At 72.2% G+C, this 57,518-nt stretch carries 47 protein-coding genes and 1 pseudogene (2 of these 48 only partly in view); 29 read left to right on the top strand and 19 right to left on the bottom strand.

Going from position 1 to position 57,518, the window contains the following annotated elements:
- The 8 genes from ACIQ6R_RS24100 to ACIQ6R_RS24065 form a co-directional block, all read left to right on the top strand.
- A protein-coding gene (locus ACIQ6R_RS24100; RefSeq protein WP_404223282.1) for an iron-siderophore ABC transporter substrate-binding protein crosses the window boundary here: on the top strand, positions 1–338 show its 3' portion. 703 nt of this gene lie to the left of the window's left edge; only the last 338 of its 1,041 coding nucleotides appear in the window; its start codon lies beyond the left edge, outside the window; it ends in the stop codon at positions 336–338.
- A complete protein-coding gene (locus ACIQ6R_RS24095) occupies positions 335–1,378 on the top strand; it encodes a FecCD family ABC transporter permease (protein WP_404223280.1) in 1,044 nt (347 codons plus the stop codon). Before ACIQ6R_RS24100 ends, ACIQ6R_RS24095 begins: the two co-directional genes overlap by 4 nt.
- The gene (locus ACIQ6R_RS24090) at positions 1,375–2,427 is read left to right on the top strand and encodes a FecCD family ABC transporter permease (protein WP_404223277.1); all 1,053 of its coding nucleotides are present in this window, start codon (positions 1,375–1,377) and stop codon (positions 2,425–2,427) included. The genes ACIQ6R_RS24095 and ACIQ6R_RS24090 overlap by 4 nt, the downstream gene beginning before the upstream one ends.
- On the top strand, positions 2,424–3,353 hold the full coding sequence (locus ACIQ6R_RS24085; RefSeq protein WP_404223275.1) for an ABC transporter ATP-binding protein: 930 nt from the start codon (positions 2,424–2,426) through the stop codon (positions 3,351–3,353). Before ACIQ6R_RS24090 ends, ACIQ6R_RS24085 begins: the two co-directional genes overlap by 4 nt.
- Before the next feature lie 3 nt (positions 3,354–3,356).
- Complete coding sequence (locus ACIQ6R_RS24080) at positions 3,357–4,712, top strand: MFS transporter (RefSeq protein ID WP_404223273.1); 1,356 nt, start codon at positions 3,357–3,359, stop codon at positions 4,710–4,712.
- Positions 4,713–4,803: 91 nt separating this feature from the next.
- Positions 4,804–5,376 carry a DM13 domain-containing protein gene (locus ACIQ6R_RS24075; RefSeq protein WP_404223271.1) on the top strand — a complete coding sequence of 191 codons (573 nt, stop codon included), beginning with the start codon at positions 4,804–4,806 and terminating at the stop codon, positions 5,374–5,376.
- 338 nt (positions 5,377–5,714) lie between these two features.
- Positions 5,715–7,511 carry a gamma-glutamyltransferase family protein gene (locus ACIQ6R_RS24070; protein ID WP_404223269.1) on the top strand — a complete coding sequence of 599 codons (1,797 nt, stop codon included), beginning with the start codon at positions 5,715–5,717 and terminating at the stop codon, positions 7,509–7,511.
- A gap of 110 nt (positions 7,512–7,621) precedes the next feature.
- Positions 7,622–8,467 carry an inositol monophosphatase family protein gene (locus ACIQ6R_RS24065; RefSeq protein WP_404223267.1) on the top strand — a complete coding sequence of 282 codons (846 nt, stop codon included), beginning with the start codon at positions 7,622–7,624 and terminating at the stop codon, positions 8,465–8,467.
- Here the strand turns inward: ACIQ6R_RS24065 and ACIQ6R_RS24060 are convergent.
- A complete protein-coding gene (locus ACIQ6R_RS24060; RefSeq protein WP_404223265.1) occupies positions 8,403–9,050 on the bottom strand; it encodes a hypothetical protein in 648 nt (215 codons plus the stop codon). The two genes, ACIQ6R_RS24065 and ACIQ6R_RS24060, sit on opposite strands and share 65 nt — an antisense overlap.
- Before the next feature lie 105 nt (positions 9,051–9,155).
- On the opposite strand from ACIQ6R_RS24060, the gene ACIQ6R_RS24055 reads away from it, so the two are divergent.
- Both ACIQ6R_RS24055 and ACIQ6R_RS24050 read left to right on the top strand, forming a co-directional pair.
- On the top strand, positions 9,156–10,565 hold the full coding sequence (locus ACIQ6R_RS24055; protein ID WP_404223263.1) for a phytoene desaturase family protein: 1,410 nt from the start codon (positions 9,156–9,158) through the stop codon (positions 10,563–10,565).
- 47 nt (positions 10,566–10,612) lie between these two features.
- Positions 10,613–11,122, top strand: a complete 510-nt coding sequence (locus ACIQ6R_RS24050) for an O-acetyl-ADP-ribose deacetylase (protein ID WP_404171531.1) — start codon at positions 10,613–10,615, stop codon at positions 11,120–11,122.
- A gap of 11 nt (positions 11,123–11,133) precedes the next feature.
- Here the strand turns inward: ACIQ6R_RS24050 and betT are convergent, their stop codons facing one another.
- Positions 11,134–13,179 (bottom strand): choline BCCT transporter BetT, encoded by a 2,046-nt coding sequence (gene betT / locus ACIQ6R_RS24045; protein WP_404223261.1) that lies wholly within the window; start codon positions 13,177–13,179, stop codon positions 11,134–11,136.
- Between the two features lie 294 nt (positions 13,180–13,473).
- On the opposite strand from betT, the gene ACIQ6R_RS24040 reads away from it, so the two are divergent.
- The 8 genes from ACIQ6R_RS24040 to ACIQ6R_RS24005 all read left to right on the top strand — a co-directional run bounded on the left by ACIQ6R_RS24040 (position 13,474) and on the right by ACIQ6R_RS24005 (position 25,381).
- Complete coding sequence (locus ACIQ6R_RS24040; protein ID WP_404223259.1) at positions 13,474–15,075, top strand: ABC transporter substrate-binding protein; 1,602 nt, start codon at positions 13,474–13,476, stop codon at positions 15,073–15,075.
- Positions 15,076–15,107: 32 nt separating this feature from the next.
- Positions 15,108–16,076: an ABC transporter permease gene (locus tag ACIQ6R_RS24035; protein WP_404172264.1), complete on the top strand. Its 969-nt coding sequence runs from the start codon at positions 15,108–15,110 to the stop codon at positions 16,074–16,076.
- 5 nt (positions 16,077–16,081) lie between these two features.
- Positions 16,082–16,975 carry an ABC transporter permease gene (locus ACIQ6R_RS24030; protein WP_404223257.1) on the top strand — a complete coding sequence of 298 codons (894 nt, stop codon included), beginning with the start codon at positions 16,082–16,084 and terminating at the stop codon, positions 16,973–16,975.
- Complete coding sequence (locus ACIQ6R_RS24025; RefSeq protein WP_404223255.1) at positions 16,972–17,958, top strand: ABC transporter ATP-binding protein; 987 nt, start codon at positions 16,972–16,974, stop codon at positions 17,956–17,958. Before ACIQ6R_RS24030 ends, ACIQ6R_RS24025 begins: the two co-directional genes overlap by 4 nt.
- On the top strand, positions 17,951–18,610 hold the full coding sequence (locus tag ACIQ6R_RS24020) for an ABC transporter ATP-binding protein (protein WP_404171516.1): 660 nt from the start codon (positions 17,951–17,953) through the stop codon (positions 18,608–18,610). Before ACIQ6R_RS24025 ends, ACIQ6R_RS24020 begins: the two co-directional genes overlap by 8 nt.
- 149 nt (positions 18,611–18,759) lie before the next feature.
- Positions 18,760–20,355 carry an alkaline phosphatase D family protein gene (locus ACIQ6R_RS24015; RefSeq protein WP_404223253.1) on the top strand — a complete coding sequence of 532 codons (1,596 nt, stop codon included), beginning with the start codon at positions 18,760–18,762 and terminating at the stop codon, positions 20,353–20,355.
- Positions 20,356–20,536: 181 nt separating this feature from the next.
- On the top strand, positions 20,537–24,454 hold the full coding sequence (locus tag ACIQ6R_RS24010) for a glycoside hydrolase family 2 TIM barrel-domain containing protein (RefSeq protein ID WP_404223251.1): 3,918 nt from the start codon (positions 20,537–20,539) through the stop codon (positions 24,452–24,454).
- A 48-nt stretch (positions 24,455–24,502) separates the two neighbouring features.
- Positions 24,503–25,381: a DUF72 domain-containing protein gene (locus ACIQ6R_RS24005; RefSeq protein WP_404223249.1), complete on the top strand. Its 879-nt coding sequence runs from the start codon at positions 24,503–24,505 to the stop codon at positions 25,379–25,381.
- Here the strand turns inward: ACIQ6R_RS24005 and ACIQ6R_RS24000 are convergent.
- Positions 25,362–25,724, bottom strand: coding sequence for a metalloregulator ArsR/SmtB family transcription factor (locus ACIQ6R_RS24000; protein WP_003972519.1), 363 nt, complete (start codon positions 25,722–25,724; stop codon positions 25,362–25,364). The genes ACIQ6R_RS24005 and ACIQ6R_RS24000 overlap by 20 nt on opposite strands.
- A 57-nt stretch (positions 25,725–25,781) precedes the next feature.
- On the opposite strand from ACIQ6R_RS24000, the gene ACIQ6R_RS23995 reads away from it, so the two are divergent.
- The 3 genes from ACIQ6R_RS23995 (at position 25,782) to ACIQ6R_RS23985 (ending at position 29,794) form a co-directional block, all read left to right on the top strand.
- Positions 25,782–27,692, top strand: a complete 1,911-nt coding sequence (locus ACIQ6R_RS23995) for a heavy metal translocating P-type ATPase (RefSeq protein WP_404223247.1) — start codon at positions 25,782–25,784, stop codon at positions 27,690–27,692.
- 115 nt (positions 27,693–27,807) lie between these two features.
- A complete protein-coding gene (locus ACIQ6R_RS23990) occupies positions 27,808–29,292 on the top strand; it encodes an AlkA N-terminal domain-containing protein (protein ID WP_404223245.1) in 1,485 nt (494 codons plus the stop codon).
- Between the two features lie 19 nt (positions 29,293–29,311).
- Positions 29,312–29,794 (top strand): methylated-DNA--[protein]-cysteine S-methyltransferase, encoded by a 483-nt coding sequence (locus ACIQ6R_RS23985; RefSeq protein WP_404172261.1) that lies wholly within the window; start codon positions 29,312–29,314, stop codon positions 29,792–29,794.
- A gap of 148 nt (positions 29,795–29,942) precedes the next feature.
- Here ACIQ6R_RS23985 and ACIQ6R_RS23980 read toward each other — a convergent pair whose 3' ends face one another.
- The 3 genes from ACIQ6R_RS23980 to ACIQ6R_RS23970 are packed head-to-tail and all read right to left on the bottom strand — an operon-like array spanning position 29,943 to position 31,565.
- Positions 29,943–30,275, bottom strand: a complete 333-nt coding sequence (locus tag ACIQ6R_RS23980) for a glyoxalase superfamily protein (RefSeq protein WP_404172258.1) — start codon at positions 30,273–30,275, stop codon at positions 29,943–29,945.
- A gap of 8 nt (positions 30,276–30,283) precedes the next feature.
- Complete coding sequence (locus ACIQ6R_RS23975) at positions 30,284–31,030, bottom strand: SIR2 family NAD-dependent protein deacylase (protein WP_404223243.1); 747 nt, start codon at positions 31,028–31,030, stop codon at positions 30,284–30,286.
- A gap of 40 nt (positions 31,031–31,070) precedes the next feature.
- Positions 31,071–31,565: an NUDIX domain-containing protein gene (locus ACIQ6R_RS23970; protein ID WP_404223241.1), complete on the bottom strand. Its 495-nt coding sequence runs from the start codon at positions 31,563–31,565 to the stop codon at positions 31,071–31,073.
- Between the two features lie 159 nt (positions 31,566–31,724).
- Here ACIQ6R_RS23970 and ACIQ6R_RS23965 point away from each other — a divergent pair, with 159 nt between their 5' ends.
- Positions 31,725–32,867: a glycerate kinase gene (locus ACIQ6R_RS23965; RefSeq protein WP_404223437.1), complete on the top strand. Its 1,143-nt coding sequence runs from the start codon at positions 31,725–31,727 to the stop codon at positions 32,865–32,867.
- 267 nt (positions 32,868–33,134) lie between these two features.
- Here ACIQ6R_RS23965 and pssA read toward each other — a convergent pair whose 3' ends face one another.
- The 9 genes from pssA to ACIQ6R_RS23920 all read right to left on the bottom strand — a co-directional run bounded on the left by pssA (position 33,135) and on the right by ACIQ6R_RS23920 (position 44,038).
- Complete coding sequence (gene pssA / locus ACIQ6R_RS23960) at positions 33,135–33,953, bottom strand: CDP-diacylglycerol--serine O-phosphatidyltransferase (protein ID WP_375905305.1); 819 nt, start codon at positions 33,951–33,953, stop codon at positions 33,135–33,137.
- A gap of 22 nt (positions 33,954–33,975) precedes the next feature.
- Positions 33,976–34,632 carry a phosphatidylserine decarboxylase gene (locus ACIQ6R_RS23955; protein WP_404171496.1) on the bottom strand — a complete coding sequence of 219 codons (657 nt, stop codon included), beginning with the start codon at positions 34,630–34,632 and terminating at the stop codon, positions 33,976–33,978.
- Between the two features lie 170 nt (positions 34,633–34,802).
- Positions 34,803–36,008, bottom strand: coding sequence for an acyl-CoA dehydrogenase family protein (locus ACIQ6R_RS23950; protein WP_404171493.1), 1,206 nt, complete (start codon positions 36,006–36,008; stop codon positions 34,803–34,805).
- Positions 36,009–36,521 (bottom strand): MaoC family dehydratase, encoded by a 513-nt coding sequence (locus ACIQ6R_RS23945; protein ID WP_337305629.1) that lies wholly within the window; start codon positions 36,519–36,521, stop codon positions 36,009–36,011. It lies immediately after the preceding gene.
- A gap of 5 nt (positions 36,522–36,526) precedes the next feature.
- Positions 36,527–37,501 (bottom strand): CoA ester lyase, encoded by a 975-nt coding sequence (locus ACIQ6R_RS23940; RefSeq protein WP_121750015.1) that lies wholly within the window; start codon positions 37,499–37,501, stop codon positions 36,527–36,529.
- Entirely contained in the window at positions 37,498–39,525 is a 2,028-nt protein-coding gene (locus ACIQ6R_RS23935; RefSeq protein ID WP_404223239.1) for a protein meaA, read from the bottom strand. The genes ACIQ6R_RS23940 and ACIQ6R_RS23935 overlap by 4 nt, the downstream gene beginning before the upstream one ends.
- Before the next feature lie 18 nt (positions 39,526–39,543).
- On the bottom strand, positions 39,544–40,881 hold the full coding sequence (gene ccrA, locus ACIQ6R_RS23930; protein WP_404172249.1) for a crotonyl-CoA carboxylase/reductase: 1,338 nt from the start codon (positions 40,879–40,881) through the stop codon (positions 39,544–39,546).
- Between the two features lie 396 nt (positions 40,882–41,277).
- Positions 41,278–42,093: a TetR family transcriptional regulator gene (locus ACIQ6R_RS23925; RefSeq protein WP_375905260.1), complete on the bottom strand. Its 816-nt coding sequence runs from the start codon at positions 42,091–42,093 to the stop codon at positions 41,278–41,280.
- A gap of 139 nt (positions 42,094–42,232) precedes the next feature.
- Positions 42,233–44,038 (bottom strand): 3-hydroxyacyl-CoA dehydrogenase family protein, encoded by a 1,806-nt coding sequence (locus ACIQ6R_RS23920; protein WP_404223237.1) that lies wholly within the window; start codon positions 44,036–44,038, stop codon positions 42,233–42,235.
- Between the two features lie 387 nt (positions 44,039–44,425).
- Between ACIQ6R_RS23920 and ACIQ6R_RS23915 the strand changes: the two genes are divergently transcribed.
- Positions 44,426–45,019: an adenylosuccinate lyase gene (locus ACIQ6R_RS23915; protein WP_404171480.1), complete on the top strand. Its 594-nt coding sequence runs from the start codon at positions 44,426–44,428 to the stop codon at positions 45,017–45,019.
- A gap of 4 nt (positions 45,020–45,023) precedes the next feature.
- Here ACIQ6R_RS23915 and ACIQ6R_RS23910 read toward each other — a convergent pair whose 3' ends face one another.
- From ACIQ6R_RS23910 to ACIQ6R_RS23900, 3 genes are all read right to left on the bottom strand, one after another.
- Complete coding sequence (locus ACIQ6R_RS23910) at positions 45,024–45,527, bottom strand: GNAT family N-acetyltransferase (RefSeq protein ID WP_404223434.1); 504 nt, start codon at positions 45,525–45,527, stop codon at positions 45,024–45,026.
- Positions 45,528–45,547: 20 nt separating this feature from the next.
- Positions 45,548–45,946, bottom strand: a complete 399-nt coding sequence (locus tag ACIQ6R_RS23905) for a RidA family protein (RefSeq protein WP_404171477.1) — start codon at positions 45,944–45,946, stop codon at positions 45,548–45,550.
- A gap of 69 nt (positions 45,947–46,015) precedes the next feature.
- Positions 46,016–47,611, bottom strand: a complete 1,596-nt coding sequence (locus ACIQ6R_RS23900) for an alpha/beta hydrolase (protein WP_404223235.1) — start codon at positions 47,609–47,611, stop codon at positions 46,016–46,018.
- Positions 47,612–47,947: 336 nt separating this feature from the next.
- On the opposite strand from ACIQ6R_RS23900, the pseudogene ACIQ6R_RS23895 reads away from it, so the two are divergent.
- Positions 47,948–48,520, top strand: a pseudogene (locus tag ACIQ6R_RS23895) (N-acetylmuramoyl-L-alanine amidase); the annotation flags it as partial.
- Between the two features lie 461 nt (positions 48,521–48,981).
- Here the strand turns inward: ACIQ6R_RS23895 and ACIQ6R_RS23890 are convergent.
- The gene (locus ACIQ6R_RS23890; protein WP_404223233.1) at positions 48,982–50,028 is read right to left on the bottom strand and encodes an Rv2578c family radical SAM protein; all 1,047 of its coding nucleotides are present in this window, start codon (positions 50,026–50,028) and stop codon (positions 48,982–48,984) included.
- A 159-nt stretch (positions 50,029–50,187) separates the two neighbouring features.
- Between ACIQ6R_RS23890 and ACIQ6R_RS23885 the strand changes: the two genes are divergently transcribed.
- The 5 genes from ACIQ6R_RS23885 to ACIQ6R_RS23865 all read left to right on the top strand — a co-directional run.
- Complete coding sequence (locus tag ACIQ6R_RS23885) at positions 50,188–50,631, top strand: SRPBCC family protein (protein WP_404171468.1); 444 nt, start codon at positions 50,188–50,190, stop codon at positions 50,629–50,631.
- Positions 50,632–50,780: 149 nt separating this feature from the next.
- Complete coding sequence (locus ACIQ6R_RS23880; RefSeq protein WP_404223231.1) at positions 50,781–53,198, top strand: MFS transporter; 2,418 nt, start codon at positions 50,781–50,783, stop codon at positions 53,196–53,198.
- Between the two features lie 145 nt (positions 53,199–53,343).
- Positions 53,344–55,815 (top strand): SpoIIE family protein phosphatase, encoded by a 2,472-nt coding sequence (locus tag ACIQ6R_RS23875; protein WP_404223229.1) that lies wholly within the window; start codon positions 53,344–53,346, stop codon positions 55,813–55,815.
- A 151-nt stretch (positions 55,816–55,966) separates the two neighbouring features.
- The gene (locus tag ACIQ6R_RS23870) at positions 55,967–56,692 is read left to right on the top strand and encodes a class I SAM-dependent methyltransferase (protein ID WP_404171460.1); all 726 of its coding nucleotides are present in this window, start codon (positions 55,967–55,969) and stop codon (positions 56,690–56,692) included.
- Between the two features lie 97 nt (positions 56,693–56,789).
- A protein-coding gene (locus ACIQ6R_RS23865) for a M55 family metallopeptidase (protein WP_404171457.1) crosses the window boundary here: on the top strand, positions 56,790–57,518 show its 5' portion. 105 nt of this gene lie beyond the right edge of the window; only the first 729 of its 834 coding nucleotides appear in the window; the start codon lies at positions 56,790–56,792; its stop codon lies off the right edge, out of view.

Genomic DNA, 57,518 nt, shown 5'->3' with positions numbered 1-57,518 from the left:
AGTTCTTCACCGACCTCGGCATGAGGATCCCCGCGAGCGTCTCCGAGCCGTCCGAGTCGACGAAGAAGTTCGTCCTCACCAAGAGCGCCGAGCGCATCGACGACTTCAACGACGTCGACATCATCACCGGCTACGGAGACTCCACGGGCGAACTGCTCAAGGCGCTCAAGGCCGACCCGCTCACCTCGAAGCTGGCCGCGGTCGAGCGGGGCTCCATCTACCTGCTGCCCGACAGCACCCCGCTGGCCACCGCCGCCAACCCCACCCCGCTGTCCATCCCGTACGTCCTGAACGACTACCTGGCGGCGCTCGCCAAGGCCGCGGACAAGGTCAAGTGACCGTCACCGACACCCCGATCGCGCCGGACGCCGTCCTGGTACGGCGTCCGGCGCGCGTCCGCGTCCGCTGGCTCCTCCTCCTCGCCGCGGTGCTGATCGCCGTCATGACGGCCTCCCTCGCCTTCGGCTCCCGCGCCGTCGCCTGGTCCGACGTCTGGGCGGCGCTCGGCGGGGCGGAGTCCACCCTGGAGGAGGCGGCGGTCGCCAAACGGATACCGCGTACCCTCCTCGCCGTCGTCGTGGGCGCCGCCCTCGGACTCTCCGGCGCGGTCATGCAGGGCGTGACCCGCAATCCGCTGGCCGACCCCGGCATCCTCGGCGTGAACATGGGCGCCTCCCTGGCCGTGGTCACCGCCATCGCCCACTTCGGCCTCGCGTCGGCGTCCGGTTACATCTGGACGGCGATGCTCGGGGCGGCGCTGACCGCCGCCTTCGTGTACGCCGTCGGCTCGCTGGGCCGCGGCGGTGCCAGTCCGCTGAAGCTGGCCCTCGCCGGCGCCGCCATCTCGGCCGCGCTCGCCTCGCTGGTCAGCGCCGTCGTACTGCCCCGCAACGACATCTCCGACACTTTCCGGCTGTGGCAGATCGGCGGTGTCGGAGGCGCCTCCTACGATCAGCTCGGCAGCGTCCTGCCGTTCCTCGGCGCCGGGTCCGTGATCTGCCTGGCCTCCGCCCGGGCCCTCAACTCGCTGGCACTGGGCGACGACCTGGCCGCCGGGCTCGGTGAGCGGGTGGCCCTCGTCCGGGCCGGCGCGGCGCTCGGCGCGGTCGTGCTGTGCGGCGCGTCCACCGCCGTCGCCGGACCGATCGTCTTCGTCGGTCTCGTCGTACCGCACACCTGCCGGCTCCTGGTGGGCGTCGACCACCGCTGGCTGCTGCCGTTCTCCGCGCTGGGCGGTGCGATCCTCCTGACGGCCGCGGACGTGGTGGGGCGGGTCGTGGCCCGGCCGGCCGAGATCGACGTGGGCATCCTGACCGCGATCATCGGCGCCCCCTTCTTCATCCACATCGTCCGCCGGCAGAAGGTCAGGTCCCTGTGAGTGCCCCAGCCGTCCGCGCCCCGTCCACGTCGGCGGCCGTCACCCGGGCACGGGTCCGCGGCGCGTACCGGCGCCGGCTCCTCGTCCTGACGCTCCTGCTGCTGGTCCTCGCCGCGTTCGTCACGACCCTCATGGCGGGCCACACCTTCTACCCGGTCGGCGACGTGCTGCGCGTGGTCCTGGGTGAGCGGGTGCCGGGCGCGTCCTTCACCGTCGGCACGCTGCGGCTGCCGCGGGCGGTGCTGGCCCTGACCGCCGGATTCAGCTTCGGCATGGCCGGCGTCACCTTCCAGACGATGCTCCGCAACCCGCTCGCCAGCCCCGACGTCATCGGCATCAGCGCGGGAGCGAGCGCGGCGGCCGCCATCGCCATCGTGACCTTCTCGCTGGGCGGGACCGAGGTGTCGGTCGTGGCGATCGCCGCCGCGCTCGGCGTGGCGCTGCTCATCTACACCCTCGCCTTCCGCGACGGGGTCGCCGGCACCCGGCTCATCCTGATCGGCATCGGCGTCGCCGCGCTGCTCGACAGCGTCACCTCCTACGTCCTGTCGCAGGCCGGCGAATGGGACCTCCAGGAGGCGATGCGCTGGCTCACCGGCAGCCTCAACGGCACCACTTGGGAAGAGACCGTGCCCGCCGTCGTCGCCGGACTCGTGTGCGGCCCGGTGCTGCTGTTCCGGGCCCGCGACCTGGGCGCGCTGAGCCTGGGCGACGACACCGCGTCCGCGCTCGGCGTCCGTGTCGAGCGCACCCGCGTCACGGTGATCGTCGCGGCCGTCGGGCTGATCGCGTTCGCGACGGCGGCCGCCGGGCCGATCGCGTTCGTCGCGTTCCTCTCCGGACCGATCGCCGCCCGTCTCATGGGGACCGGCGGATCCCTGCTGGTGCCCGCGGGACTGGTCGGTGCCCTCCTCGTCCTGGTCGCCGACCTCACCGGCCAGTACGCCTTCGACACCCGCTACCCCGTGGGCATCGTCACCGGCGTTCTCGGCGCGCCCTACCTCGTCTACCTGATCGTCCGCACCAACCGGGCCGGAGGCTCACTGTGACCGCGTCCCACACCCTCGCCACCGAGGACCTCTCGCTCGGCTACGGCGACCGAGCCGTCATCGAGGGCCTGGACCTGACCCTCGCGGCCGGACGGATCACGGTGATCGTCGGCGCCAACGCCTGCGGCAAGTCGACGCTGCTGCGCGCGATGTCCCGGCTGCTCGTCCCGCGCACCGGCCGCGTCGTCCTGGACGGCAGGGAGGTCCACCGCACCCCCGCCAAGGAACTCGCCCGCACCCTGGGCCTGTTGCCCCAGGCACCCGTCACCCCGGAGGGCATCACGGTCCTCGATCTGGTCGGCCGGGGCCGCCATCCCCACCAGCGCGCCTTCTCCCGCTGGACGGCGAAGGACGACGCGGCGGTCGCCGCCGCACTGGAGGCGACCAGGACGACCGACCTGATGGACCGGTCGGTCGACGAACTCTCCGGCGGCCAGCGCCAGCGGGTGTGGATCGCGATGGCACTGGCCCAGCAGACCGACCTGCTGCTGCTCGACGAGCCCACCACGTTCCTCGACATCAGCCACCAGATCGAGGTCCTCGACCTGCTGACCGACCTGAACCGGACGCGCGGCACCACGATCGTCATGGTCCTGCACGACCTCAACCTGGCCGCCCGCTACGCGGACCGGCTCATCGCCCTGGCGTCCGGACGACTGCACGCCGCCGGAACGACCGGGGAAGTGATGACCGAGGACACGGTCCGGGCCGTGTACGGCATGGAGAGCCGCGTCATCGAGGACCCGGTCTCCGGCAAGCCCCTCGTACTGCCGATCGGCCGCCACCACGCGACGACCGCGGTCGCCGGGACGAGGCACGAGGCGCCGTCGCTCGCAGCGCCGTCGCTCGCAGCGCCGTCGCACGCGGCGGCGCCGGACCCGGGCGGCGCGCGGCACCCGGCGCCCCGGCCGGCCGGGGGCCGCTGAACCATGGCCCGCAAGCTCGCCGCGCTCCTGCCCGACCTGGCCCCCTGGCGCTCATCCCGCGACTTCCGGCTCCTGTGGACGCAGGGCCTGGTCACCTACCTCGGCAGCGTGATGGCGCTGATCGCACTGCCGCTCCAGATCAAGGACCTGACCGGCTCACCGCTCGCGGTGGGCGCGATGGGCGCCGTCGAACTGGTCCCGCTCGTGGTCTTCGGACTCTACGGCGGCGCCCTCGCGGACGCGGTGGACCGGCGCAAGGTCATCGTGCTGACCGAGGCGGGACTCGGACTGCTGGCGGCCGTCCTGCTGCTGAACGCGATGCTGCCGCGGCCCAGCCTGTGGCCTCTCTACGTGGTGGCGGCCGGGGTGGCGGCCCTCGCCGGCCTCCAACGACCCGCCCTCGACTCACTGCTGGCCCGCATCGTCCCGCACGACCAACTCGCCGCGGCGGCCGCGCTGAACGCCCTGCGCTGGCAGGCCGGCGCGATCGCCGGGCCCGCGGCGGCGGGCCTCGTCGTGGCGTACGCGGGCAACGTCCCCGCGTACGCCACCACCGTGGTCTGCTTCGCCGTCTCGGTCCTGATGTGCCGTCGGCTCTCGCCCGTGCCGCCCATCGAGCACGCGGCCAAGCCGTCATGGCGCGGTATCGCCGAAGGAGCCCGGTACGCCTGGTCCAGGCCGGTGCTGCTGGGCACCTACGCGGTCGACCTGGCGGCGATGTTCTTCGCCTTCCCGAACACGATCTTCCCCTTCCTCGCCGACGAACTCGACGCCGACTGGTCGCTGGGCCTGATGTACGCGGCCGGTTCTGTCGGCTCCCTGCTGGTCAGCCTGACCAGCGGCTGGGTGTCCCGGACCCGACGGCACGGTCTGCTGGTGGTGTTCGGCGCCGCCGGCTGGGGTCTGGCCATGGCGGCGGCCGGCTGGACGTCACACGTCTGGCTGGTGCTGGTGTGCCTCGCGCTGGCGGGAGCGGGGGACATGCTGAGCGGGCTGGGGCGCTCGACCATCTGGAACCAGACCATTCCCGACCGTCTGCGCGGCCGGCTCGCGGGCATCGAGGTCCTCTCCTACAGCGTCGGACCGCAACTCGGCCAGGTCCGCGCCGGAGCGATGGCCGGCTGGACCGGCGCCCGCCCGGCGATCTGGACGGGCGGACTCGCCTGCGTCGCCGCGGTGGGCCTGCTCACCACGGCGCTGCCCAAGCTCCTCAGCTACGACGCCCGGACCGACGAGGACGCCGCCCGCCGCCGTGCCGCCGCGGATGCCGAACCCCGCACACGGGACACGACCGACTCCGGACCCGTGGATCCGGACCCGGACCCAGGCCCGGCCCCGGTCGTGGGCGACGCGGCGTAATCGATCCGTCATACTTTCCGGCCCATGCGCGCGGCGCCGACCGCGTTGAATGGAGGTGTCGACCGAGAACCATCGAAAGGCGGGGCGGGACATGGTGCGTGGGCGAAGGAGACCGGGCAGGCGGTTGGTCGTCGCGGTGTTGGCCGTGGTCGTCGCCGGGGCAGGGCTGGGGTTGTACTGGTTCCAGCCGTGGAAGCTGTGGCAGGACGAGACCGTGGACGAGGCGCTGCCGGCCGCGCAACCGACGTCGTCCTCCCCTCCCGCCGCCTCCGCCACCGGACCCGCCCCGTCGCCGACCGCGGCCCCCGGGCCCCGGACAGTGGCCGGCGGCGAGCTGATCAGCCACGAGCACAGCACTTCCGGCACGGTGGGGCTGGTGCGGCTCGCGGACGGCTCCCATGTCGTACGGCTGGAGAACCTGGACACCAGCAACGGCCCGGACCTGCGGGTGTGGCTGACCGACGCGCCGGTGAGGGAGGGCCGGGCCGGCTGGCACGTCTTCGACGACGGCGAGTACGTCAGCCTCGGCAAGCTCAAGGGCAACAAGGGCAGCCAGAACTACGTCGTACCCGCCGACGTCGATCCGTCCCGGTACACCAGCGTGAGCATCTGGTGCGACCGCTTCGACGTCTCCTTCGGCGCCGCGGAACTCGCCCGCGTCTGATGCTCGGCCGGCGTGGTCGGTACCGCCGGCGCGGCCCCGCTCGGCAGGTGCGCGACCGGACAGCCGGGCCGGAGACCGCACCTCGCCGAACAGTTCGTCATGCCGCGCAACGGCGAAGCCCCGCACCGGGATCAGCCGCTCGGACGGGTGCCTGAAGGATCGTCTCGTGGCGGGCGATAGTCTGCCGGGGGAGCGGATGGGGAGGCTCCGGCGCGAACTCCCCGGATCCTTCCCGGGACCCGTCTCGCGCACGGACCGGTCCGCCCGATCCGTCACGCGGAGACAGTGAGGTGAGAGGCATCTTCACCACCCGGCCCACGCTTCAAGGAACCTTCGGCATGGTGTCGTCCACCCACTGGCTGGCCTCGCAGTCGGCCATGGCGGTGCTGGAGGACGGGGGCAACGCCTACGACGCCGCCGTGGCCGGCGCCTTCGTGCTGCACGTCGTCGAGCCGCACCTCAACGGGCCCGCCGGCGAGGTGCCGATCCTGCTCGCCCCCGCGGGCGGCGAGGTGCGGGTGCTGTGCGGACAGGGCGTGGCACCGGCCGGGGCGACGGTCGCGCACTACAAGGGGCTCGGCCTGGACCTCGTCCCCGGCACCGGACCGCTCGCCGCCGCCGTGCCCGGAGCCTTCGACGCCTGGCTCCTCCTGCTGCGCGACCACGGCACCAAACCGCTCGCCGACGTGCTGAAGTACGCCATCGGCTACGCCGAGCACGGGCACGCGCCCGTGGAGCGCCTCACGGAGACCGTCGAGACCGTGCGGGAACTCTTCGAGACCGAGTGGACGTCCTCGGCCGGTATCTACCTGCCGGACGGACACCCGCCGCGCCCCGGCGAGCTGTTCCGCAACCCCGCCCTCGCCGCCACCTGGAAACGGCTGCTCGCCGAGATCGCCGGAGCGGGGGACCGGGAGGCGGAGATCGACGCGGCGCGCGAGGTCTGGCGCACCGGGTTCGTCGCCGAGACCCTCGTACGGCAGGCCGGGCGGCCCACCATGGACACCAGCGGTGAGCGCCACGCGGGCACCCTCACCGCCGCCGACCTCGCCGGCTGGTCCGCGTCCTACGAGGCTCCCGCGACGTACGACTGGAACGGCTGGACCGTGTGCAAGGCCGGCCCCTGGAGTCAGGGTCCGGTCCTGCTCCAGCAACTCGCGCTGCTCCCGCCCGAGCTGCCCCGCTACGGTTCCGCCGACTACGTCCACCTGCTGGTCGAGGGCTGCAAGCTCGCCATGGCCGACCGGGAGGCCTGGTACGGGGACGCGGACGGCGCGGCCCGGGTACCGCTCGACGACCTGCTGTCGCCGGAGTACAACGCGGCCCGGCGGGCGCTCGTCGGTGACAAGGCGTCCTTCGAGCTGCGGCCCGGCAGCCCGGGCGGGCGCGCCCCGCGGCTCAGCGCCCACGCGCGCGTGGCGGCCGTGGAAGCGGAGGGCCTCGACGCCCTGGGGGTCGGCGAGCCGACGGTCGCCAAGAGCCCGACGTCACCGGTGCCGGGTGAACCGGACGTCACCGCCGACGGGGGCACCCGCGGCGACACCTGCCACCTCGACATCGTGGACCGCTGGGGCAACATGGTCTCGGCCACGCCCAGCGGCGGCTGGCTCCAGTCCAACCCCGTCGTGCCCGAACTGGGCTTCCCGCTCGGTACCCGGCTCCAGATGACCTGGCTGGAGGAGGGCCTGCCCAACTCGCTCACCCCGGGCCGCCGGCCGCGCACCACGCTCACCCCCTCCATCGCCCTGCGCGACGGGGTGCCCGTCATGGCGTTCGGCACGCCCGGCGGCGACCAGCAGGACCAGTGGCAACTGCACTTCCTGCTGGCGGTCGCGCTGCGCGCCCCGGTACGCGGCGGCCTCGACCTCCAGGGCGCGATCGACGCGCCGAACTGGCACAACGACAGCTTCCCCGGGTCGTTCTTCCCGCGCGGCATGCGGGCCGGGAGCGTCACCGTGGAGTCCCGCATGCCCGCGCGGGTCGTCGAGGAGCTGCGGCGCCGCGGGCACGACGTGACGGTCGGCGAGGCCTGGTCGGAGGGGCGCCTGTGCGCCGTCGCGCGCAACCCGGAGACGGGCGTGCTGTCGGCGGCGGCGAACCCGCGCGGAATGCAGGGTTACGCGGTCGGCCGCTGACACCTCCGCGGCTCGTGGCCGCGGACGCCCGCACCTCATGTTCGTGCCGATTCCACCCGGAGTACACCACCCGGGTGGGGATTGTCAGTGGGGCGTGCTCTCATGGAGTCATGATCGAGAACAACGAAACCATCGACGAGTTTCTCGCCCGGCACGCCGACGAGGTGGAGGAGGCCGTCCGCAAGGCGGCCGCCCTGGAGATCATGCCGCGCTGGCGCCGGCTCGCGGCACACGAGGTCGACGAGAAGGCCGGCCCGCACGACCTGGTGACGGACGCCGACCGCAAGGCCGAGCTGTACCTCACCGAGGTCCTGGCCGCCCTGCTGCCCGGCTCGGCCGTGGTCGGCGAGGAGGCGGTGCACGCCAACCCCGCGTCGTACGAGGCGATACGCGGCGAGGCACCGGTGTGGATCATCGACCCCGTCGACGGGACCCGGCAGTTCGTGCACGGCGACCCGGGCTTCTGCACACTGGTCGCGCTCGCCCACCACGGCGTCGTCCACGCCTCCTGGACCTACGCCCCCGCCGACGACCGGCTCGCCACGGCCGTACGCGGCCGGGGTGCCTTCCTGGACGGTGAGCGGCTGTACGCCGGTCCGCCCGAGCCCGGCCGCGACCTGCGGGTCGCCACCTCCCACCCGGACTACACCACCGACGAGCAGAAGCACGCCCTGCTCGGCCTGCGCACCCCGGGCGTGGCACCCCGCGCCTGCGGCTCGGCCGGACTGGAGTACCTCGCCGTCGCCCAGGGCGAGTCCGACGCCACGGCCTTCTCCTGGGAGGCCGCCTGGGACCACGCCGCGGGGCTCCTCCTGGTGGAGGAGGCGGGCGGCACCCACCTGACCCGCACGGGCGAACCCTTCCGCATCACGGGCGGCAACGAACTGCCGTTCACCGCGGCCCGCGACGCGGCCACGGCCCGCCAGGTGGTGGCACTGCTGTCGGGCGAAGCCTGATCTCCAGGTCGGGGCCCTCCGGCCGCACGTCGAAGCGGATCTGGACGACCTCGAACTCGGTCACGGTCCCGACGGTCGGCCAGTCCTCACCGCGGCGCGGCAACTGTCCGAAGTCCGCGAAGCCCCGCCCCGGCCCGCCGATGTCCACCCCCAGCCCCGTGACGCCGGGGCCCCACGGCAGGGCGGTGACCGTTCCGGTGACCAGCGACCCCTCCGGCAGGGGTCCGGTGCGGTGACGCGTGAAGCGCCGGTGCCGCCGCGCCGTGTCCCAGGCCAGGCGGAAATCCTCCTCCGTAACGTCCTCGGCGCCGGACGGCACCCGGACCGGGCCGTCCGTCGGCACGCCGTACACGGTCTCGTGGAACCGCGCGCCGTCCGGTCCGAACCGCTCGCGGACGGAGCTGAACTCGTCGCGCGAGGCCGCCGCCGACGCACCTCCGTCGGCCTGGGTCAAGCCACCGGCGGGCGGGACCGGCAGCGACCGGTCGAACGTCGCCTGCCGCGGTGCCCGCCCGTCCTCGGCCAGCTCGTACCAGAGCCGGAGGCCCTCCCGGGGGCCGGGGAAGCGGGCCCAGCGCGTCATCCCGGGATCCTGTCCGCCCAACCCGCGCCCACGGGCTGTCGGCGCCCGGGCATATCCTGATCCCCAGTGGCCATCGGCTGACGAAGGGGTCCGAAGGTGCCGTCGATGCTCGATGCGGTCGTAGTGGGTGCGGGACCGAACGGACTGACCGCTGCCGTGGAACTGGCCCGCCGCGGCTTCTCGGTCGCCGTGTTCGAGGCGCGGGACACCGTGGGCGGCGGGGCCCGCACGGAGGAGCTGACCCTGCCGGGCTTCCGGCACGACCCGTGCTCCGCCGCGCACCCGCTGGGCATCAACTCGCCCGCGTTCCGCGTCCTGCCCCTGGAGCGGTACGGGCTGGAGTGGCTGCACGCCGGGCTGCCCATGGCACATCCGTTCCCGGACGGCTCGGCCGCCGTGCTGTCCCGGTCGGTCGGCGAGACGGCCGCCTCCTTCGGAGCGCGCGACGCGGGCGCGTACCGCAGGCTGGTCGAGCCCTTCCTCCCCAGGTGGGACACGCTCGCCCGCGACTTCATGTCCCTCCCGCTCACCGCGCTGCCGCGCGACCCGCTCACCCTCGCCCGGTTCGGCCTGGCCGGCCTGCCCCCGTCGACGTGGCTGATGCGCCGCTTCCGCGACGACAAGGCCAGAACGCTCTTCGCCGGGCTCGTCGCGCACGTCATGGCTCCGCTCGGTGGCTTCGCCACCGGTGCCATAGGCCTGGTCTTCGCCCTCGCCGCGCACGCCCGCGGCTGGCCCGTGGCCCGCGGCGGCTCGCAGGCCATCTCCGACGCCCTCGCCGCCTACCTCGAGGATCTCGGCGGCACCGTCCACACCGACTACGAGGTGAAGCGCCTCGACGACCTGCCGCCCGCGCGCGCCTACGTCTTCGACACCTCGCCCACGGCCCTGGCCCGCATCGCCGGCCTCGGCAACTACTACGCCGACTACCGGTACGGCCCCGGCGTCTTCAAGATCGACTACGCGCTGGACGGCCCCGTCCCGTGGACCGCCCAGGAGCCCCGCACCGCGGGCACCGTGCAGATCGGCGCGAGCAGCGCGGAGATCGGCGCGGCACTGAACGCGGCCTCCCGCGAGGGCCGGGCACCCGACGCGCCGTTCCTCATCACCACGCAGCCCAGCGTCGCCGACCCCACCCGCGCCCCGGAGGGCAAGCACGTCTTCTGGGCGTACGGCCACGTCCCCAACGGCTGGACCGGCGACCTCACCGATGCCATCGAGCGTCAACTGGAGCGCTTCGCCCCCGGCTTCCGCGACCGCGTCCTCGCCCGCGCCACCGCCGGCCCGCCCGAACTCGCCACCCGCAACGCCAACTACGTCGGCGGCGACATCGCCTCCGGCGCGGTCTCCGGCCTCCAGCTGATGCTGCGCCCCAAGCTGTCCCTGTTCCCGTACGCGACCCCGCACCCGGCCGTCTTCATCTGCTCGTCGGCCACCCCGCCGGGCCCCGGAGTGCACGGCATGTCGGGCCACAACGCGGCGAAAGCCGTCTGGCGCAGACTGCGGCAGACATGACCAGGAAGCAGACGTGCACGACAGCAGGCGATGAGCGGGGAGCGGCCATGACCACCATCACCCTCGTCCGGGGCGACATCACCCGCGAGAGCGCCGACGCGATCGTCAACGCGGCCAACTCCTCCCTGCTCGGGGGAGGCGGCGTCGACGGCGCCATCCACCGGCGCGGCGGCCCCGCGATCCTGGAGGAGTGCCGCAAGCTGCGCGCGGGGCAGCTCGGCAAGGGCCTGGCCACCGGCCGGGCCGTCGCCACCACCGCCGGCGCCCTGGAGGCGCGCTGGGTGATCCACACGGTGGGCCCGGTGTACAGCACGGCCGAGGACCGTTCCGGGCTCCTCGCCTCCTGCTACCGCGAGTCCCTCCGGGTCGCCGACGAGCTGGGCGCCCGCACGGTCGCCTTTCCGGCGATCTCCACCGGGGTCTACCGCTGGCCGATGGACGACGCGGCCCGTATCGCCGTGACGGCCGTACGTGAGGCGGACACCGAAGTCGAGGAGGTCAGGTTCGTGCTCTTCGACGACCGGGCCCACGCGGCGTTCGCCGCGCGGCTCGGCTGACCGTCGGGCGCCTACTCCGGCAGGTGTGCCTCCGGCGCGTCCGGGCGGTGGTCGGGCAGAGCGGATCGGTCGGCCGCCTCGCGGTGCATGCGCAGGAACTCCAGATGCCGCTCGTACTGGTCGAGGCTGTCGCCGATGAGCTGTTCCTTGGTGTACCCCATCACGTCATAGCCCTGGTTGCCCTCGGCGAGCCGGACCTCGAAGCGCACGTAGGTGTCGTGGGTGGTGACCGACCTGGTCGCGAAGCCCGGGGTCGGCTTCTCGACGGGCCAGACCTCGTACACGAACGTGTCGCTCGGACCGATCGGCACCCGGAGACCGACGTGCGGGAGTCCGTTCTCCTCGTTGACCCCTTCCAGGAGTTCCGCCTCCGTCCCCTGTTCCCGCAGCGCCTGGCCGACCTCCTGGAAGGCGGGGCGGCACACGTCCTCGACGAACCTGGCGGCGGCCCGCCTGCCCGGGAACGCCATCGCCCGCGCCAGCCGCTGTCGCCAGTTCCGTGCTCCCGTGGGGCCCTGCTGCGTCGTACGTCCGGACAGCGACGCCGGCAGCGTGGTGGCCAGCGCCTCCTCCCGCATGTACTCGGTGCGCAGCGCCAGATAGAGCCCCACCATGATCAGGAACATCACGAAGGAGAAGGGCAGGCCCATGATGATGGTGGCGTCGGTGAGTGCCTGCACGCCGCCCACGATGAGCATGGCGAGCGTCAGCAGCCCTGTCGTCAGGGCCCAGAAGATGCGCAGCCACGGGGCCGCGTCGGTCACCGGGGTGGGCAGATGGGAGCTGAGGTTGCCCATGACCAGGGCTCCGGAGTCGGCCGAGGTGACGTAGAGCAGGAGCCCGACGAACGTGGCGAGTCCGGCGCTGAACAGTGCGCCCGGGTACTGCTCGAGCAGGCCGTAGAAGCCCTGCTCGGGGACGTTCATCGCGGTCTGGCCGAACTCGGAGTTGCCGTCGCGGACCACGAACAGCGCACTGTTGCCGAAGACGGCCAGGAAGAGGCCGGTGAAGACGAACGGGATGATCAGCGTCGCCGCGACGAACTGGCGCAGGGTGCGGCCGCGGGAGATCCGGGCCAGGAACAGCCCGACGAACGGCGCCCAGGCGATCCACCAGGCCCAGAAGAACAGCGTCCACGCGTCCAGCCACTCGGTGGGCTGGTCGTAGGCGAAGGTGTTCAGAGTCATCGAGGGGAAGCGGCTGACGTAGTCGCCGACGTTCTGGACGAGGGAGTTGAGCAGCCGGAACGGTTCGCCCACGACCAGGATGAAGAGCATCAGCAGGACGGCGAGCAGGACGTTGAGCTGGGACAGCCGGCGGATGCCCTTGTCCACACCGGCCACCGCGGACACCGTGGCCATCACCACCGCCACGGCGATCAGACCGATCTGGGCGGGGAGCCCTTCCGGTACGTCGAAGAGCACCCTCAGGCCGTAGTTCAGCTGCACCACACCGATGCCGAGCGACACGGAGATGCCGAACACGGTGCCGATGATGGCCGCCAGGTCGACGGCGTCACCGATCCGCCCGTGGATCCGGCGTCCGATGATCGGGTAGAGGGCGGAACGGATGGCGAGCGGCAGCCGGTACCGGAAGGCGAAGAAGCCGAGCGCCATGCCCATCAGGGCGTACATGGCCCAGCCGGTGATGCCGTAGTGGAAGAGTGTCCACACCACGGCCTGCCGGGCCGCCTCCACCGTCTCCGGGTCGCCCTCCGGCGGCGCGAGGTAGTGGCTGACGGGACCGGAGACGGAGAAGAACATCAGGTCGATGCCGATGCCCGCCGCGAACAGCATCGCCGCCCACGCGAAGAGCCCGTAGTCGGGCTTGTAGTGCTTGGGGCCCAGCTTGATCGTCCCGTACTTGGACACGCCGATGAAGACGACGAACCCCAGGTAGACGGTCGCGGCGAGGAAGTAGTACCAGCCGAACCAGGACGAGATCCTGTCGACCGCCACCCCGATGGCGGATTCGGCACCGGAGGGCGTGACGATCGCCCAGATCGAGATGGCCAGGATCAGCGCGGCCGACCCGAAGAAGACCACGGGTTTGAGCATGCCCCTACCCGCCGGTTCGGTGTCCGCCGACGCCCCTTCCGGCTCGGTTCCGGCGCTTTCGTCTCCTGCGGTCGACACGGCCGTTTCCTCCTGGTCGGTGCCCACGTGCGCTGGGGCTCAGGCGATAAGGCAGTGTGCTGCTGATCACACGCTCCGTCCAGTACCGGCCCGGTCGTGTCGGCCCCGAGCGCCAGTGGCGAGCCGGTGGGCGGCCGCGCCTCGATCACCTGGCTTGACGCTTCTCTTGCGACTGATGTGCAATAACCGCGCACCAATAACAAGCGTGGGGGAGACATGACAACCCGTCGGACCCGTCCGATACGAAGCGCCGCCGCCGCGGCGGCGTTCGCCGCCGGCGTCACCGCCTGCTCCGCACCCGGGAACGGAACGGGAGACGGCGACGCCAAGGCCGCCGAGTCCGTCGTGATCGGCGTGGCCTCCGAGCCGGACACGCTGAGCCCGCTGCTCGGCTACGGCAAGGACGGAAATTCCAAGATCTTCGACGGGCTGCTCGCCCGCGACACCGACCTGGAGCTGAAACCCGCCCTGGCGACCGCGCTGCCGAAGATCGCCGACGGCGGCAAGACGTACACGTACACCCTGCGCGACGGCGTGAAGTTCAGCGACGGCGAACCGCTGACGGCCCAGGACGTGGTCTACACGTACCGCACCGTCCTCGACGCGAAGACCAACAACACCGCCCGCAGTGAACTGGACGCCGTCAAGAACGTCCGCGCCAGCGGCGACGACACCGTCGTCTTCACCCTCAAGTACCCGTACGCGGCCTTCGCCGCCCGCACGGTGCTGCCCATCGTCCCCGAGCACATCGCGGGCGAGCAGGACCCCAACACCGGCGCGTTCAACACCGAGCCCGTCGGCACCGGCCCGTACGTGCTCGCCGACTGGAGCAAGGGCGAGAAGCTCACCTTCAAGGCCAACCCGCACTACTGGGGCGGCAAGCCCGCGGTGAAGTCGTTCACCATGGCGATCATCGCCGACGACAACGTCCGCGCCACCCGCCTGCGCTCCGGCGACCTCGACGGCGCCGTACTGCCGCCCAACCTCGCCGCCACCTTCAAGAAGGACGACGGCAGGCGCACGTACCAGGCCAGGTCCTACGACTTCCGGGCCGTCACCCTGCCCACCACGGGCAAGGTCACCGGCGACCGCGCCGTCCGGCAGGCGCTGGACGCCGCCGTGGACCGACAGGCCATGGTCGACAAGATCCTCGACGGCGCGGGCCGGCCGGCGTACGGGCCGCTGCCCGCCGACGACCCCTGGTACGCGCGCGACATCGAGCGCCCGCACGACCTCGACAAGGCCAAGCGCATCCTGGACGAGGCGGGCTGGCAGGCCGGCTCCGGCGGCGTCCGTGCCAAGGACGGACAGCGCGCCTCGTTCACCCTGTACTACCCCTCGGGCGACAAGGTCCGCCAGGACCACGCGCTCGCCTACGCCTCCGACGCCAAGAAGGCCGGCATCGAGGTGAAGGTGGAGGGTGCCACCTGGGAGGTCATCGAGCCGCGGATGAAGCACGACGCGGTCCTGGCGGGCTTCGGCAGCGTCGGCGACCCGGACTTCGGCCTCTACACCCTGCTGCACTCCTCCCTCGCCAACGACGGCTTCAACAACATGGCCGGCTACGACGACAAGGCGGTCGACGAGGCACTCGACGCCGGCCGCCGCAGCCAGGACCCGAAGAAGCGCGAGGCCGCCTACGACGAGATCCAGCGGGCCCTCGTCGAGAACCCCGGGTACACCTTCCTCACCCACATCGACCACCTCTACGTCCTCGCCGACCGCTGGGACGGCCTGACCACCCAGCTGGAGCCGCACGAGCACGGCTTCGCCAGCGGGCCCTGGTGGAACATCGAGGACTGGCAGCCGAAGAAATGACCCGATCTCCCGGGCGGCTGCCCTGGGGAGCGATGGCACGCCTGGCGGGGCGGCGGGCGCTGTTCGCCGTCCCCGTCGTCCTCGTCGTCACCTTCGGCGTGTTCGCCATCGCCGCCGCCTCCCCGTTCGACCCCGTCAAGGCCTACGCCGGCACCGCCGCGCTCGGCGCCGACCAGGAGACCCTGGACCGGCTGCGGGACAACCTCGGCGTGGACCGGTCCTTCGTCGTCCGCTGGTGGGACTGGCTGACCTCGGCGCTCACCGGCGACCTCGGCCACTCGGGGGTGATGCGCCAGCCGGTGGCCCAGGTCATCGGCGAACGCCTCGTGTGGTCCGCGCTCCTGTGCGCCGTCGCCTTCGCCGTGGCAGTCCTGGCCGGCACGCTCCTCGGTGTGCTGGCCGCCCGCCGCCCCGGCTCGATGCTCGACCGGGCCGTCACCTCGCTCGCGTACACACTGGAGGCGGCGCCGGTCTTCTGGATCGCGCTGCTCGCCGTGTGGCTGTTCGCCCTCCAGTGGGACGTCCTGCCGGCCGGCGGCCTGACGGACACCGCCAGCGAACAGGTCACCCTCGGACAGGTCGCGAGCCACATCGTGCTGCCCGCGGGCGTGCTCGCCGTCTCCCAGCTGCCCTGGTTCACCCTCTACGTGCGCCAGGGCGTCGGTGACGCCCTCGCCGAGGACCCGGTGCGCGGCGCGCGGGCCCGCGGCATCGGGGAGGGCACCGTCCTGTTCGGGCACGCCCTGCGGTCGGGGCTGCTGCCGGTGCTCACGCTGATCGGCTCCCGCGTTCCCGAACTCATCACCGGCGCCTTGCTGGTGGAGAGCGTCTTCAGCTGGCCGGGCATCGCCGCGGCCACCGTCGAGGCGGCCACCGCCGTCGACTTCCCGCTGCTGGCCGCCCTGACCACCCTCGCCACCGCCGCCGTACTCGCCGGCAACCTGCTCGCCGATCTGCTCTACGGACTGTTCGACCCGAGGGTGAAACTCAGTGAAATGTGAGTCCGATGGCTGAGATCACGGCCGAGAAGGCTGAACGGCCCACCGTGTGGCGGTCCCACGGCACGGACCGCCGCTCCACCCGCACCCTGCGCCTGCGCACCTCCGCGGCGCTGCTGACCGTGACCGTCCTCGCCGTGCTGCTCGTGCCGCCGCTGGTCCAGCTCGACCAGCAGGCCGTCGACCTGGCCGCCAAGCTGCGGCCGCCCAGCTGGGAGCACCCGTTCGGCACCGACGACGTCGGCCGGGACCTGCTGCTGCGCTGCGTGTACGGCCTGCGCGTCTCCCTGCTCGTCGGAGTCGCGGCGGCGCTCACGGCCACCGTGGTCGGCACCGCCGTGGGTGCCACCGCCGGAGCGCTGGGCGGCTGGGTCGACCGGGCCGTGATGCGCGTCGTCGACACGTTCTCCTCCGTGCCCCACCTGCTGATGGGCATCTTCATCGTCGCGATGTTCCGCCCGGGCGTCTGGCCGGTGGTGATCTCCGTCGCGCTCACCCACTGGCTGTCCACCGCGCGCATCGTCCGCGCCGAGGTGCTGTCGCTGCGCTCGCGCCCCTACATCGACGCGGCCGTCTCCGGCGGCGCGTCCCGGTGGCGGGTGGCCGTACGGCATCTGCTGCCGGGCGTGCTGCCCCAGGCCGCGCTGGCCGCCGTACTGATGGTGCCGCACGCCATGTGGCACGAGTCGGCGCTCTCCTTCCTCGGGCTGGGGCTGCCGACCCACACCGCGAGTCTCGGCAACCTGATCCAGGAGGCGCGGGGATCGCTGCTCGCCGGGCAGTGGTGGCCGACCCTCTTCCCCGGCCTGTTCATCATCGTCCCCACCCTCGCCGTCGCCGGTCTCGCGGGTGCCTGGCGGGAGCGGATCAACCCCCGCCGCCGATCGGAGCTGATGCTGTGACCGAGCGAGCCCCCGTGCTGTCGGTACGCGGTCTGTCGGTGCGTTTCCTGATGCCGGGCGGGCGCCGCGTCGCCGCCGTCACCGACGCCCACTTCGACGTGGCGGCCGGCGAGTGCCTGGCGCTGATCGGCGAGAGCGGCTGCGGCAAGTCCGTCCTCGCCTCCGCCCTGCTCGGGCTGCTGCCCGGCAACGCGCGGACCGCGGGCAGCGCGCTGCTCGGCGAACTGGACCTGCTCGCCGCCGACGAGCGGACCTTCGCCCGCACCGTGCGGGGCAGGCTGATCGGCCTCGTCCCGCAGAGCCCGGCCGCGCACCTCACCCCGGTACGCACCGTCCGCTCCCAGTTGGAGGAGACGGTCGCGGCACACACCGCGGTCCGCGGCCGTGCGGCCCTGCGCGAGGCCGCGGAAGCCGCCGCCGAGCGCGCCGCGTTCCCGGTGGGCCACCTCGACCACCACCCGCACGAACTCTCCGGCGGTCTCGCCCAGCGCGCCGCCACCGCCCTCGCCCTGGTCGGGGACGCACCGCTGCTGCTCGCCGACGAACCGACCACCGGACTCGACCGGGACCTGGTGGACCGGACCGTCGACGAGCTACGGCGACATGTCGACAACAGGACGGACGGCGAGAGCCGCGCCCTGCTGATGATCACCCACGACCTGGCGGCCGCCGAACGCATCGCCGACCGGATCGCCGTCATGTACGCGGGCCGGATCGTCGAACTGGCCGCCGCCGGCGACTTCTTCGGCGCCCCGGGCCCCCGTCACCCCTACAGTCGCGGCCTGCTGGACGCCCTGCCCGACCGTGCCTTCACCCCCATCCCCGGCCTGCCGCCCGAACTCGGCGCCCTCCCCGGCGGCTGCGCCTTCGCCGCCCGCTGCGAGCGGGCGACCGACTCCTGCGCCACGCCGCCGCCGCTGACCGGCACGGTCGCCTGCCACCACCCGCACGCAGCGCTCACGGAGGCCGCCGACCGTGCTTGAACTGAGCGACATCACCGCCGGATACGACCGGAACCCGCCCGTGATCCGGGACATATCCCTGTCGATCGAGCCCGGCGAGGCCGTCGGGCTGCTCGGCCCGAGCGGTTGCGGCAAGTCCACCCTGGCGCGCGTCGCGGCCCTGCTGCACCACCCGGACGCCGGCACCCTGGTGGTCGACGGCACGCCCGTACGGCGCTGGCGCCACCGTGCCCCGCGCGAGCAGCGCACCGCCTTCGGCGTCGTCTTCCAGCAGGCCCGGCTCTCCGCGGACCCCCGGCTGGCGCTCACCGACCTGATCGCCGAACCACTGCGCGCCACCGGCCGGCGCGAGGGCATCGCCGGCCGGGTCGCCGAACTGGCCGCCACCGTGGGCCTGACCACCGACCTGCTGAGCAGGCGCCCGCACGAGGTCAGCGACGGCCAGTTGCAGCGCGCCTGTCTGGCCCGCGCCCTCGTGCTGCGCCCGCGCTGGTTGGTGTGCGACGAGATGACGGCGATGCTCGACGCCTCGACCACCGCCGCCCTGGTCCGCGTGGTGGAGGAGTACCGGTCCGCCACCGGCGCGGGGTTGCTGGCCGTCGGCCACGACCGCGTCCTGCTCGACCGCTGGTGCGACCGCACCGTCGAATGGACCACTCTGACGCGCCCCTGACCGCGCTCCCGACCACGCCCTGGTCCACGGCCACGCCGAGCCCTTCGCCGACACGCATCGGTCAAGCGCGGTCCACGAGCGCAGCAGTCGGGGTTCACCCCGTGCCGTTTGCCTGGTTGTCGTCCGGCCATCCGTCCTCTGGAGGTTCGATGACCCCGCCGCGCACCAGCTCCCCGAACTCCCTGAAGAGAAGAGGGTTCCTCGGTATCGCGGGCGCCGCCGGCGCCGGTGCGGTGCTGCTCGGCACCGGCGCCGCACCCGTCGCGTCCGCCGTACCGGGCCGCGTCCCGGGCGACCCCTTCCAGCTCGGTGTCGCGTCCGGCGACCCGCTCCCCGACGGCGTCGTGCTCTGGACCCGCCTGGCGCCGAAGCCGCTCGACGACGACGGCGGCATGCCCCGCCGTCCCGTCGCCGTGCGGTGGGAGATCGCCCTCGACGAGCGGTTCCGGAAGGTCGTCAAGCGCGGCGTGGAGCACGCCGTGCCCGCCGAGGCGCACACCGTCCACGCCGACGTACGCGGCCTGCGGCCCCACCACGAGTACTACTACCGCTTCCGCGCCGGCGACGCGATCTCCCCGGTCGGCCGCACCCGCACCGCCCCGGCCCCCGGCACCGCCCCCACCGTCGACTTCGCGTTCGCCTCCTGCGCGAACTGGGAGCAGGGCCACTTCACGGCGTACCGGCACATGGCGGCCGACCGGCCGGACGTCGTCTTCCACCTCGGCGACTACCTCTACGAGTACGCCGCCGGCGTCAACGGCAAGGTGCGCACCCACCACGGCGACGAGATGAACACCCTCGCCGAGTACCGTGCCCGGCACGCCCAGTACAAGACCGACCCCGACCTGCGGCTGCTGCACGCCACGGCGCCGTTCGTCGTCACCTGGGACGACCACGAGACCGACAACAACTACGCCGACCTGAGCCCCGAGAACAACGACGCCGGCCAGGGCAACGACACCACCGCCCGCTTCGCCGCCCGCCGCCGGGCCGCCTACCAGGCCTACTGGGAGCACATGCCGCTGCGCCGCCTGCGCAAGCCGGTGGACACGGCACTGCCGCTGTACCGGCGCCTGGAGTTCGGCGGCACCGCGACCTTCAGCGTCCTGGACACCCGCCAGTACCGCACCGACCAGCCGTACGGCGACAAGTGGCAGGTCTCCGGCCCGGAGCAGTGGGATCCCGAGGCCACCATCCTCGGCGACGAGCAGCACGCCTGGCTGGAGCGCAGCCTCTCCCGCTCGCGCTCCACCTGGAACGTGCTCCCGCAGCAGATCTACTTCGCCAACTGGGACGCCGTCGCGGGTCCGGACGACGGCGGCTACAACGACGGCTGGGACGGCTACCGCGCCTCCCGCGACCGGGTGCTCGGCTACGTCGAACGACGCCGCGTCGACAACTTCGTGGTCCTCACCGGCGATGTCCACAACAACTGGACCAACGACCTGCGCCGCGACTTCGAACGCCCCGAGACGCGGCTGCTGGGCAGCGAGTTCGTCACCACGTCCATCACCTCCGGCGGCGACGGCTCCGCCACCCACGACCCCGGCCAGGTGTACTGGGACGAGAACCCGCACACCAAGTACTACAGCAGCCGCCGCGGCTACGTCCGCTGCTCGGTGTCCAGGGGCCGGTACACCGCCGACTACCGCGTGGTCGACTACGTCACCCGGCCCGGCGCCCCGGTCCGCACCGACAAGTCGTTCGTGATCGAGGCGGGCGTGCCGGGAGTCCAGGACGCCTGAGGGGTGTCCATCAGGAACCAACAAAGTCCGATGGGGTAATTGATTCGGTTGTGTTCGGGTCCTAGGGTGTGGCTGACTCAGTAGTCGCCGCGTCACCGGCAGTTGTGATCCACCCCCACGTCAACTGCTCTCCCAGCACCGTGCGTTGAGCCGCCCCCGAAGCCCACGGAAGGCCACGGTCATGCCGCACTCGCCCGTGTCACCCGCCGAATCCCCGGCCCGCCCGTCCCGCCCGGTCGTCAGTCGCCGCCGTCTCCTGGAGGGGTCTGCCGCCGTTCTCGGCGCGCTCGCCCTGTCCGCGTCGCCCGTGGCGGCGCACGCGGCGGGCCGGCGGGCGGCGGCCGACGAGCCCCCGGAGTGGAACGACTTCGGCGTCTTCCGGCTCGGCACCGAGCCGCCGCACACCACGCTCATGCCGTACGCGGACGTGCGAGCGGCCCTCGCCGGCGACCGCACCCGTTCGCCGTACCGGATCGGCCTCGACGGCACCTGGAAGTTCGCCTACGCCGACCGCCCCGAGGACCGGGACGCCGACTTCCACCGCACCGACACCGACGACGGCGACTGGGGGACCATCCCGGTGCCGTCCGTGTGGCAGCTGCACGACCACGACCACCCGATCTACCTGAACATCACCTACCCGTACTGGGGCCCCAACGGCCGCGGCGAGGACCCGCGGCCGCCCACCGCGCCGACCCGCCACAACCCGGTCGGCCAGTACCGGCGCACCTTCACCGTCCCGCGCGACTGGACGGGCCGCCGCACCTTCCTGCACTTCGAGGGCGTCAAGTCCGCGCACTACGTGTGGATCAACGGCGAACTGGTCGGCTACGACGAGGACTCCTTCACCCCGTCCGAGTACGACATCACCGACCACCTGAAGCCCGGCACCAACCAGATCGCCGTGGAGGTGTACCGCTACTCCGACGGAGACTGGCTGGAGGACCAGGACATGATCCGGCTGAGCGGCATCTTCCGCTCGGTCTACCTGTACTCCACGCCTTCGGTGCACCTGCGCGACTTCAAGCTGGACACCCCGCTGAACGACACCTACACGGACGCCGAGCTGGCGGTCACCGCGAGCGTGCGGGCGTACGGCGACGGCGGCGGCGACGCGGGCAGGTACACCGTCGAGACCCAGCTGTACGACGCGCGCGGCCACGCCGTCTGGTCCCGCCCGCTGGAGCAGTCCGCCGACCTCGGCACGGTCGGCGCCGGCCAGGACGTCACCGTCCGGGCCGCGAAGGCCGTACCGAGGCCCAGGCTGTGGTCGGCCGAGCACCCGGACCTCTACACGGCCGTACTGCGGCTGCGGGACCCGGCGGGCAAGGTCGTCGAGACCCTGTCCCACCGGGTCGGCTTCCGGGAGTTCGCGCTCACCGACGGGCTGATGCGCATCAACGGCAAGCCCGTCTCCTTCCGGGGCACCAACCGCCACGAGATGCACCCGGACCGCGGTACGGCCCTCACCCGCGACGACCTGGTCGAGGACATCAGGATCATCAAGCGGATGAACATGAACAGCGTCCGCACCTCGCACTACCCGAACAACCCGCTGTGGTACGAACTCGCCGACGAGTACGGCCTCTACCTCGTCGACGAGACCAACCTGGAGACCCACGGCATCCGCGACGAGTACCCCGGCGACCACCCCGACTGGACCGAGGCCTGCGTGGTCCGCGCCCAGAACATGGTCCACCGCGACAAGAACCACGCCTCGGTCGTCATCTGGTCGCTCGGCAACGAAGCGGGCGGCGGCAGCACCTTCACCGCCATGCACGACTGGATCCGCTCCTACGACTCCACCCGCGTCATCCAGTACGAGGGCGACGACCGCCCGGGTGTCAGCGACATCCGCTCCGAGATGTACGACACCCCGCAGCGCGTCGAGCAGCGCGCGAAGGACACCTCGGACACCCGGCCGTACGTGATGATCGAGTACTCCCACGCGATGGGGAACTCCAACGGCAACTTCAAGAAGTACTGGGACGTCATCCGCTCGTACGACGTGCTCCAGGGCGGCTGGATCTGGGACTTCGTCGACCAGTCGCTGACCTGGCCGGCCCCCCGGCGCACGCTGCTGACCGAGCAGGGGCCCGTCGGCCTGAGCGGTGAGATCCTCGCCGCCTCCGGCACCTTCGAGCGCGGCAAGGGCCTGTCCGGCGGCACGGTCTTCGCCCGCGACGAGGGCCTCGACCTCACCGGCTCGCTGACCCTGGAGGCCTGGGTCACCCCGCACTTCACCGGCTACCACCAGCCGATCATCGCCAAGGGCGACACCCAGTACGCCCTGAAGCAGAACAACCGCACGCTGGAGTTCTTCATCCACTCCGCCGGTCAGTGGATCACCGTCACCTGGACGGTGCCGGAGGACTGGACCGGCCGCGAGCACCACATCGCGGGCGTCTTCGACGCGGAGGCCGGCACCCTCACCCTGTACGTCGACGGTGAGCGGCGGGCGTCCCGCACCACCGACCGCCGGCCCACCGCCAACACGGCCCCCCTGGCCCTGGCCACCGACGCCGACAACCAGACCCGCGAGTTCAGCGGCACCGTCCGCCGCGCCCGCGTCTACGCCCGTGCCCTCGGAGCCGGCGAACTGGCCGGGGGCGACCGAGGCCCGGGCGACGACGGCGTGCGGTTCTGGTTCGACGCGGAGACCGTGCAGGTGGAGAGGAAGCGGACGAAGGAGATGACCTTCTTCGCCTACGGCGGCGACTGGGGCGACAACCCCAACGACGGCTGCTTCGTCGCCGACGGCATCGTCCTCGCCGACCGCGGCCACACCGGCAAGGCCGCCGAGATCAAGCGCGTCTACCAGGCCGTCGGCGTCGAGCAGCGGTCCGGCGGCGCCGGCGCGATCACACTCGTCAACGAGTACCTGTTCACCAACCTCCGTGAGTTCGACGGCCACTGGGAACTCGTCGCCGACGGCAGGACCGTACGGCGCGGACGGCTCACCCGCGACCAGCTGGACGTGGAGCCGCTGTCCCGCAAGGACGTCACCGTGCCCGTTCGGCTGCCGAGCGACCCCGCGCCGGGCACGGAGTACTTCCTTCAGCTGTCCTTCACCACCAAGGAGTCCACCCCCTGGGCCAAGGCGGGCTTCGAGGTCGCCCGGGCGCAGCTCGCCCTCGACGCGGACGTCCGCGCGGTGTCCCCGGTGGCCCTGGACCGGGTGCCGTCCCTGCGCCACCGGGACGGCGACGAGGAGGTCACCGTCGACGGCCGGGGCTTCTCGGTCACCGTCGACAAGCGGGCCGGCACCATCACCTCGTACGAGGCGAAGGGCAGGCGGCTGATCACCTCCGGACCCGTGCCCAACTTCTGGCGGGCGCCCACCGACAACGACCGCGGCAACGGCCAGCACACCCGCAACCAGACCTGGCGCGACGCGGGCGCCCGGCGGAAGGTCACGGACGTCGCCGTGCGGGACCTGGGCGACCGGGCCGTCGAGATCAAGGTCAGCGGCACCCTGCCCACCACCGTGGAGTCGGCGTACACCACCACGTACACCGTGTTCGGCAACGGCGAGATCAAGGTCGACAACACCCTGCACCCGGGGGCCGCGAACCTGCCGTACCTCCCCGAGGTCGGCACGCTGCTGCTCCTGCCGCGCGGCCTGGACCGCCTGCACTACTACGGCCGCGGCCCCGAGGAGAACCACTGGGACCGCAACACCGGCACCGACGTCGGCCTGTACTCCGGGACCGTCGCCGAGCAGTGGACCCCGTACATCCGCCCGCAGGAGAACGGTAACAAGACCGACGTCCGGTGGATCGCCCTCACCGACCGCGACGGGGTGGGCCTGCTCGCCTCGGGCGAGCCCCTGCTGGAGGCGAACGCCTCCCACTTCACGCCGGAGGACCTGTCGGTCGGGGCGCGGCACGACTACCAGCTCACGCCGCGGGACGCCGTCGTCCTCCGGCTGAGTCACCGGCAGATGGGGGTCGGCGGCGACAACAGCTGGGGCGCGCACACGCACGACGAGTTCAAGCTGTTCGCCGACCGGGACTATTCCTACACCTACCGGCTGCGCCCGTTGACGGACGTGAAGGATGCGATGGCGGCCTCGCGCAGGCCCACGGCGACCGAGTGACCGGGTGACCGAGGGATGAACGGGGAGTCCGGGGCAACCCGGGCTCCCATGGGTGACGTACTGGTCGGAGCATGTTCCTGGACGGACCGCCAACTGCTCGCGAGCGGCTGGTATCCGCGCGGGCGACGGGACGCCGAGGGGCGGCTGCGGCACTACGCCTCGCGGCTGCCCGTCGTCGAAGTGGACGCCGGGTACTACGCGTTGCCGAGCCGGCGCAACAGCGAGCTGTGGGTGGAGCGTACGCCGGAGGGCTTCCGTTTCGACGTGAAGGCCTTCTCCCTGCTGACCGGCCACCCCACGCGCGTGGAGGCCCTGCCCGCGGACCTGCGCGGAGCCGACCCCGGCCAGTTGAGGCGCGGGCGGGCGAGTGAGGGTCTGCTGGACGAGGTGTGGGGGCGTTTCGCCGACGCGGTCGAGCCGCTGCGCGAGGCCGGGCGGCTCGGCACCGTGCTGTTCCAGTTCCCGCCGTGGTTCGAGCCCGGTGACCCGGCCGAGGCGGCGCTCGAAGCGTGCGCCCTGCGCACGGAGGGCTGGCCGCTCGCCGTGGAGTTCCGCCACCCGGGGTGGTGGGAGCCGGAACGGGCCGACGCCACGCGCGCGTCGCTGTCCGCTCTCGGCGCGTCGGCCGTCGGCACCGACATGGCCCAGCGTCTGCCCGGGTCCCTGCCGCCCATCGCGCCGGTCACCCGGCCGTCTCTCGCCGTCGTACGGTTCCACGGCCGCAGCACGGCCTGGGGGAGGGGCGGCAAGGAGGACCGCTTCCGGTACGACTACGACGTGGCCGAACTCGCCGCCTGGGTGCCCCGGTTGCGGCGCGCCGCCCGGCAGACGGACGAGCTGCACGTGCTGTTCAACAACTGCTGCGCGGACGCCGCCGTACGCGCCGCCGAGACCATGCGGCGGCTGCTCACTCGGCCGTGTCGCTGATCCCCAGCCGCAGGTGCTCCACGTGGTATACGGCCTGGTCGAGCAGCCCGGCGACATGGTCGTCGTGCAGGGCGTACACCACCGACCGGCCACGTCGCTCACCCACCACGAGGCCCAGGTTGCGCAGCAGCCGCAGCTGGTGGGAGCAGGCGGACTGCTCCATCCCGACCTCCGCCGCCAACTCCGTCGCGGGCAGCGGGCCTTCGCGCAGCCGGGCCAGGATCAGCAGCCGGGAGGGGGTGGACAGGGCCTGGAGCGTGGTGGCGACCTTGGCGACGTTGTCCGCGTCCAGCCGCACGCGTGCGGCGGCGTCCTGCGCGGTGGTGGCGGCTCCGTGACCCATGCGGTTCATCCTACTCACTACACATGAACGCATGAATGAGTCTTCATCTGTTCCTGTATGGTGTGCCGCGTGTCCACCACGCTTGCCCCCACCCCGGTCCCCGCGCCCGTCCGCCGGGCGCCCCGCAGCCGTACCCGCGTCCTCGCCCTGCCCGAGGCCCGCTGGGCGCTGGCGTCCCTCGTCGCGTTCCTGCTGGCGCTCCCCCTCGACCTCGGCGGCGCCCCCGCCTGGACGTACGGCCCGCTCTACGCGGTCGCCTACGCCGCCGGCGGCTGGGAGCCCGCGCTGGAGGGCTTGCGGGCGCTGCGCGGGAAGACGCTGGACGTCGACCTGCTGATGATCGTCGCGGCACTCGGCGCCGCGTCCATCGGGCAGGTCCTCGACGGCGCCCTGCTGATCGTCATCTTCGCCACCTCCGGCGCCCTGGAGGCCCTGGCCACCGCCCGCACCGCCGACTCCGTGCGCGGCCTGCTCGACCTCGCGCCCACCACCGCGACCCGCGTGACCGGGGACCGCGAGGAGACCGTCCCGACCGCCGACCTCGCCGTCGGTGACCTGCTCCTGGTCCGGCCGGGGGAGCGGATCGGTGCCGACGGCTCGGTCGTCGACGGCGCCGGCGAGGTCGACCAGGCCACCATCACCGGCGAGTCCGTCCCCGTCCTCAAGCGCCCCGGCGACGACGTCTTCGCCGGCACCCTCAACGGCACCGGTTCCCTGCGCGTCCGCGTCGACCGCGACCCCGCCGACTCGGTCATCGCCCGCATCGTCACCCTCGTCGAGGAGGCGTCCCGCACCAAGGCGCCGACGCAGCTGTTCATCGAGAAGATCGAGCAGCGCTACGCGGTCGGCATCGTCGCCGCCACCCTCGCGGTCTTCGGCATCCCGCTCGCCTTCGGCGCCGACCTCACGGACGCCCTGCTGCGCGCCATGACCTTCATGATCGTCGCGTCCCCCTGCGCGGTCGTCCTCGCGACCATGCCGCCCCTGCTCTCCGCCATCGCCAACGCCGGCCGGCACGGCGTCCTGGTGAAGTCGGCGGTCGCCATGGAACGCCTCGGCGAGATCGACGCCGCCGCCCTCGACAAGACCGGCACCCTCACCGAGGGCACCCCCGAGGTCACCGCCGTACGGCCACGGCCCGGCTCCGGGCTCGACGAGGACGCCCTCCTCGCCCTCGCCGCCGCGGCCGAGCACCCCAGCGAGCACCCGCTGGCCCGCGCGATCGTGGCCGCCGCCCGCGTGCGAGGCCCGCGCATCGCGTCCGCGGAGGACTTCACCGCGGCTCCGGGGCTCGGCGTCACCGCGGTCGTCGACGGCCACCAGGTGCACGTCGGCCGCGCCCAGCAGCCCGAGGGCGCCGAGACCACCGTCCAGGTCACCCGCGACGGCACCCCTGTCGGCACCCTCGCCCTCACCGACCGCCTCCGCGCCGACGCCGCCCCGGCCGCCGCCGCGCTCACCGCCCTCACCGGCACCGCCCCCACCCTCCTCACCGGCGACAACGCGCCCGCCGCGGCCCGTGTGGCCACCGCGACCGGCATCACCGACGTCCGCGCGGACCTGCTGCCCGAGGGCAAGGTCGAGGCCGTACGAGAACTGGAGCGGGCCGGCCGCAAGGTGCTCTTCGTCGGCGACGGCGTCAACGACGCCCCCGCCCTCGCCGCCGCCCACGCCGGTGTCGCCATGGGCCGCGCCGGCTCCGACCTGGCCCTGGAGACGGCCGACGCGATCGTGGTGCGCGACGAGCTGGCGGCCGTACCCGCCGTCGTACGGCTGTCCCGGCGCGCGCGCCGACTGGTGCTGCAGAACCTGGTCATCGCCGGTACGTTCATCACGGTCCTCGTCCTGTGGGACCTGATCGGGCACCTTCCGCTGCCGCTCGGCGTCGCCGGGCACGAGGGCTCGACCGTGCTGGTCGGCCTCAACGGCCTGCGGCTGCTGCGCGAGTCGGCATGGCGAGCCGGGTGACCGGGGCGACCGGAGCGGTCGGGCCGACCAGGGCGATCCGGCGGAGCGCAGGAAGCGCGACGTCCATGTCGGATTCCCGCCAGCCCCGGCCCGGCCGATGGACCATCCTGGACGCATGCAGACGGGAATGCACACCGACACGGAGCGCTGCGTGCGCGCCGTCCAGTCGAAGGACGCGCGCTTCGACGGCTGGTTCTTCACGGCCGTCCTGACGACCCGCATCTACTGCCGGCCCAGCTGCCCGGTGGTGCCGCCCAAGCCCGAGAACATGACCTTCCACCCGAGCGCGGCGGCCTGTCAGCAGGCCGGGTTCCGGGCGTGCAAACGCTGCCGCCCGGACACCAGCCCCGGCTCGCCCGAGTGGAACCAGCGCGCCGACCTCACGGCCCGCGCCATGCGGCTGATCGCCGACGGCGTCGTGGACCGCGAGGGCGTGCCCGGTCTCGCCGCCCGGCTCGGTTACAGCAGCCGGCAGGTCGAACGCCAGCTCCTCGCCGAGCTGGGCGCCGGTCCGCTGGCGCTCGCCCGCGCGCAGCGCGCCCAGACCGCCCGGCTGCTCATCGAGACGACCCCGCTGCCGATGGCGGAGGTCGCCTTCGCGGCCGGCTTCTCCTCCATCCGCACCTTCAACGACACGGTCCGCGAGGTCTACGCGCTCGCCCCGACCGAACTGCGCGCCCGCGCCCCGAAACGCCCCCTCGCCGGCACCGCCCCCGGCGCCCTCTCCCTCCGCCTCCCGTTCCGCGTACCGCTCAACCCCGACAACCTCTTCGGCCACCTCGCCGCCACCGCCGTACCCGGCGTGGAGGAGTGGCGGGACGGCGCGTACCGGCGCACCCTGCGCCTCCCGTACGGTCACGGCATCGTGGCCCTCACCCCGACCCCCGACCACATCGCCTGCCGCCTCACCCTGAGCGACCTGCGCGATCTGACCGTCGCCATCAGCCGCTGCCGGCGCCTGCTCGACCTGGACGCCGACCCGGCGGCCATCGACGACCAGCTGCGCGCCGACGCGCTGCTCGCGCCGCTGGTCGACAAGGCACCCGGCAGGCGCGTCCCGCGTACCGTCGACGAGGCGGAGTTCGCCGTACGGGCCGTGCTCGGCCAGCAGGTCTCCACCGCCGCCGCCCGCACCCACGCCGCCCGTCTGGTCACGGCACACGGTGACGCGGTCGACGACCCCGAGGGCGGCCTCACCCACCTCTTCCCGTCGGCGACGGCGCTGGCGGCGATGGACCCCGAGACCCTGGCGATGCCCCGCACCCGCCGCACGACCTTCACGACCCTCGTGGCCCACCTGGCCGACGGCTCGCTCAACCTCGGCGTCGAATGCGACTGGGCCGAGACCCGCGCCCGGCTCCTCGCCCTCCCCGGCTTCGGCCCCTGGACCGCCGACGTCATCGCGATGCGGGCCCTCGGCGACCCCGACGCCTTCCTCCCCACCGACCTCGGCATCCGCCGGGCCGCCGGGGAACTGGGACTGCCCTCGACACCGGCGGCGCTCACCGCCCGCGCGGCGGCCTGGCGGCCCTGGCGGGCGTACGCCGTCCAGTACCTGTGGGCCACCGACAACCACCCGATCAACTTCCTGCCCGTGTGAGGACAATGCCGTGGGAACCCTGAAACAGCACACCGTCGTCGACAGCCCGTACGGACTGCTCACCCTCGTCGCCGAGGACGGCGTCCTGTGCGGCCTCTACATGACCGACCAGCGGCACCGCCCGGCGGAGGAGACCTTCGGAACGGCCGACGACGGACCGTTCGCCGAGGCGGAGGAACAGCTGACGGCGTACTTCGCCGGAGACCTGAAGGACTTCACCCTCGACCTGCGCCTGAACGGAACCCCGTTCCAACGCACGGTCTGGGACCAGCTGCGCGAGATCCCGTACGGCGAGACCCGCACCTACGGGGAACTCGCCGACGCCCTCGGCAACCCGGCCGCCTCCCGCGCCGTCGGCCTCGCCAACGGCCGCAACCCGATCGGCATCATCGTGCCCTGCCACCGCGTCATCGGCGCGAGCGGCGGACTCACCGGCTACGGCGGCGGCCTGGAGCGCAAGCAGCGCCTGCTGGACTTCGAACGGGGCTCGGCACTCTTCTAACCACCGCGAACCCCGCGAACACCGCGAATCCCGGGGGAGAAGGGGATCTCCCGCAGAAGCCGGCCGTCGTGCGCGACGCGTACCGCGAAGACCAGGTCGAAGGGCCCCTCACCGGGCTCGCGGACGAAGTCCTCCGCCGCGACGCACCTCACTCACTCGGTGTGCCGACCCGGAGGCGGTTGCCGTCCGGGTCGCGCAGCTCGACCTCGCGTGCCCAGGGCGCCTCCTCGACCCGCACACCGAACTCGGCGGCGACCACGTCGACGTCGGCCACCCGCAGGTACACCAGCGTGTCCGGCCGGGCGTCCCCGGTGTGCTCCGACAGGAACAGCCGCACCCGCCCGCGCGCGACCTCCACGAACGCCGGGAGGCCCGGCTCGAAGCGGTGCTCCCACTGCTCGGCGAAGCCCAGCCGCGCGTACCACCGCACGGCCGTGGCGGCGTCGGCCACGCGCAGGATCGGAATGACCTCCTCGTCCACGGACTCAGTCATCCTCTGCCGTCCCTTCCGGCGCTCAGCCCGCGCAGCAGCTCGGGCAGGGCGTTCCCGATCGGTTCCCGGACGACCTCGTCGGCGAGGTCGTCGTACGGGGTCGGTTCGGCGTTGACGATGATCAGACGGGCGCCGTGGTCGGCGGCGACGCCGGCCAGTCCGGCCGCGGGCTGCACCTGGAGGCTGGTACCGACGGCGACGAACACCTGGCACGCCTTGCTGATGGCGGCCGCCTCGCCGAGCACCATGGGGTCGAGCCGCTCGCCGAACATCACGGTCGCCGATTTCAGGATGCCACCGCACTCCAGGCACGGCGGGTCGTCCTCGCCGGCCTCGACCCGGGCGAGCGCGTCCTCCATCGGCCCCCGGGCGTGGCAGCCGGTGCACACGTAGCTCCGCGCCGTCCCGTGCAGTTCGAGGACCTTGCGGGCGGGCAGCCCGGCGAGCTGGTGCAGACCGTCGACATTCTGCGTGATCACCCGGACCGGCACCCCGAACCGCTCCAGCTCCGCCACCGCCCGGTGCGCCGCGTTCGGCCGGGCCCGCAGCGCCTGGTTCCCGCGCCGCATCCGCCAGGAGCGGCGCCGGATCTCCGGATCGCCCATGTAGTACTCGTACGTGACGAGCTTCTCGGCCTCCGGATCGCGCCGCCACAGCCCGTTCGGCCCGCGGTAGTCGGGGATGCCGGAGTCCGTCGAGACGCCGGCACCGCTCAGGATGGCGACAAGGGGCTTGCTGGTCATGCGGTCGAGGGTAGGACGCCGGTGTGCGCCCGGCGAAGGGTTATCGGTCGACCCGGAGGCCGTTCTCCAGCTCGGCCGCTCCGGACCCGTCCGCCAGCACGTCCAGTGCGGCCAGCACCCGGCCGCGCAGCGCGTCGAGCAGGTGATCGCCCAGCTCCTCGCGCGGCACCAGCCGCCAGGACAGCAGCTCCTCCTCCTGCAACCGGATCACCTTGAGGTCGTCCTCGGTCAGGATCCCGCCGTCGTACAGGTACGCCACGATCGGCGGCCGGCCCGGACCGCGCGCCCAGTCCACCGCCAGCAGCCGGCCCAGCCGGACGTCCAGCCCGATCTCCTCCAGAGTCTCCCGCCGGGCGCCCTGCCGCGGGGTCTCCCCGTCCTCGGACTCGATGGTCCCGCCGGGCAGCGTCCACCCCTCGCGGTAACTGGGCTCGACGAGCAGCACCCGCCCCTCGGCGTCGCGGAAGAGAGCGGCGGCACCGGCGAGGACGCGGGGGAGCCCGGCGATGTAGGTGGCGTAGTCCTGAGTGGTCATCCCGAAAGCGTAACGAGCCCCGCCCCCGCCCCAGCCGTTCCAGGGAGCGGGCAGGGCATGACGGCGTGGCCGTCCTCCGGTTATGGTCGCAGCGGCGCGACTGCCTTGACGTGCGCAAGGCTCGAAGAGCAAGGGGAGAGCAAGGTGGCTGACGCTGCAGTGGACGGGACCCGCCGGGTGCTCGTCGCCGCGGACAAGTTCAAGGGGTCGCTGACGGCCGTCGAGGTGGCCGAGCGGGTGACGGCCGGACTGCGCCGCATCGTGCCGGACCTCGCCGTCGAGGCGCTGCCCGTGGCCGACGGCGGCGACGGCACCGTGGCCGCGGCGGTCGCGGCCGGGTTCGAGCGCCGGGAGGTGCGGGTCGCCGGACCCCTCGGCGACCGGGTGACGGCCGCGTTCGCGTTGCGCGGCGACACCGCGGTGGTGGAGATGGCCGAGGCCAGTGGCCTGCAGCTGCTGCCCGCCGACGGCCTCGCGCCGCTGACCGCGTCCACGCACGGCTCGGGCGAGCTGCTGCGCGCCGCGCTGGACGCGGGGGCGCGGACGATCGTGTTCGGAGTCGGGGGCAGCGCGACCACCGACGGCGGCGCCGGGATGCTGGCGGCGCTGGGCGCGCGGTTCGTGGGCGAAGACGGGGAGCCGGTCGCGCCGGGCGGGGGCGGCCTCGCCGGCCTGGCCTCGGCCGACCTGTCCGAACTGGACCCGCGGCTCTCCGCCGTCGAGCTGGTGCTCGCGAGCGACGTCGACAATCCGCTGACCGGCCCGAAGGGCGCCCCGGCGGTCTACGGACCGCAGAAGGGGGCCTCCCCGGCGGACGTGGAGGCCCTGGACGCGGCCCTCGCGCACTTCGCGAAGGTGCTGGAGGAGACGGAGACCGTGGGCGCTAGGGCGGCCGAGTACGCCGCCTCGCCGGGCGCGGGCGCCGCGGGCGGCATCGGGTTCGGCGCGATGCTCCTCGGGGCGCGCTTCCGGCCCGGCATCGAGGTGATGCTGGACGTGCTCGGCTTCGCGCCGGCGCTGGAGCGGGCGGACCTGGTGATCACGGGCGAGGGCTCGCTGGACGAGCAGACCCTGCACGGGAAGGCCCCGGCCGGTGTCGCCGCGGCGGCGCGGGCCGCGGGCAAGGAGGTCGTCGCGGTGTGCGGACGGCTGGCGCTGCCGGCGGAGGCGCTGGGGCGTGCGGGGATCCGGCGGGCGTATCCGCTGACGGATGTGGAGCCGGACGTGGCGAAGTGCATCGCGGACGCGGGGCCGATCCTGGAGCGGGTGGCGGAGGGCATCGCGCGGGACTTCCTGACGTAGGGGAGTTCCGCCCCGGCCGCCCCTTCCCGTACCCGACCCTGGGAGCTCCGCCCCCAGACCCCCGTTCGGCCTGAACGGCCTCGTCCTCAAACGCCGGACGGGCTGGGGGCTGTTTCGGCACCTTTGAAGCCCACCGAGTCGGGCGGTGGGTGGGCATAGGCCGGGGGTCTGGGGGCAAAGCCCCCAGCAAGGCCCACACCGGCGCCGGACGCGTACAAACACAAGGGCCCCGGACCCAACCCGGGTCCGGGGCCCTTCAAGACGCCGTCACGGCAGTTGCGCCGCCCGCGCCTCCCGCCGGTTGTCCCTGAAGTTGTTCACCCTGCGAGCGGTGGCGAACAGCGGAATCACCGCGCCCATCACCAGCTGCAGCGCACACCCCGTCTGCAACAGCAGCTGTCCGCTCGGCGCGTCGAAGGCCCAGCCGGCCAGCAGTCCCATCGACAGGACGATCCACGCGAGCATCGCCACCGCGAGGCGCCCCCGCGGCTTCGGGTACTCGACCCGGCTCACCATGAGCCACGCCGTGCCGAGGATGGCCAGGAGCGTCGCCACGAAGGGCAGCTCCAGCAGCACGATCGACACCACCGTCAGCGCCCCGAACGGCGACGGCATGCCCTGGAAGGTGCCGTCCTTGACGGTGACGCAGGAGAACCGCGCAAGCCGCAGCACCACCGCCAGCAGCACCACGATCGCGCCCACCGCCGCCACTCGCTGGTACGCGTCGTCCGCGACCATGCCGTAGACGAGGACGAAGTACGCCGGCGCCAGCCCGAAGCTGATCAGGTCGGAGAGGTTGTCCAGCTCGGCGCCCATCGGCGAGCTGCGCAGCTTGCGCGCGACCAGGCCGTCGCACAGGTCGAAGATCGCCGCGAGCAGCATCAGGATGACCGCGGTGGCCGCGCTGTGCCGGGCCATGCCCGACTCGTCGCTGCCCATGAGGTGCGGGATCAGGATGCCGGTGGTGGTGAAGTACACCGCCATGAAGCCGCACGTGGCGTTGCCGAGCGTGAGCGTGTCCGCTATCGACAGGCGGAGCGAGAGGGGCATCTCCTCCTCGTCGTCCACCTCGTCGGCCTCGGGCACCCACCCGGCCTGGGTCTGTGGATCAATCACGGTCAATTCGAGTCACCCCAGCCACCGTCTTCTGACCCACCTCGACATCCACCTCGACGCCCTCCGGCAGGTACAGGTCGACGCGCGAGCCGAAGCGGATCAGCCCGACCCGGTCGCCCTGCTCGACCTTCGTGCCCTGCGGCACGTAGGGCACGATGCGGCGGGCCACCGCGCCGGCGATCTGGATCATCTCGATGTCGCCGAGCTCGGTGTCGAAGTGCCACACCACCCGCTCGTTGTTCTCGCTCTCCTTGTTGAAGGCGGGAACGAAGCCACCGGGAACGTGCTCGACGGACGTCACCGTGCCCGACAGGGGCGCACGGTTGACGTGGACGTTGAGCGGGCTCATGAAGATCGCGACGCGGGTACGGCCGTCCTTCCACGGCATGATGCTCTGCACCACACCGTCGGCGGGCGAGACGACCCGGCCCTGGGTGATCTCGCGCTCGGGGTCGCGGAAGAACCACAGCATCCCCGCCGCGAGCGCGGTGGCGGGGACGGCGACGGCCTTGGCGGCGCCGGAACGGCGGGCACGGAGGAGGCTGACGGCTGCGGTGGCGACGGTCGGCAGAAGCCACGGCGATGCTCCGCGCGCGAGGCGTACGCCGGCCAGGCTGTCGCGAGATGCAGAGGTTTGGCTGTGGGGCATGGATGACCTTCGTAGCGGATGATGCCGCACACTGACGGGGGACGGCGGCTTTCCGGCGATCGTAGCGGCTCTCCGCCGCAACTGGGTAAGCCAGGAAGCCGAGTCGGCGGCCGAACACTGCCTACGGGGTGTGACCTTCTTCTCCAAGAAAACACCCCGTATCCGGACATCTAACCCTGGAATCGATACTCTTCGAGCAGTCGGCGGCCGATGATCATTTTCTGGATCTCGGCGGTGCCTTCACCGATCAGGAGCATCGGGGCCTCTCGGTAGAGGCGCTCGATCTCGTACTCCTTGGAGAAGCCGTAACCGCCGTGGATCCGGAAGGCGTCCTCCACGACCTCTTTGCAGTACTCGGAGGCGAGGTACTTGGCCATACCCGCTTCCAGGTCGTTTCGTTCGCCCGAGTCCTTTTTGCGTGCAGCGTTCACCATCATCGCATGCGCCGCCTCCACCTTGGTAGCCATCTCCGCCAGCTTGAACTGAATGGCCTGGTGCTGGGCGATCTGCTTGCCGAAAGTGTGACGCTGCTGGGCGTACCGGACGCCCAGCTCGAAGGCACGCTGGGCGACGCCGCAGCCACGGGCCGCGACGTTGACGCGGCCGACCTCCACGCCGTCCATCATTTGGTAAAAACCTCGGCCGGTGGTGCCGCCGAGCACCCGATCGGCCGGAACGCGCAGGTCGTCCATGATGAGCTCGGTGGTGTCGACACCCTTGTAGCCCATCTTGTCGATCTTGCCGGGGATGGTCAGCCCGGGGCGGACCTCGCCGAAGCCGGGCTCCTTCTCCACCAGGAAGGTCGTCATCGACTTGTGCGGCGCCGAACCGTCCGGGTGACCCTCGTCACTCTTCACCAGAACGGCCACCAGAGACGACGTACCGCCGTTCGTCAGCCACATCTTCTGGCCGTTCAGGACGTACTCGTCGCCGTCCTTCACCGCCTTCGAGGAGATCGCCGAGACGTCCGAGCCCAGCGCCGGCTCCGACATCGAGAAGGCGCCCCGGATGTCGCCCGCGGCCATACGGGGCAGGAAGTGGTCCTTCTGCTCCCGCGTGCCGTGCTGCTTGAGCATGTACGCCACGATGAAGTGCGTGTTGATGATGCCGGAGACCGACATCCAGCCGCGGGCGATCTCCTCCACGCACAGGGCGTACGTCAGGAGCGACTCGCCCAGGCCCCCGTACTCCTCGGGAATCATCAGGCCGAACAGGCCCAGTTCCTTGAGCCCGTCGACGATGTCCTGCGGGTACTCGTCCCGGTGCTCCAGCTCGGTGGCGACCGGGATGATCTCCTTGTCCACGAAGTCCCGGACGGTGGAGAGGATCTCCCGCTGGACGTCCGTGAGGCCGTGGGTCTGGGCGAGGCGGCTCATCTACTTCCCCTGTTCCTTCAGCTCGGGCCGGCCGGGCTGCTCGCCGCCGCGCTCCTTGATGTACGTCTCGGTGGGCACCATCACCTTGCGGCGGAAGACGCAGACCAGCGTGCCGTCCTGCTTGTAGCCCTTGGTCTCGACGTGGACGATGCCGCGGTCGTTCTTCGACTTGGACGGCCACTTGTCGAGCACGGTCGTCTGGCCGTACAGGGTGTCGCCGTGGAAGGTCGGTGCCACGTGCTTGAGCGACTCGATCTCCAGGTTGGCGATCGCCTTGCCCGAGATGTCCGGCACCGACATGCCCAGCAGGAGGGAGTAGATGTAGTTCCCGACCACCACGTTCTTGCCGAAGTCCGTCGTCTTCTCGGCGTAGTTGGTGTCCATGTGGAGCGGGTGGTGGTTCATGGTGAGGAGGCAGAACAGGTGGTCGTCGTACTCCGTGACCGTCTTGCCCGGCCAGTGCTTGTACGTCGCCCCGACCTCGAACTCCTCGTAGGTGCGTCCGAACTGCATGACCGTCACGCCTCCGGGATCTCGAACTTGCTGGTGCGCCGCATACCGGCGGCGCGTCCCTTGCCCGCGACGACCAGGGCCATCTTGCGGCTGGCCTCGTCGATCATCTCGTCGCCGAGCATCGCGGAGCCCTTCTTGCCGCCCGCCTCGGACGTGCAGTACTCGTACGCGTCCAGGATCAGCTCGGCGTGGTCGTAGTCCTCCTGGGACGGCGAGAAGATCTCGTTCGACGCCTCGACCTGACCCGGGTGCAGCACCCACTTGCCGTCGAAGCCGAGCGCGGCGGCGCGCTGCGCGACCTCGCGGTAGCCGTCGACGTTGCGGATCTGGAGGTAGGGGCCGTCGATCGCCTGGAGGTTGTTGGCGCGGGCGGCCATCAGGATCTTCATCAGGATGTAGTGGTAGGCGTCCGCCGGGTAGCCGGGCGGCTGCTCGCCCACGACCAGCGACTTCATGTTGATGGACGCCATGAAGTCGGCCGGGCCGAAGATGATGGTCTCCACGCGCGGTGAGGCCTGTGCGATCTCGTTGACGTTGTTCAGGCCCTGCGCGTTCTCGATCTGCGCCTCGATGCCGATGCGGCCGACCTCGAAGCCCATCGTCTTCTCGATCTGGGTGAGGAGGAGGTCGAGCGCGACGACCTGCTGGGCGTCCTGGACCTTCGGCAGCATGATGCAGTCGAGGTTCGGGCCGGCGCCCTCGACCACCGTCACCACGTCCCGGTACGTCCACTCGGTCGTCCAGTCGTTGACGCGCACGACGCGGGTCTTGCCGGTCCAGTCGCCCTCGTTGAGGAACTTGACGATGGTGTGCCGCGCCTCCGGCTTGGCGAGCGGCGCGCAGGCGTCCTCCAGGTCGAGGAAGACCTGGTCGGCCGGGAGACCCTGGGCCTTCTCCAGGAAGCGGGGGTTGCTTCCGGGCACCGCCAGACAGGAACGCCGGGGGCGCAGGCGGTTGACCTGGGGAGCGGGGCTGGTCATACGGGGACCTCCAGGGGGTCGAGCTTGTTCGCGGTGCGGATCTCGTCGACGATGCGGCCGATGATTCCGGTGATGTCGAAGTCCTTCGGTGTGAAGACCGCGGCCACTCCCGCGGCCCGCAGCTGTTCGGCGTCACCGTTCGGGATGATGCCACCGGCGATCACCGGAATATCTGTGGCACCGGCCACATGCAGCCGTTCCAGTACGTCCGGCACCAGCTGGGCGTGCGAGCCGGAGAGGATGGACAGGCCCACCGCGTGCACGTCCTCGGCCAGGGCGGCGTCCACGATCTGCTCCGGGGTGAGCCGGATGCCCTGGTAGACCACCTCGAACCCGGCGTCGCGGGCCCGCACGGCGATCTGCTCCGCGCCGTTGGAATGGCCGTCCAGGCCGGGCTTGCCGACCAGGAAGCGCAGCTTGCCGACGCCCAGGTCCTTGGCGGTCAGGTCCACCTTGCGGCGCACCTGGGACAGCGCCGAGCCCTCCTCGGCGGGGATCGCGACCGGGGCCGACGAGACACCGGTCGGCGCCCGGAACTCACCGAACACCTCGCGCAGCGCCCCGGCCCACTCCCCGGTCGTGACTCCGGCGCGGGCGCACTCCAGGGTGGCCTCCATGAGGTTGTCGGTGCCCTTGGCGGCCTCCTTCAGCCTCTCCAGCGCCTTGCAGGGGCGCGGGTGGTTGAAGGGCGGCTGGTAGCGGGTGTCGCGCCAGTTCTGGAGCGAGGCGATGACGCGGGCCTCCACCGCCGGGTCGACCGTCTGGATCGCGGTGTCCAGGTCGGCGGTCAGCGGGTTCGGCTCGGTGCCCTCGAAGGCGTTGACACCGATGATCTTCTCCTGGCCCGACTCGATCCGGGCCCGGCGCTCGGCGTGCGAGGCGACCAGCTGCGACTTGAGGTAGCCGGACTCGACGGCCGCCATCGCGCCGCCCATCTCCTGGATGCGCTCGATCTCGGCGAGCGACTCCTCGACCAGCTCGTCCACCTTCGCCTCGACCACCTTCGAGCCCTCGAAGAGGTCGCCGTACTCCAGCAGGTCGCTCTCGTACGCCAGAACCTGCTGGATGCGCAGCGACCACTGCTGGTCCCAGGGCCGGGGCAGGCCCAGCGCCTCGTTCCAGGCCGGCAGCTGCACGGCACGTGCGCGTGCGTCCTTGGAGAGGGTGACGGCCAGCATCTCCAGCACGATCCGCTGGACGTTGTTCTCGGGCTGGGCCTCCGTCAGCCCCAGGGAGTTGACCTGGACGCCGTAGCGGAAGCGGCGGTGCTTGGGGTCCTCGATGCCGTACCGCTCGCGGGTGACGCGGTCCCAGATGCGGCCGAAGGCGCGCATCTTGCACATCTCCTCGACGAAGCGGACGCCCGCGTTCACGAAGAAGGAGATGCGGCCGACGACATCGCCCATGCGCTCCTCGGGCACCTGGCCGCCGTCGCGCACGGCGTCCAGCACGGCGATCGCGGTGGACATCGCGTACGCGATCTCCTGGACCGGCGTGGCGCCCGCCTCCTGCAGGTGGTAGCTGCAGATATTGATCGGGTTCCACTTCGGGAGGTGGGAGACCGTGTACGCGATCATGTCCGTGGTCAGGCGGAGGGACGGGCCCGGCGGGAAGACGTGCGTCCCCCGGGACAGGTACTCCTTGACGATGTCGTTCTGGGTCGTGCCCTGGAGCTTGGTGACGTCCGCGCCCTGCTCCTCGGCGACGACCTGGTAGAGCGCCAGCAGCCACATGGCCGTGGCGTTGATGGTCATCGAGGTGTTCATCTGCTCCAGGGGGATGTCCTGGAACAGCCGGCGCATGTCACCCAGGTGCGCGACCGGCACCCCGACCCGGCCCACCTCGCCGCGGGCGAGGACGTGGTCGGAGTCGTAGCCGGTCTGGGTCGGCAGGTCGAACGCGACCGACAGACCCGTCTGGCCCTTGGCGAGGTTGCGCCGGTACAGCTCGTTGGACGCCTCGGCCGTGGAGTGGCCGGCGTAGGTGCGCATGAGCCACGGCCGGTCCTTCTGACGCTCAGTCATGTGTGGCCTCCGCCGCCCTCAGATGTTCCGGAAGCGGTTGATGGCGTCGACGTGCTTGGCGCGCGTCTCCTCGTCGCGCACGCCCAGGCCCTCCTCGGGTGCCAGGCACAGGACGCCGACCTTGCCCTGGTGGGCGTTGCGGTGGACGTCGTGGGCGGCCTGGCCGGTGTCCTCCAGGGCGTACACCTTGGAGAGGGTCGGGTGGATCTTGCCCTTGGCGATGAGGCGGTTGGCCTCCCAGGCCTCGCGGTAGTTGGCGAAGTGGGAGCCGATGATGCGCTTCAGGGACATCCACAGGTAGCGGTTGTCGTACTCGTGCATGTAGCCCGAGGTCGAGGCGCAGGTGGTGATGGTGCCGCCCTTGCGGGTGACGTAGACGCTCGCGCCGAAGGTCTCGCGGCCGGGGTGCTCGAAGACGATGTCGATGTCCTCGCCGCCCGTGAACTCGCGGATGCGCTTGCCGAAACGCTTCCACTCCTTCGGGTCCTGGGTCCGCTCGTCCTTCCAGAACCTGTAGCCCTCGGCGCTGCGGTCGATGATCGCCTCGGCGCCCATCGAGCGGCAGATGTCCGCCTTCTGCTCGCTGGAGACGACACAGATCGGGTTGGCGCCGCCGGCCAGCGCGAACTGCGTGGCGTACGAGCCGAGGCCGCCGCTCGCGCCCCAGATCAGCACGTTGTCGCCCTGCTTCATGCCGGCGCCGTTGCGGGAGACCAGCTGGCGGTACGCGGTGGAGTTGACCAGGCCCGGGGCGGCGGCCTCCTCCCAGCTGAGGTGGCCCGGCTTGGGCATCAGCTGGTTGGACTTGACGAGGGCGATCTCCGCCAGGCCGCCGAAGTTGGTCTCGAAGCCCCAGATGCGCTGCTCGGGGTCGAGCATCGTGTCGTTGTGGCCGTCGGAGGACTCCAGCTCGACGGAGAGGCAGTGCGCGACGACCTCGTCGCCGGCCTGCCAGGCGTTGACGCCCGGGCCGGTGCGCAGGACGACGCCGGCCAGGTCGGAACCGATGATGTGGTACGGCAGGTCGTGGCGCTTGGTGAGCTCGCTGACCCTGCCGTAGCGCTCCAGGAAGCCGAACGTCGACATCGGCTCGAAGATCGAGGTCCACACCGAGTTGTAGTTGACCGAGGAGGCCATGACGGCGACCAGGGCCTCGCCGGGGCCCAGCTCGGGCAGCGGCACCTCGTCCAGGTGGATCGACTTGCGCGGGTCCTTGTCGCGGGTCTCGAGGCCCGCGAACATCTCGGTCTCGTCCTTGTGCACGGTGATCGCGCGGTACGACTCGGGGAGCGGCAGGGCGGCGATGTCGGCCGGCGTGGAGTCGGTCGACTGGATCGCGGCCAGGATGTCCTTCATGGTCACGGTGTTGCCTCCGGCGTCGAGCGCCCTGAGGGAGGGGCGCTGAGGGTTACGTCGGTGCTGCTGAGGGTCGGGTGAGGGGTGCCGTCGGTTCGGCGGTGGTGCTGTTCGGCAGCGCTTTGTGGCGCGGGAGGTTGCCTGTGACGCAGGCGCCGGGCACGCAGGCGATCGCTTGCGGGGACAGCCCGGACACCTTCAACGTATGACACCGCGTGTCACCCCGCAAGGCACTGAGTGCCAGAAAATGTTCTCAGATGAAATCTTTACCCGACAGATGAGCGATGATCGATCGAACGGGGGCCGCGAGCGCTGCGAAAAGGGGCATTGACATGCGAAAACGGCCACCCGGAGGGTGGCCGTCGTCACAGACCGGAGGGTGCGGGACGGGGTGGGTCAGCGCTCCTTGAGTGCCTTCTCGATGGTGCGCATGACCTCGTGCAGCGGCGCGTCGGTACGCGCGACCGTCACCAGCACCTCGCCCTGCACGGAGGCCGAGGAAGCGCCGGTCCGCGCGGCGGACGCCGTGTCGCGCCCGGCACCGATGCCCGTGCCGAACGTCTTTCGTACGATCGCGAAGGCGTGGTCGAGCTGGGTCTCCACGTCCCCCTGCCCGCCCGCCCGCAGCCAGCGCCGCAGCACGTGGTTGTGGGCGGTGACCACGGCGGACGCGGCGACCTCCGCCAGCAGCGGGTCGTCGTTGGCGTCGTCGTCGTGCGCGTGCTCGTCGAAGTGGCCGAGCAGGTAGCGGGTGAAGAGGCGCTCGTAGCGAGCCACCGACGCGATCTCCGCCTCCCGCAGGGTGGGCACCTCGCGCGTCAGCTTGTAGCGGGCGACCGAGATCTCCGGCCGGGCCGCGTACATCTTCATGACTTCCTTGATGCCCCGGCACACGGTGTCGAGCGGATGCTCGTGCGCGGGCGCCGCGTTGAGCACCGCCTCGGCGCGCACCAGGGTGTCGTCGTGGTCCGGGAAGATCGCCTCTTCCTTGGAGCGGAAGTGCCGGAAGAAGGTCCGGCGGGCGACCCCGGCGCGGGCCGCGATCTCGTCGACGGTGGTCGCCTCGTACCCCTTGGTCGCGAACAGCTCCATCGCGGCTGCCGCCAGCTCCCGGCGCATTTTGAGCCGCTGGGCGGCGGCTCGGCCGCCGGCCGCGCTCTCCGGCGCGTCGGGCGTAGCTGGTGTACGTGAGGACTTGGCGGGCTGGGACATGACCCGAACGTACTGCATGTGCGCGCAATCATGCGCGTGACCGGGGATCCCCCCGCCCGTGGAGGGCGGGGGAGACCCGGCGGGATCGAGCAGTCCGCCCCAGTCCTCCTCGGACCGGAACCAGTCGCCGGGACCGGACTCAGCGGCGGGCATATTCGCGGAAGCCGCGGCCCGTCTTGCGGCCGAGGCAGCCCGCGGCGACCAGGTGTTCCAGAAGCGGCGCCGGGGCCAGGCCCGGGTCGCGGAACTCGCGGTGCAGGACCTTCTCGATGGCGAGCGAGACGTCGAGACCGACCACGTCCAGCAGCTCGAAGGGCCCCATCGGGTAGCCGCCGCCCAGTTTCATCGCCGCGTCGATGTCGTCGAGCGTCGCGTAGTGCTCCTGCACCATCTTCACGGCGTTGTTGAGGTACGGGAACAGCAGGGCGTTCACGATGAACCCGGCCCGGTCGCCGCAGTCCACCGCGTGCTTCCCGACCTTGGCGCAGACCTCCCGGACGGTGGCGTGCACGTCGTCCGCCGTCAGCACCGTACGCACCACCTCGACCAGCTTCATGGCCGGCGCGGGGTTGAAGAAGTGCATGCCGATCACGTCCTGCGGGCGCGAGGTGGCGCGGGCGCAGGCGACGACGGGCAGGGAGGAGGTGGTGGTGGCCAGCACCGCGCCGGGCTTGCAGACCTTGTCCAGCGTGGCGAACAGCTGCCGCTTGACCTCCAGGTCCTCGGCGACCGCCTCCACGGCCAGATCGACGTCGGCGAAGTCGTCGTACGTACCCGTCGGCGTGATCCGCTCCAGCGCCCGCGCGGCGGCCTCGGCGGTCATCCTGCCCTTGTCGACGCCGCGCGCCAGGGACTTGCCGATCCGGGCCTTGGCCGTCTGCGCCTTCTCCGCGCTGCGGGCGGCGAGGACGACCTCGTACCCGGCCTTGGCGAACACCTCCGCGATGCCGGAGGCCATGGTGCCCGACCCGGCGACGCCCACCGCGCGCACGGCACGGCCGGCCACCGGGCCGGCGCCGGTGCTCGGGGTCAGCGCGTCCGGCACGACGACCGCGCTGCCCGGCGCCTCGTAGGTGTAGAAGCCGCGCCCGGCCTTGCGGCCCGTCAGGCCCGCCTCGCTGAGCTGCCTGAGGATCGGGGCGGGAGCGTGCAGACGGTCGTGGGAGGCGGCGTACATGGCCTCCAGGACCGTGCGCGCGGTGTCCACGCCGATCAGGTCCAACAGGGTCAGCGGGCCCATCGGCAGGCCGCAGCCGAGCCGCATCGCGGCGTCGATGTCCTCGCGGGAGGCGTAGTTCGCCTCGTACATCGCGGCGGCCTGGTTGAGGTAGCCGAACAGCAGGCCGTCGGCGACGAACCCGGGCCGGTCGCCGACCGCGACGGGCTCCTTGCCCAGGTCGAGCGCGAGGTCGGTGACGGCCGTGACGGCGCCCGGCGCGGTCAGCACGGAGGAGACGACCTCCACCAGCCTCATCGCCGGGGCCGGGTTGAAGAAGTGCAGGCCGAGCACCCGCTCCGGGCGGGACGATTCGGCGGCCAGCCGCGTGACCGACAGGGCGTTGGTGCCGGTCGCCAGAATCGTCTCGGGGCGCACGATCCCGTCCAGTTCCCGGAAGACCTGCTGCTTGATCTCGTACGACTCGGGGGTCACCTCGATCACCAGGTCGGCGTCGGCCGCCGTCCGCAGGTCGGTGGAGGTGCGGACGCGGGCGAGGGCGTCGGCGCGCTCCTGCTCGGTGAGGCGCCCGCGCTCGACGGCGCGGGCGGTGGAGGACTCCAGCGCGGCGACGGCCGTCGCGGCCTGCGCCTCGCTGACGTCGATGCCGACGACGTCGCGGCCGGCCCTGGCCAGGACCTCGGCGATGCCGGTGCCCATGGTGCCGAGGCCGACGACGGCGATGGTCTGGAGCGGGGACAGAGGGGTGTCGGACAGGGGAGTGGCCATCGCGGGACTCCAGGAATGAGGGTGACGACGGGAACACGCCCGGATGCCCTTGGCGGCGCACCGGGTGCGTGAGGAATGGAGTGCGGGTGTTGCCGGGCTGACTGGCGCACACGCCCGGTGCCGTCGCTCAGGGCGTGCACACGCCCGCGCGGCGGCGGTCTCCGACCGGCCCTGTCCCGAGGCCGAGTCGTACTGCGGTACCTGAATACCCGTACCGAACCGACTGCTCTCTGCTCTCACGGTGGCCGCGTCACCAGACCGCCGTGAGGAGTACCGCGAGTGGGTAACTCGCTCGTCTGAGATTAACTCGCGGGTAACGAGCACGCCAGCCCCCGGTGTTCGTGATGTACGTCCCACCCGCCCTGTGACGCCCCTAACCTCGGTGTCATGGACGAAGAGTTGCGAACGCTCACGGAGCGCTTACGGGCCGAGTCGGCGGCGTCGGGCACACCGGAGGCCTCGGCGGCGTACGACCGGCTCGTGGCGACCGGGGATTTGGACGAGCTGGCCGCGGTGCTCACCGAGCCCGGGCACCCGCTCTGGGCCCGGGAACTGGCCGCGTTCCGGCTCGGCGTGGCGGGGGACCGGCGGGCCTTCGAGTCCCTCGTGCTGCTGCTGAACCACCGCGACCCGCCGCGCTGCGCCTCCGCCGCCCACGCCCTCGCCCGCCTCGGAGACCCCCGCACCGCCCGCGCCGCGGCCGCCCTCGCCACCAACGAACTGCGGGTCGCCTACGCCCTGCACCCGGTGCGGCTCCTGGTCGAACTGCGCGCCCCGGAGGCCGTGCCCGCCCTGATCACCACGTTGGAGCGGCGGCTGCGTCCGCACGACCCGTACCGGCGGGTGGCGCTGGCCTGCGTGGACGGGCTGGGCGCGCTGGGCGACGACCGTGCCGCTCCCGTCCTGAACGACGCCCTGGCCCACCCCGCCCTGGCGGAGGCGGCGGTGCGGGCGCTGGCGCGGATCCCGGGGCAGCGGTGAGCCGTCAGCCGATGAGGCGCCTGGCATACCTCACCTCGGGCACCGCGACCCCGTCCACCTCGAACGGCTCCTCGGCCCCGTCGGCGCCGAAACCCGCCCGTTCGTAGAAGCGCCGGGCGCGGGCGTTGCCCTCGACCACCCACAGGAGCATGCGCGCGTGCCCGGCGGCCGTGCACCGGCGCACCGACTCCCGGAGCAGGGCCTGCCCGATGCCGGTGCCCAATCGCCCGGCGTCCACATAGAGGGCGTACAACTCGGCGTCCGCGGTGCGCTGTTCGCCGTCGCGGTACGGTCCGTGGCAGGCCCAGCCGACGACCTCGCCGCCGTCGTCCTCGGCGACCAGGTTCACCAGGTCGTCCGGGGCGCGGGCGAAGAACTCGCGGCGCCGTTCGGCGTCCGCGCTCACGTCGAGCCTGTCCAGGTACGGCTGCGGCATGAGGCCCCGGTACGCCGTCTGCCACCTCCGGATGCGGATCGCGGACACGCGGTCGCAGTCGGCGAGCGTCATCTCCCGCACCAGCGGTGCGCTCACGGGGCCACGACCGCGAACGCCTCGATCTCCATCAGGAAGCCCGGCCGGACCAGGGCGGCGACCTGTACCGCCGACGCGGCCGGCAGCCGGTCGTCGGGTATGTGCTCGGCGCGGGCCGCGCGGATCGCGGACATGTGCGCCATGTCCGTGACGAAGAAGGTCAGCTTCACCACGTCGTCGAAGGTGGCGCCGGCCGCCGACAGGCACCGGCGCAGGTTCTCGAAGACCTGGCGGGCCTGGGCCGCGGGGTCGCCCTCGCCGACCAGCTCGCCGTCCTCGTCCAGCGCGAGCTGACCGGAGACGGCCACGAACCGTCCGGTGCCGAGGACGACATGGGTGTACTGGGCGGCGGGCGCGACGCCGTCGGGGGCGGGGATCCTGGTCAGCTCACTCATGCGTCCATGGTGGACCACGGCACTGACAACGCCCCTGGCGAGTCGCCGGCACGATCCGAGCGGCAGACCCTAGCCCCGGAAGCCGAGCAGCCCGTGGAGCGTCGAGCCGCGTGACGATGTCGACGCCGCCTTGGACTCCAGCGGCTTCGGGGTGGGTAGCGCCGGGCACACCGCGTCCGTCCCGCCGTCACCGCGTGGCACGGTGCCGTCGGCCAGGTACGCGGCCAGGTACTGGTCCAGGCAGCGGTTCCCGCTCAGTGTGATGCCGTGGTTCCCGCCGCCCTCCTCGACCACAAGACTGGAGCCGCGCAGCAGCCGGTGCACGGTGACGCCGCCCTCGTACGGGGTGGCCGCGTCGCCGGTCGCCTGGAACAGCAGCGCGGGCGGCAGTTCGTGGTTGGTGACGTCCACAGGATCCCGCGAGTCCGTGGGCCAGAACGCGCACGGCGCGTTGTACCAGGCGTTGTTCCAGGCCATGAAGGGAGCCTTCTCGTACACGTCCCAGTTGTCGTCGCGCCAGTCGTCCCAGTCGCGCGGCCAGCCGGCGTCGCGGCACTCCACCGCGGTGTAGACGCTGTAGCCGTTGTCGCCGGAGGCGTCCACGGCCCCGAAGTTCTCGTACGCCTCGACGAGCGGGTCGGTGTTCCCGTCGTTCGCGTACGCGGCGAACGCCTCCGCCAGGTAGGGCCAGTAGCCGTTGTAGTAGCCGCCGGGAATGAAGGTGTCCTCCAGCTCCGAGGCCCCGACCTTCCCGTCCGCGGGCCTCTTTCCCAGCGCCGTCCGCATGGCGTACCAAGCGGCCTCGATCCGCTCGGGGTCGGTGCCCAGCCCGTACGTCGCGTCGTGCTCGGCGATCCACGCGAGGAAGGCCCGGTGACGGTCGTTGAAGGCGAGGTCCTGATGGAGGTTGGCGTCGTACCAGACGTCGGTCGGGTCGACGACGGAGTCCAGGACCAGGCGCCGCACCCGGTCCGGGTGAAGCTTGGCGTAGACGGCGCCCAGGTAGGTGCCGTACGAGTAGCCGAAGTAGTTGATCCTCTCCGCGCCGAGCGCCCGGCGGATCGCGTCCACGTCCCGTGCGGCGCTGACCGTGTCGATGTACGGCAGCACGTCCGAGTACTTCTCGCCGCAGGCCTCGGCGAACGACTTCGCGCGCGCGAGGTCGGCCTTCTCGACGGCCGGGGTGGCGGGCAGGGAGTCGGGGCGGACCGGATCGAAGTGGCCCGGACGGCAGTTCAGGGCGGGCTTGCTCTTCCCCACGCCGCGCGGGTCGAAGCCGATGACGTCGTACTGGGCGGCCACCTCCGCGGGCAGCGAGGACGCCACGAACCCGGCGAGCGTCAGCCCGCTGCCACCGGGGCCGCCGGGATTGACGAGCAGCGGCCCCTGGTACTTCTCGGCGGTGTGCGGGACGCGGGACAGTGCCAGCGTGATCCGCTTCCCGTCCGGACGCGCGTGGTCGAGCGGCACCGAGAGGGACGCGCACTGGAGCGTCGGGTAATCGGCCGTGCCGCACTTCTTCCAACTCGGCTTCGCGGCCCGCAGGGTGCTCGTGGGAGGCGCCGCGCTCACGGGGTGCGGTGCGCTCGCCTCGGCGGGGACGGCCGTGACGGTCCCGGCGGCGATGACGGCGGCGCCGCACAGCACGGCTGCGCGTTGTCTCATGGCGTCCTCCCGGACGGAGAGGCTGCGGTCCGCGCGGGTCGCGGTCCTCGCCGCTTCGTTCCGGGGAACGGCCTCGGAGGAATGCGATATGCCCGGACTTGACCCGATTGCGTCGGCAGATGCCCTCGACTGGACGGCTCGATGGATGGCCTGAACCATGCGGTGGCCCGTCATCGGCCCGGCCGTCGGCGCGGGCCGGGTGCGCACACCGGGTATCTACCGAAGACGGGTTCCCTCCTTCCCGCGATCGGAGGCTGACATGCCCCAACCACCCGGCCCGAGCGGAAGTCCGGCGCCCCCATGGTCGTGGCCGGAGCACGTGTGATGGCCGCGCCGATGGGAGCGCGGAGCTTCCTGCAAGCCCTCAGGGACGAGGGTCTGGTCGTCGTCGAGGTCGGCGCCTGGGAGGAACACAACCGCAACCACACGGGCCCTTGGGGGCCCGTGCACGGCGTGATGATCCACCACACCGTGACCCGGGGCAGCGCCCGCACGGTGGAGATCTGCCGCAAGGGCTACGCGGGACTGCCAGGCCCCCTGTGCCACGGCGTCATCACCAAGGACGGCAGGGTGCACCTGGTCGGCTACGGGCGGGCCAATCACGCGGGCCTGGGAGACGACGACGTGCTGCGCGCCGTCATCGACGAAGTGCGACCGCCGGCGGACAACGAGGCGAACACCGACGGAAACCGGCACTTCTACGGCTTCGAGTGCGAGAACCTCGGCGACGGCGCCGATCCCTGGCCCGCGGCCCAGCTGGACGCCATCGAACGCGCCGCCGCCGCCGTCTGCCGCCGCCACGGCTGGAACGAGCGCTCCGTGATCGGCCACCTCGAATGGCAGCCCGGAAAGGTCGACCCGCGCGGCTTCAGCATGGCCTCGATGCGCGCCCGGATCGAAGAACGCCTCACCCACCCCGCCGGCTGGACCCCCAGCGACCCCGAGGAGGACGACATGCCGCGAGCGATCGGCCGCTACGACAGCGACGGCCAGCGGATCACGCCCCGCAAGTGGACCACGCTCAACGTCGACGGGGTGGACCTGCTCACCCGGGCGTCCCACTACCAGGCCATGGCCCAGATCCAGGCGGAGGTCCCGCCGGGCGCCACCCTCCAGGGCCGCTTCTACCACCTGCGTCCGGGCGGCTCCCGCTGGAACGGCCCGATCGTCGAACGGATCGGCACCCACGGCGGCAGCTTCGCGGACTTCCACAACAGCGGGTCCATCGTCGCCGACGAGCGGCTGCGGTTCGAGTTCATGTACTACCCGGCCGACAGCGCCGACCAGCAGCCGATCACCATCACGGCGGCGTACGTGCGCGGCCTCTACTGGGAGGCCTGACGACAGATCCCGCTACGGAGAGACAGCGCTCAGAGAAGCGAGAGCTGGACCGGCTCGGTCGCCGCGAGCTGATCCGGCTCCGGCGGTGCCGGCTCCGCGATCCGGCGCGGCATCCCCGCGCGCGTGGGCCCGATGCCGTACTCCTGGGCCAGGTCGTGCACCTGGCGCGTGATCCGGCGCTGGTACCACTTCGGGGCGTAGGCGCCCTCCGCGTACAGCCGCTCGTACCGGCGCACCAGGTACGGGTGGTGCCGCGCCAGCCAGGCCATGAACCACTCCCGGGCGCCGGGCCGCAGATGCAGCACCAGGGGAGTCACCGACGTGGCGCCCGCGGCGGCGATCGCGCGTACGGTCGCTCGCAGTTGGGCCGGTTCGTCGCCGAGGAACGGGATGACCGGTGCCATCAGCACGCCGCAGCCGATGCCGTGCTCGCCCAGGGTCCGTACGACCTCCAGGCGGCGCTCCGGTGCGGGAGTACCCGGCTCCACGGTGCGCCACAGCTCGGGGTCGGTGGAGCCGACCGAGACCGAGATTCCCACGTCCGTCACCCGGGCCGCCCGCGTCAGCAGGTCCAGGTCGCGCAGGATCAGCGTGCCCTTGGTCAGGATCGAGAAGGGGTTGGCCCGCTCGGTGAGGGCCGCGATGATGCCCGGCATCAGCCGGTAGCGGCCCTCGGCGCGCTGGTAGCAGTCGACGTTGGTGCCCATCGCGACGTGCTCGCCCTGCCAGCGGTGCGAGGCCAGCTGGCGGCGGAGCAGCTCGGGGGCGTTCACCTTGACGACGATCTGCGAGTCGAAGCCGAGGCCGGTGTCGAGGTCCAGGTAGCTGTGCGTCTTGCGCGCGAAGCAGTAGACGCACGCGTGCGAGCACCCCCGGTAGGGGTTCACCGTCCACTCGAAGGGCATGCGCGAGGCGCCCGGCACCCGGTTGAGGATCGAGCGGGCCCGCACCTCGTGGAAGGTGATGCCGCGGAACTCGGGCGTGTCGAACGTGCGGGTGGTGACCGCGTCCGCGCCGAACAGCGCGGGGTCGGCCGCCCGGGCGTGGTCGGAGTCCGTGAGGTTCTCCCAGCGCATTGACGCCTCCTCGGTAGCACTGCCCACACAATAGAACACTTGTTCCCTTGATCGTGCGGGTGAGTCGCGCGGGGCCGCTTCGCGCCCCCCGATTTGGTGGCCGGGCGGCGGGGTGGTTGGCTTGCCCGGACCCCGAGAACCAGGCCCTGGAGGAACCCGATGGCGCAGGTCGAGGCGACTACGGAGCGGATCGTCGCAGCGGACGCGGAGACGGTGTTCGACACCCTCGCCGACTACAGCGGCACCCGCGAGAAGCTGCTGCCCGAGCACTTCAGCGAGTACGAGGTCCGCGAGGGCGGCGACGGCGAGGGCACCCTCGTGCACTGGAAGCTCCAGGCCACCAGCAAGCGCGTCCGTGACTGCCTGCTGGAGGTCACCGAGCCGGCCGACGGCGAGCTGGTCGAGAAGGACCGCAACTCCTCCATGGTCACCACCTGGCGGGTCACCCCGGCCGGTGAGGGCAAGTCCCGGGTGGTCGTCGTCACCACCTGGCAGGGCGCCGGCGGCGTCGGCGGATTCTTCGAGAAGACCTTCGCGCCCAAGGGACTCGCCCGGATCTACGACGCGATGCTCGCCAAGCTCGCGGCCGAGGTCGAGAAGTAGCCAAAGGGCAGGTGTGGGGCGGTCGTTGGCCGCCTCACCGGTTCGAGTGATCTCCGCAGGATACCGCCGTATGCCGTAACTCTTCGCACTTGTTCGCAGTTGTCGCCTCAGGTGGCAATTGTGAGCAGGTGTGACGAGGGGAGCGGTACGTGGGCGGGATCACTCTGGTGCAGGACGAACCGGCCACCGTGCCCCCGGCGCCCCCCGAGCCCCCCGCACCCGAGCCGGATCCGGGTGCCGGGCTGAGCCCGCGCCGGGTGCGGCTGGTCTTCGTCGGACTGATGCTGGCGCTGCTGCTCGCCGCGCTGGAGCAGATGATCGTGGCCACGGCGCTGCCGAAGATCGTCGGCGAGCTGCACGGCCTGGAGAAGATGTCCTGGGCGATCACCGCCTACCTGCTCACCTCCACCGTCGGCCTGCCGATCTACGGCAAGCTCGGCGACCTCTTCGGACGCAAGGGCGTCTTCCAGTTCGCCATCCTGGTGTTCATCGTGGGCTCGGCACTCGCCGGCCGTGCGCAGACCATGGACCAGCTGATCGCCTTCCGGGCCGTGCAGGGCGTCGGCGCGGGCGGCCTCATGATCGGCGTGCAGGCGATCATCGCGGACATCGTGCCGCCCCGCGAGCGCGGCCGCTTCATGGGCCTGATCGGCGCCGCGTTCGGACTCGCCTCGGTCGCGGGCCCGCTCTTGGGCGGCTACTTCACCGACCACCTGTCCTGGCGCTGGTGCTTCTACATCAACGTGCCCTTCGGGCTGGTCACCATGGCCGTCGTCGCCGTCGTCCTGAAGCTGCCCAAGCCGCGGGTCAAGCCCCGACTGGACGTCCTCGGCGCGCTGCTGCTCGCCGCCGCCTCCACCTGCCTGGTGCTGCTGACCAGCTGGGGCGGCACCGAGTACGAGTGGGGCTCGCAGGTCGTCCTCGGCCTCGCCGCCGGAGCCGTCGCGTCCACCGTCCTCTTCCTGGTCGCCGAGCACTTCGCACCCGAACCGCTGATCCCGCTGCGGCTGTTCCGGGACTCCGTCTTCAACGTCACCGGCCTGGTCGGTCTCGTCATCGGAGTCGCCCTGTTCGGCGCCGCCAGCTATCTGCCGACCTTCCTGCAGATGGTCGACGGCGCCACCGCCACCGAGTCCGGCCTGCTGATGATGCCGATGATGGGCGGCATCGTCGGCACCTCGATCATCTCCGGTCAGATGATCAGCCGTACCGGGCACTACCGGTCCCACCCGATCGTCGGCAGCGCCCTGTCCGTCGTCGGCATGTGGCTGCTGTCCGGGCTCGACGCCGACACGCCCCGGCTGCACTACAGCATCTGGATGGCCGTCCTCGGCGCCGGCATCGGAATGGTGATGCCCGTACTGATCCTCGCCGTGCAGAACTCCGTGCGCCCCGCCGACCTCGGCACCGCCACCAGCGCCAACAACTACTTCCGGCAGATCGGCGGCAGCGTCGGCGCGGCCGTCTTCGGCACCCTCTTCGCCGACCGGCTCACCGACGCCCTGGCCGACCGGATCCCCGCCGAGGCGGGCGCCGGGCTGCCCGACGCCGAGGCCGTCACCCCACAGCTCGTCCACTCCCTGCCCCCGGCGCTGCGCGACGCCTACATCGGTGCGTACGCCGACGCCATGCCGCGGATCTTCCTCTACCTGGTGCCGGTACTCGTCCTCGGCCTGCTCATCGCCTGCTTCCTCAAGGAGAAACCACTGGTGTCCCACAACGCCCCCGCCACCGAGCAGGAAACCGCCCAGACCGCCCAGACCGTGCAGCCCATGGCCCCCGTCCCCCAGGCCCGGTCGCCGTACGCCGCGGGCATCGCCGTCTGCGGCACGGTGCAGCACCCCGACGGCACCGTCGTGCCCCGCGCGGCGCTCACCCTCATCGACGTCGGCGGTCGGCAGATCGGCCGGGGCGCCAGCGGCGACGACGGACGGTACGCGCTGGCCACGCCCGGCCCGGGGTCGTACGTCCTGATCGCCGCGGCCGGCGGTCACCAGCCGCAGGCGGTCTCCGTGACCGTCGGCGAACGCCCGGTGGAACTGGACGTGGTCCTCGGCGGCGCCGGCCGCCTGGCCGGCAGTGTGCTCACCGCGGACGGCAGCCCCGTACGCGACGCGACCGTCACGCTCACCAACGTCCACGGCGAGGTCGTCGCCACCACCCGCAGCGGCCGGGAGGGCGGCTACGTCATCACCGAGCTGGTGGCCGGCGAGTACACCCTCGCCGGCAGTGCCCCCGCCTTCCGCCCGGCCGCGCTGCCCGTCAGCGTCCAGGCCGCCCGGGAGACCCGCCAGGACATCGAGCTGGCCGGCGGCGCCGTGCTGCGCGGCACCGTGCGCGCCAGTGGCGGACGGGCCGTGGAGGACGCGCGGGTGACGCTGCTCGACGCGGCGGGCAACGTGGTGGACACGCTGACCACCGGGCCCGACGGCACCTTCCGGTTCGTCGACCTGTCGTCCGGCGAGTACACCGTCATCGCCGCCGGCTACCCGCCCGTGGCCACCGTGCTCCAGGTGGCCGGCGGCGGCCGCACGGAGCGCGACCTCCAGCTCGGCCACGAGGACTGAGGGCGGGCGCCGGCGCGCGGGCGTGCGCCGGTGCGTTTGCGCACCACCAATTCCCCCGTTGCCGCACATGGTCGCCGACCACCGCCGTACCGTGGTGACGGCGACACAGATCTTGCGGAGCCGTGGGGAGAGAGGGCCTGACGCCATGGACCATGGCACCCAGCGGGACGCACCTCCAGGCCGCCGTGCCGGACCCGGCGCCGTGCCGGCGGACCCCGTGGCGGGCCGGGTCCCGCTGGCCGTCGTCGTGGTGGACCGCGACGGGCTGGTCTCCCACTGGAGCCGGGGTGCACGGCGGCTGTTCGCCCTGCCCAAGGAGGAGGCGATCGGCCGGCCCGCCCCCGACCTGCTGCCCGTCTCGGGCGTGCTCCCCGGGGACGAGGACGTCACCGGGTACGGCTCGTACGAGGCCTACGACGGCCTCGGGCCCGGGCTGGAGTCTTCCCTCGACGGACACTTGTCCTACCCGGCGGCGGGCCGCGCCCGCCTGACCGTGCCGGGCAACGACCGCGTCGACGTGCTGTGGTGGGCGTACCCGCTGGTGGGACCCGGCCGAGAGCGGCTGCTGGTGCTGGCCGCCGACGCGGACGGTCTGCGCCGGGACTACGCCGACGGCGGCACGCGGGAGGCGACCGTCGAGCGGATCGCGCCCGGCTTCGCGCTGCACACCGACTTCCCCGGCGCCGAGGAACTCGCCCGCCGCCTCCCCGAGATCCTGCCCAGCATGAGCGTCGGAGAGAGCGCCCGCATCGTCGCGCAGGTCCTCGAACTGGGCTACCCGATCCTGGAGTTCAGCCAGAACGACCGGGTGCCCGTCACCCCCGACTGGGGCGTGCCCCGGCGCGCCGAGCGCAGGGCACGCCGCGAGCGGGCGGCCCGGGCGCTGGCGGCGGGCGAGCCGGTGCCGGACGAGCTGCGGGACGAGGCGGAGGACCTGGAGTACGCCGCCGTCCGCGAACGCCTGGAGTTCCTCAACGAGGTCAGCGGACGGATCGGCACCTCGCTCGACCTCTCCCGCACCATCGTCGAGGTCAGCAAGGCGGTCGTCCCGCGCTTCACCGACGTCGCCGGCACCTACCTGCGCGAACAGGTCGTCGCCGGCGAGGGGTTCCCCGGCGGCGTACCGGACACGACGACGATGTGGCACCGGGTCGCCCTGGAGCACACCGACGAACCCGGCCGCTGGGACGATGTCGTACCGGTCGGCGAGGCCATGCCGTTCCCGGCGCACACCCCCTTCTTCCAGTGCATGACCAGCGGCGAGCCGGTCCTGGTGCCCCGCATCACCGAGGAGATGGGCCACGCCATCGCCTCCCAGTTCGAGAAGCGGGACATCCGGCCGCTCATCACGGGCCGCTCGATGCTGCTGGTGCCGCTGAAGGCGCGCGACGTCGTCCTGGGCTTCATGATCCTCCTCCGGCACCCGGAGCGGCCCGTCTTCAACGACATGGACCGGGTCACCGGCGCCGAACTCGCCGCCCGCGCCGGTCTCGTACTCGACAACGCCCGCATGTACACGTATCAGGAGAACGTCGCCGAGACGCTCCAGGACAGCATGCTGCCGCACATCCCCCCGCGCATGGCCGGCTGCGACATCGCCACCCGCTACCTGCCCGGCACCCTCCTCGGCCGGGTCGGCGGCGACTGGTTCGACTCGGTCAAGCTGCCCGGCGCCCGTACCGCGCTCGTGGTCGGGGACGTCATGGGCCACGGCCTCAACTCGGCCGCCATGATGGGCCAGTTGCGCACCGCCGTGCAGACCATGGCAGGGCTCGACCTGCCGCCCGCCCAACTCCTGCGCAACCTCGACGACCTCGCCCAACGGCTCGGCGACACCCACCTGGCGACCTGCCTGTACGCCGTCTACGACCCGATCGCCGGAGAACTGCACCTCGCCAACGCCGGCCACATCCCGCCCGTGCTGGTCCGGGCGGAGGACGGCGCCAGCGAGCTGATCGACCTGCCCACGGGAGCGCCGATCGGCGTCGGCGGGGTGCCCTTCGAGGCGGTACGCGTGCCGGTGGCGCCCGGCGACCGGCTGGTGATGTGCACCGACGGCCTGGTGGAGATGCGCGGCGAGGACATCGGCGTCGGCCTCGCCACCCTCTGCGAGTCCGCCGCCCACCCGGCCGCCTCCATGGACGACGCCTGCGACACCATCATCCGCGCGCTGGGCACGCGCGGGGGCCGCAAGGACGACGTGGCCCTGCTGATGGCCAGACTCACCGGCATCGAGTCCGACGCCGTCGCCGAGTGGCGCCTCGCCCGCGACCCGGCCGAGGTCGGCCGAGCCCGCGCGGCGGTCCGCGAACAGCTGCACGACTGGAGCCTGCCGAAACTGGCCGGCCCCGCCGAGCTGATGGTCAGCGAACTCGTCACCAACGCCGTACGGCACGCCCACGCGCGCCCCGTCGAGCTGCGCCTGGTGCGCGCCGACACGCTGCTGTGCGAGGTGGACGACGACGACCACGAACTGCCGACGCTGCGCAGCGCGGGCCCCGACGACGAGAACGGGCGCGGGCTGCGCGTCGTCAGCGCCCTCGCCCGCGAATGGGGTGCCAGCCGTACGAAGGCCGGCAAGACCGTCTGGTTCGAACTGACGCTGCCCCGCCGCTGAGCCGCCGTCGTACCGTCAGGGGGCGCGCGCCGCGTTCGCACGTCCGGTGAAGGAATGCGCCGGGCGCTTGTGGCCGTGCGCCGGGCGCGGTACACCGTACGAGCCCGTCACCGCCGACGGGTCGTACGTCGTCGCACCTGGGGAGACGCGCATGAGCGTGACGAGTCGGTACCGCAACGCCTGGGAGAGCTTCTGGAGCGAGGCCCCCGAGGGCCAGGGGACGGTGTTCTGGGACGCGGAGCCGATGCTGACCGCCGGCCGCCACCTCGCCCACTTCGAGCCGCACCTCGTCGACCCCGGCCTGCCCATGATCGACCTCGGCTGCGGCAACGGCACCCAGACCCGCTACCTCGCCGAGCGCTTCGGGCACGTCGTCGGCGCCGACCTGTCCGCGGCCGCCCTCGAGCACGCCCGCCGCGCCGACCCCGGCGGCCAGGCCGCCTACCGGCAGCTGGACGCCACCGACAAGGCCGAGGCCGAGACGCTGCACGCCGAACTGGGCGACGCCAACATCTACGTGCGGGGCGTCCTGCACCAGTGCGAACCGGACGACCGTCAGCCACTGGCCGACGTCCTCGCGGCCCTCCTCGGCGACCGTGGCCGCGCCTTCCTGGTGGAGCCCACCCAGGAGTCCAAGGCCGTCCTGGGGGACCTGGCCCAGGGCCCCGACGGGCCGCCCGCCAAACTCGCTCCCGTCCTGCGCCACGGGCTGACCCCCGGCTCGGTCCCCGACGAGGCGGTACCGGAGTACCTGCGCGCCGCCGGGCTCAGCGTCCTGGCGAGCGGTGAACTCCCGCTGGTCTCCACCGAGTACACGGCGGACGGCACGCGGATCGAGCTGCCGTCGACCTGGGTGGTGGCGGGCAGCGGCCGGTGACGGCGGTCCAGGGCTCCCACCAGCCAATGGTCTGGGCCGGTGAGAGTTTTCCACAGGCCTGGCTGGGGGTCGGCGCGACCGCGTAACGTGGCGCAGCATGAAGATCCTCATCAGCGCCGACATGGAAGGCGCCACCGGCGTCACCTGGCCGGCCGACGTGCTGCCGGGGACGCCGCAGTGGGAGCGGTGCCGGTCGATGTTCACCTCGGACGTGAACGCGGCCGTGCTGGGCTTCCTCGACGGCGGTGCCGACGAGGTGCTCGTCAACGAGGCCCACTGGACCATGCGCAACCTGCTCCTGGAGCGGCTCGACGAGCGTACGCAGATGCTCACCGGGCGGCACAAGGCGCTGTCCATGGTGGAGGGCGTCCAGCACGGGGACGTGGACGGCATCGCGTTCATCGGGTACCACGCGGGCGCCGGCATGGAGGGCGTCCTCGCGCACACCTACCTCGCCAACCAGATCACCGGCGTGTGGCTGAACGACATACGGGCCAGTGAGGGTCTGCTCAACGCGCACGTCGTCGCCGAGTACGGGGTGCCGGTCGTGCTGGTCACCGGGGACGACGTGGCCTGCGAGGACGCGCTCGGGTACGCGCCCGAGGCGCTGAAGGTCGCGGTCAAGGACCATGTGTCGCGGTACGCGGCCGTGTGCCGTACGCCGGCCAGGACCGCCTCCGACATCCGGGCGGCGGCCAAGGAGGCGGCGGCGCTCGCGGTGCGGTACGAGCCGGTGAGCGGCGGGCCGTTCACCGTCGCCGTGGAGTTCGACGCCGAGCACCTGGCGGCGGCCTCGACGGTGGTGCCGGGCGTGGCCCGGATCGGG

This window comes from Streptomyces sp. NPDC096048, from assembly GCF_044763415.1.
Taxonomy (GTDB): Bacteria; Actinomycetota; Actinomycetes; order Streptomycetales; family Streptomycetaceae; genus Streptomyces.
Note: the sequence above shows the minus strand (reverse complement) of the source record. Positions and strands in the feature narration are given on the sequence as shown.

Excerpts from the sequence above, each read along its gene's own strand:
- ACIQ6R_RS23870 (WP_404171460.1), top strand. The coding sequence starts at position 55,967 with ATGAGCGTGACGAGTCGGTACCGCAACGCCTGGGAGAGCTTCTGGAGC.
- ACIQ6R_RS23915 (WP_404171480.1), top strand. The coding sequence starts at position 44,426 with ATGGACGAAGAGTTGCGAACGCTCACGGAGCGCTTACGGGCCGAGTCG.
- ACIQ6R_RS23885 (WP_404171468.1), top strand. The coding sequence starts at position 50,188 with ATGGCGCAGGTCGAGGCGACTACGGAGCGGATCGTCGCAGCGGACGCG.
- ACIQ6R_RS24080 (WP_404223273.1), top strand. The coding sequence starts at position 3,357 with ATGGCCCGCAAGCTCGCCGCGCTCCTGCCCGACCTGGCCCCCTGGCGC.
- ACIQ6R_RS24030 (WP_404223257.1), top strand. The coding sequence starts at position 16,082 with ATGGCTGAGATCACGGCCGAGAAGGCTGAACGGCCCACCGTGTGGCGG.
- ACIQ6R_RS24055 (WP_404223263.1), top strand. The coding sequence starts at position 9,156 with ATGCTCGATGCGGTCGTAGTGGGTGCGGGACCGAACGGACTGACCGCT.
- ACIQ6R_RS24000 (WP_003972519.1), bottom strand. The coding sequence starts at position 25,724 with ATGGGTCACGGAGCCGCCACCACCGCGCAGGACGCCGCCGCACGCGTG.
- ACIQ6R_RS24060 (WP_404223265.1), bottom strand. The coding sequence starts at position 9,050 with ATGACGCGCTGGGCCCGCTTCCCCGGCCCCCGGGAGGGCCTCCGGCTC.
- ACIQ6R_RS23945 (WP_337305629.1), bottom strand. The coding sequence starts at position 36,521 with ATGCAGTTCGGACGCACCTACGAGGAGTTCGAGGTCGGGGCGACGTAC.
- ACIQ6R_RS24065 (WP_404223267.1), top strand. The coding sequence starts at position 7,622 with ATGATCGAGAACAACGAAACCATCGACGAGTTTCTCGCCCGGCACGCC.
- ACIQ6R_RS24035 (WP_404172264.1), top strand. The coding sequence starts at position 15,108 with ATGGCACGCCTGGCGGGGCGGCGGGCGCTGTTCGCCGTCCCCGTCGTC.
- ACIQ6R_RS24040 (WP_404223259.1), top strand. The coding sequence starts at position 13,474 with ATGACAACCCGTCGGACCCGTCCGATACGAAGCGCCGCCGCCGCGGCG.
- betT (WP_404223261.1), bottom strand. The coding sequence starts at position 13,179 with ATGCTCAAACCCGTGGTCTTCTTCGGGTCGGCCGCGCTGATCCTGGCC.
- ACIQ6R_RS23910 (WP_404223434.1), bottom strand. The coding sequence starts at position 45,527 with ATGACGCTCGCCGACTGCGACCGCGTGTCCGCGATCCGCATCCGGAGG.
- ACIQ6R_RS23970 (WP_404223241.1), bottom strand. The coding sequence starts at position 31,565 with ATGACCACTCAGGACTACGCCACCTACATCGCCGGGCTCCCCCGCGTC.
- ccrA (WP_404172249.1), bottom strand. The coding sequence starts at position 40,881 with ATGAAGGACATCCTGGCCGCGATCCAGTCGACCGACTCCACGCCGGCC.
- ACIQ6R_RS23920 (WP_404223237.1), bottom strand. The coding sequence starts at position 44,038 with ATGGCCACTCCCCTGTCCGACACCCCTCTGTCCCCGCTCCAGACCATC.
- ACIQ6R_RS23990 (WP_404223245.1), top strand. The coding sequence starts at position 27,808 with ATGCAGACGGGAATGCACACCGACACGGAGCGCTGCGTGCGCGCCGTC.
- ACIQ6R_RS24015 (WP_404223253.1), top strand. The coding sequence starts at position 18,760 with ATGACCCCGCCGCGCACCAGCTCCCCGAACTCCCTGAAGAGAAGAGGG.
- ACIQ6R_RS23935 (WP_404223239.1), bottom strand. The coding sequence starts at position 39,525 with ATGACTGAGCGTCAGAAGGACCGGCCGTGGCTCATGCGCACCTACGCC.
- ACIQ6R_RS24075 (WP_404223271.1), top strand. The coding sequence starts at position 4,804 with ATGGTGCGTGGGCGAAGGAGACCGGGCAGGCGGTTGGTCGTCGCGGTG.
- ACIQ6R_RS24070 (WP_404223269.1), top strand. The coding sequence starts at position 5,715 with ATGGTGTCGTCCACCCACTGGCTGGCCTCGCAGTCGGCCATGGCGGTG.
- ACIQ6R_RS24050 (WP_404171531.1), top strand. The coding sequence starts at position 10,613 with ATGACCACCATCACCCTCGTCCGGGGCGACATCACCCGCGAGAGCGCC.
- ACIQ6R_RS23900 (WP_404223235.1), bottom strand. The coding sequence starts at position 47,611 with ATGAGACAACGCGCAGCCGTGCTGTGCGGCGCCGCCGTCATCGCCGCC.
- ACIQ6R_RS23890 (WP_404223233.1), bottom strand. The coding sequence starts at position 50,028 with ATGCGCTGGGAGAACCTCACGGACTCCGACCACGCCCGGGCGGCCGAC.
- ACIQ6R_RS23940 (WP_121750015.1), bottom strand. The coding sequence starts at position 37,501 with ATGACCAGCCCCGCTCCCCAGGTCAACCGCCTGCGCCCCCGGCGTTCC.
- ACIQ6R_RS23905 (WP_404171477.1), bottom strand. The coding sequence starts at position 45,946 with ATGAGTGAGCTGACCAGGATCCCCGCCCCCGACGGCGTCGCGCCCGCC.
- ACIQ6R_RS24010 (WP_404223251.1), top strand. The coding sequence starts at position 20,537 with ATGCCGCACTCGCCCGTGTCACCCGCCGAATCCCCGGCCCGCCCGTCC.
- ACIQ6R_RS24005 (WP_404223249.1), top strand. The coding sequence starts at position 24,503 with ATGGGTGACGTACTGGTCGGAGCATGTTCCTGGACGGACCGCCAACTG.
- ACIQ6R_RS23875 (WP_404223229.1), top strand. The coding sequence starts at position 53,344 with ATGGACCATGGCACCCAGCGGGACGCACCTCCAGGCCGCCGTGCCGGA.
- ACIQ6R_RS23955 (WP_404171496.1), bottom strand. The coding sequence starts at position 34,632 with ATGCCCCACAGCCAAACCTCTGCATCTCGCGACAGCCTGGCCGGCGTA.
- ACIQ6R_RS23995 (WP_404223247.1), top strand. The coding sequence starts at position 25,782 with ATGGTGTGCCGCGTGTCCACCACGCTTGCCCCCACCCCGGTCCCCGCG.
- ACIQ6R_RS23925 (WP_375905260.1), bottom strand. The coding sequence starts at position 42,093 with ATGTCCCAGCCCGCCAAGTCCTCACGTACACCAGCTACGCCCGACGCG.
- ACIQ6R_RS23975 (WP_404223243.1), bottom strand. The coding sequence starts at position 31,030 with ATGACCAGCAAGCCCCTTGTCGCCATCCTGAGCGGTGCCGGCGTCTCG.
- ACIQ6R_RS23950 (WP_404171493.1), bottom strand. The coding sequence starts at position 36,008 with ATGAGCCGCCTCGCCCAGACCCACGGCCTCACGGACGTCCAGCGGGAG.